The organism is Pseudomonas sp. Marseille-Q0931, from assembly GCF_940789645.1.
Classification (GTDB): Bacteria; Pseudomonadota; Gammaproteobacteria; order Pseudomonadales; family Pseudomonadaceae; genus Aquipseudomonas.
The window spans coordinates 1-57,671 of sequence record NZ_CALNWT010000018.1 but is presented as its reverse complement, the minus strand read 5'-3'; the positions used below and the strand labels follow the sequence as shown (position 1 = coordinate 57,671).

The 57,671-nt window shown below is 61.3% G+C and carries 46 protein-coding genes and 1 pseudogene (1 of these 47 running past the window's edge); 11 read left to right on the top strand and 36 right to left on the bottom strand.

The features are described 5' to 3' along the window. The 7 genes from P3C50_RS22420 to P3C50_RS22390 form a co-directional block, all read left to right on the top strand. Window positions 1-902, top strand: the 3' portion of a protein-coding gene (locus P3C50_RS22420; RefSeq protein ID WP_275547653.1) for an ABC transporter substrate-binding protein. It extends 280 nt beyond the left edge of the window; 902 of the gene's 1,182 nt are visible here — the last part of the coding sequence; the start codon falls outside the window, past its left edge; its stop codon occupies window positions 900-902. Window positions 903-988: 86 nt separating this feature from the next. Next, entirely contained in the window at window positions 989-1,954 is a 966-nt protein-coding gene (locus P3C50_RS22415) for a YVTN family beta-propeller repeat protein (protein ID WP_275547652.1), read from the top strand. Then, window positions 1,951-2,826 (top strand): ABC transporter ATP-binding protein, encoded by an 876-nt coding sequence (locus P3C50_RS22410; protein ID WP_275547651.1) that lies wholly within the window; start codon window positions 1,951-1,953, stop codon window positions 2,824-2,826. Before P3C50_RS22415 ends, P3C50_RS22410 begins: the two co-directional genes overlap by 4 nt. Further along, a complete protein-coding gene (locus tag P3C50_RS22405; protein WP_275547650.1) occupies window positions 2,823-3,614 on the top strand; it encodes an ABC transporter permease in 792 nt (263 codons plus the stop codon). Before P3C50_RS22410 ends, P3C50_RS22405 begins: the two co-directional genes overlap by 4 nt. 267 nt (window positions 3,615-3,881) lie before the next feature. Then, window positions 3,882-4,457 carry a PQQ-dependent catabolism-associated CXXCW motif protein gene (locus P3C50_RS22400; protein ID WP_275547649.1) on the top strand — a complete coding sequence of 192 codons (576 nt, stop codon included), beginning with the start codon at window positions 3,882-3,884 and terminating at the stop codon, window positions 4,455-4,457. Window positions 4,458-4,480: 23 nt separating this feature from the next. Then, window positions 4,481-5,146: a response regulator transcription factor gene (locus tag P3C50_RS22395; RefSeq protein WP_161867778.1), complete on the top strand. Its 666-nt coding sequence runs from the start codon at window positions 4,481-4,483 to the stop codon at window positions 5,144-5,146. Between the two features lie 54 nt (window positions 5,147-5,200). Beyond that, window positions 5,201-5,620: a GNAT family acetyltransferase gene (locus P3C50_RS22390; protein ID WP_275547648.1), complete on the top strand. Its 420-nt coding sequence runs from the start codon at window positions 5,201-5,203 to the stop codon at window positions 5,618-5,620. Window positions 5,621-5,826: 206 nt separating this feature from the next. Here P3C50_RS22390 and nahK read toward each other — a convergent pair whose 3' ends face one another. The 33 genes and pseudogenes from nahK to P3C50_RS22225 form a co-directional block, all read right to left on the bottom strand. After that, window positions 5,827-8,469, bottom strand: coding sequence for a hybrid sensor histidine kinase/response regulator NahK/ErcS' (gene nahK, locus P3C50_RS22385; RefSeq protein ID WP_275547647.1), 2,643 nt, complete (start codon window positions 8,467-8,469; stop codon window positions 5,827-5,829). Next, window positions 8,399-9,562: a nitric oxide-sensing protein NosP gene (nosP, locus tag P3C50_RS22380; protein ID WP_275547646.1), complete on the bottom strand. Its 1,164-nt coding sequence runs from the start codon at window positions 9,560-9,562 to the stop codon at window positions 8,399-8,401. Before nosP ends, nahK begins: the two co-directional genes overlap by 71 nt. A 320-nt stretch (window positions 9,563-9,882) precedes the next feature. Beyond that, window positions 9,883-11,067 (bottom strand): porin, encoded by a 1,185-nt coding sequence (locus P3C50_RS22375; protein ID WP_275547645.1) that lies wholly within the window; start codon window positions 11,065-11,067, stop codon window positions 9,883-9,885. A gap of 321 nt (window positions 11,068-11,388) precedes the next feature. Continuing rightward, complete coding sequence (gene pqqF / locus P3C50_RS22370) at window positions 11,389-13,776, bottom strand: pyrroloquinoline quinone biosynthesis protein PqqF (protein ID WP_275547644.1); 2,388 nt, start codon at window positions 13,774-13,776, stop codon at window positions 11,389-11,391. 170 nt (window positions 13,777-13,946) lie between these two features. Continuing rightward, window positions 13,947-15,500: a BCCT family transporter gene (locus P3C50_RS22365; protein WP_275547643.1), complete on the bottom strand. Its 1,554-nt coding sequence runs from the start codon at window positions 15,498-15,500 to the stop codon at window positions 13,947-13,949. 304 nt (window positions 15,501-15,804) lie between these two features. Further along, entirely contained in the window at window positions 15,805-17,067 is a 1,263-nt protein-coding gene (locus P3C50_RS22360) for an MFS transporter (protein WP_275547682.1), read from the bottom strand. A 117-nt stretch (window positions 17,068-17,184) separates the two neighbouring features. Continuing rightward, a complete protein-coding gene (locus P3C50_RS22355) occupies window positions 17,185-17,556 on the bottom strand; it encodes an ethanolamine utilization protein EutQ (RefSeq protein WP_275547642.1) in 372 nt (123 codons plus the stop codon). Beyond that, a complete protein-coding gene (locus tag P3C50_RS22350) occupies window positions 17,553-18,881 on the bottom strand; it encodes an NAD(P)/FAD-dependent oxidoreductase (protein ID WP_275547641.1) in 1,329 nt (442 codons plus the stop codon). Before P3C50_RS22350 ends, P3C50_RS22355 begins: the two co-directional genes overlap by 4 nt. Before the next feature lie 10 nt (window positions 18,882-18,891). Next, window positions 18,892-20,145: an FAD-dependent oxidoreductase gene (locus P3C50_RS22345; RefSeq protein WP_275547681.1), complete on the bottom strand. Its 1,254-nt coding sequence runs from the start codon at window positions 20,143-20,145 to the stop codon at window positions 18,892-18,894. Continuing rightward, window positions 20,134-20,298: pseudogene (locus P3C50_RS22340) on the bottom strand (rubredoxin); the annotation flags it as partial. The gene P3C50_RS22345 and the pseudogene P3C50_RS22340, both read right to left, overlap by 12 nt. 5 nt (window positions 20,299-20,303) lie before the next feature. Beyond that, on the bottom strand, window positions 20,304-21,749 hold the full coding sequence (locus P3C50_RS22335; RefSeq protein ID WP_275547640.1) for an aldehyde dehydrogenase family protein: 1,446 nt from the start codon (window positions 21,747-21,749) through the stop codon (window positions 20,304-20,306). 10 nt (window positions 21,750-21,759) lie between these two features. Continuing rightward, on the bottom strand, window positions 21,760-22,950 hold the full coding sequence (locus tag P3C50_RS22330) for an aromatic ring-hydroxylating oxygenase subunit alpha (RefSeq protein WP_275547639.1): 1,191 nt from the start codon (window positions 22,948-22,950) through the stop codon (window positions 21,760-21,762). 419 nt (window positions 22,951-23,369) lie between these two features. Next, a complete protein-coding gene (locus P3C50_RS22325; protein ID WP_275547638.1) occupies window positions 23,370-24,296 on the bottom strand; it encodes a LysR substrate-binding domain-containing protein in 927 nt (308 codons plus the stop codon). Between the two features lie 483 nt (window positions 24,297-24,779). Continuing rightward, on the bottom strand, window positions 24,780-25,658 hold the full coding sequence (locus tag P3C50_RS22320) for a metal ABC transporter solute-binding protein, Zn/Mn family (protein ID WP_275547637.1): 879 nt from the start codon (window positions 25,656-25,658) through the stop codon (window positions 24,780-24,782). Then, window positions 25,655-26,560: a metal ABC transporter permease gene (locus P3C50_RS22315; protein ID WP_275547636.1), complete on the bottom strand. Its 906-nt coding sequence runs from the start codon at window positions 26,558-26,560 to the stop codon at window positions 25,655-25,657. Before P3C50_RS22315 ends, P3C50_RS22320 begins: the two co-directional genes overlap by 4 nt. Further along, window positions 26,557-27,315, bottom strand: coding sequence for a metal ABC transporter ATP-binding protein (locus P3C50_RS22310; protein WP_275547635.1), 759 nt, complete (start codon window positions 27,313-27,315; stop codon window positions 26,557-26,559). The genes P3C50_RS22315 and P3C50_RS22310 overlap by 4 nt, the downstream gene beginning before the upstream one ends. Beyond that, on the bottom strand, window positions 27,312-28,250 hold the full coding sequence (locus tag P3C50_RS22305; RefSeq protein WP_275547634.1) for a metal ABC transporter substrate-binding protein: 939 nt from the start codon (window positions 28,248-28,250) through the stop codon (window positions 27,312-27,314). The genes P3C50_RS22310 and P3C50_RS22305 overlap by 4 nt, the downstream gene beginning before the upstream one ends. 15 nt (window positions 28,251-28,265) lie before the next feature. Beyond that, complete coding sequence (locus P3C50_RS22300) at window positions 28,266-28,832, bottom strand: DUF6162 family protein (protein ID WP_275547633.1); 567 nt, start codon at window positions 28,830-28,832, stop codon at window positions 28,266-28,268. Further along, the gene (locus tag P3C50_RS22295) at window positions 28,829-29,149 is read right to left on the bottom strand and encodes a hypothetical protein (protein WP_197859345.1); all 321 of its coding nucleotides are present in this window, start codon (window positions 29,147-29,149) and stop codon (window positions 28,829-28,831) included. The genes P3C50_RS22300 and P3C50_RS22295 overlap by 4 nt, the downstream gene beginning before the upstream one ends. Continuing rightward, window positions 29,146-29,685, bottom strand: a complete 540-nt coding sequence (locus P3C50_RS22290) for a thiamine pyrophosphate-binding protein (protein ID WP_275547632.1) — start codon at window positions 29,683-29,685, stop codon at window positions 29,146-29,148. Before P3C50_RS22290 ends, P3C50_RS22295 begins: the two co-directional genes overlap by 4 nt. Continuing rightward, window positions 29,682-30,881, bottom strand: a complete 1,200-nt coding sequence (locus tag P3C50_RS22285; protein ID WP_275547631.1) for a PepSY-associated TM helix domain-containing protein — start codon at window positions 30,879-30,881, stop codon at window positions 29,682-29,684. Before P3C50_RS22285 ends, P3C50_RS22290 begins: the two co-directional genes overlap by 4 nt. A 934-nt stretch (window positions 30,882-31,815) precedes the next feature. Next, complete coding sequence (locus tag P3C50_RS22280; protein WP_003116683.1) at window positions 31,816-32,952, bottom strand: DUF3883 domain-containing protein; 1,137 nt, start codon at window positions 32,950-32,952, stop codon at window positions 31,816-31,818. 151 nt (window positions 32,953-33,103) lie between these two features. Continuing rightward, window positions 33,104-36,145: a DEAD/DEAH box helicase gene (locus P3C50_RS22275; RefSeq protein WP_275547630.1), complete on the bottom strand. Its 3,042-nt coding sequence runs from the start codon at window positions 36,143-36,145 to the stop codon at window positions 33,104-33,106. After that, the gene (locus P3C50_RS22270) at window positions 36,145-38,310 is read right to left on the bottom strand and encodes an EH signature domain-containing protein (protein ID WP_275547629.1); all 2,166 of its coding nucleotides are present in this window, start codon (window positions 38,308-38,310) and stop codon (window positions 36,145-36,147) included. The genes P3C50_RS22275 and P3C50_RS22270 overlap by 1 nt, the downstream gene beginning before the upstream one ends. Next, window positions 38,307-39,071 carry an OmpA family protein gene (locus P3C50_RS22265; protein WP_275547628.1) on the bottom strand — a complete coding sequence of 255 codons (765 nt, stop codon included), beginning with the start codon at window positions 39,069-39,071 and terminating at the stop codon, window positions 38,307-38,309. The genes P3C50_RS22270 and P3C50_RS22265 overlap by 4 nt, the downstream gene beginning before the upstream one ends. Next, complete coding sequence (gene zorA / locus P3C50_RS22260; protein ID WP_275547627.1) at window positions 39,071-41,197, bottom strand: anti-phage ZorAB system protein ZorA; 2,127 nt, start codon at window positions 41,195-41,197, stop codon at window positions 39,071-39,073. Before zorA ends, P3C50_RS22265 begins: the two co-directional genes overlap by 1 nt. A gap of 52 nt (window positions 41,198-41,249) precedes the next feature. Beyond that, window positions 41,250-42,326, bottom strand: coding sequence for a nuclease (locus P3C50_RS22255; RefSeq protein WP_275547626.1), 1,077 nt, complete (start codon window positions 42,324-42,326; stop codon window positions 41,250-41,252). Window positions 42,327-42,343: 17 nt separating this feature from the next. Next, complete coding sequence (locus tag P3C50_RS22250; protein ID WP_275547625.1) at window positions 42,344-44,056, bottom strand: restriction endonuclease subunit S; 1,713 nt, start codon at window positions 44,054-44,056, stop codon at window positions 42,344-42,346. Next, window positions 44,053-45,522: an HsdM family class I SAM-dependent methyltransferase gene (locus P3C50_RS22245; RefSeq protein ID WP_275547624.1), complete on the bottom strand. Its 1,470-nt coding sequence runs from the start codon at window positions 45,520-45,522 to the stop codon at window positions 44,053-44,055. The genes P3C50_RS22250 and P3C50_RS22245 overlap by 4 nt, the downstream gene beginning before the upstream one ends. A gap of 2 nt (window positions 45,523-45,524) precedes the next feature. Continuing rightward, window positions 45,525-46,844, bottom strand: coding sequence for an HNH endonuclease (locus P3C50_RS22240; RefSeq protein WP_275547623.1), 1,320 nt, complete (start codon window positions 46,842-46,844; stop codon window positions 45,525-45,527). 38 nt (window positions 46,845-46,882) lie between these two features. After that, on the bottom strand, window positions 46,883-49,249 hold the full coding sequence (locus tag P3C50_RS22235) for an EcoAI/FtnUII family type I restriction enzme subunit R (RefSeq protein ID WP_275547622.1): 2,367 nt from the start codon (window positions 49,247-49,249) through the stop codon (window positions 46,883-46,885). 392 nt (window positions 49,250-49,641) lie between these two features. Continuing rightward, a complete protein-coding gene (locus tag P3C50_RS22230; protein ID WP_275547621.1) occupies window positions 49,642-50,289 on the bottom strand; it encodes a peptidase M15 in 648 nt (215 codons plus the stop codon). A 65-nt stretch (window positions 50,290-50,354) separates the two neighbouring features. Then, window positions 50,355-50,642 carry a hypothetical protein gene (locus P3C50_RS22225; RefSeq protein ID WP_017676546.1) on the bottom strand — a complete coding sequence of 96 codons (288 nt, stop codon included), beginning with the start codon at window positions 50,640-50,642 and terminating at the stop codon, window positions 50,355-50,357. 130 nt (window positions 50,643-50,772) lie between these two features. On the opposite strand from P3C50_RS22225, the gene P3C50_RS22220 reads away from it, so the two are divergent. Further along, a complete protein-coding gene (locus tag P3C50_RS22220; protein ID WP_275547620.1) occupies window positions 50,773-51,648 on the top strand; it encodes a WYL domain-containing protein in 876 nt (291 codons plus the stop codon). Window positions 51,649-51,650: 2 nt separating this feature from the next. Here P3C50_RS22220 and P3C50_RS22215 read toward each other — a convergent pair whose 3' ends face one another. Continuing rightward, window positions 51,651-52,700 (bottom strand): hypothetical protein, encoded by a 1,050-nt coding sequence (locus tag P3C50_RS22215; protein ID WP_017676545.1) that lies wholly within the window; start codon window positions 52,698-52,700, stop codon window positions 51,651-51,653. Window positions 52,701-53,475: 775 nt separating this feature from the next. On the opposite strand from P3C50_RS22215, the gene P3C50_RS22210 reads away from it, so the two are divergent. From P3C50_RS22210 to radC, 3 genes are all read left to right on the top strand, one after another. Next, entirely contained in the window at window positions 53,476-53,745 is a 270-nt protein-coding gene (locus tag P3C50_RS22210; protein WP_017676542.1) for a hypothetical protein, read from the top strand. Further along, a complete protein-coding gene (locus tag P3C50_RS22205) occupies window positions 53,742-54,089 on the top strand; it encodes a LasR-specific antiactivator QslA (protein ID WP_275547619.1) in 348 nt (115 codons plus the stop codon). The genes P3C50_RS22210 and P3C50_RS22205 overlap by 4 nt, the downstream gene beginning before the upstream one ends. A gap of 490 nt (window positions 54,090-54,579) precedes the next feature. Continuing rightward, window positions 54,580-55,086, top strand: a complete 507-nt coding sequence (gene radC, locus P3C50_RS22200; protein ID WP_275547618.1) for a RadC family protein — start codon at window positions 54,580-54,582, stop codon at window positions 55,084-55,086. Between the two features lie 155 nt (window positions 55,087-55,241). Here radC and P3C50_RS22195 read toward each other — a convergent pair whose 3' ends face one another. Together P3C50_RS22195 and P3C50_RS22190 are read right to left on the bottom strand one after the other, a co-directional pair. Continuing rightward, entirely contained in the window at window positions 55,242-56,870 is a 1,629-nt protein-coding gene (locus P3C50_RS22195; protein WP_275547617.1) for an MFS transporter, read from the bottom strand. 1 nt (window position 56,871) lies between these two features. Continuing rightward, window positions 56,872-57,671 (bottom strand): amidohydrolase family protein (locus P3C50_RS22190; protein WP_275547616.1); only part of this gene is annotated, 800 nt, incomplete at its 5' end.

Genomic DNA, 57,671 nt, shown 5'->3' with positions numbered 1-57,671 from the left:
CCGAACAACAGCATCAGGCCGGCATACGCCTGTTCGTGGTCAACGCCCCAGCCGATACCCTGCACCAGCTCAGCGCGCGCCTGCCGGACAGCCTACTGTTCAATGCTGGCAGCGCCGACGACGGCCTACGCCGCGAGCAATGCCTGGGCAACGTGCTGCACACCCTGCCCAGCCGCGCGATGCTGGCCGACGCCCTGGCGCAGTTCCTCGCCGTGCGTAAATGGACGCGCTGGCTGCTGGTGACCGGCAACACCGAAGATGACATCGCCTACGCCGACGCGCTCAAGCGTGCGGCCAAGCGCTTCGGCCACAAGATCGTTGCCGAAAAACCGTGGAGCTTCGACAACGACCAGCGCCGCAGCGCACAGGCGGAGATGCCGCTGTTCACCCAGGCCAGTGAGTATGACGTGGTGCTGGTGGCCGACGAGCGCGGCGACTTCGGCGAGTACCTGCCCTACAACACCTGGCTGCCGCGCCCGGTGGCCGGCACCCAGGGCCTGACCCCTACCGCCTGGCACAAGACGGTGGAAACCTTCGGCGCCGCGCAGTTGCAGAAGCGCTTCGAAGAGCTGGCCGGGCGCTGGATGAACGACCGCGATTTCGCCGCCTGGATGGCGGTGCGCAGCTTGGCCACGGCCATCACCAAGCAGCGCACCGCCGAGCCGCAGGGCATTCGTCACCTGCTGCTGAACGAACAACTGCCGCTGGACGGTTTCAAGGGCCGCAAGCTGAGCTTCCGCCCGTGGAATGGCGAGCTGCGCCAACCGATTCCGCTGGTGCATCCACGCGCCCTGGTCAGCACCTCGCCGCAGGATGGTTTCCTCCACCCCAGCAATGAAATGGACAGCCTCGGCTACGACCGGCCCGAGGTGAGCTGCGATCTGGCGGGTATGCCCCTGTAGGAGGGGCTTTAGCCGCGACAGTCGCCGCTGAAGCGCCTCCCACAAAAGCAACGGCTACCAACAACTACAACAAGAGGATCAACCCCATGCGCCTGACCCGTCTCGCCTGTGCCGTCGCCTTCGGCCTGGCCTGCCACTCGGCCCTGGCCACCACTGCCTACGTGTCCAACGAGAAGGATGACAGCATCAGCGTCATCGACCTCGACAGCCTGGAAGTCACCGCCACTCTCGATGTCGGCATGCGCCCGCGTGGGCTGCTGCTGTCCTCGGACAACAAGCTCTTGTACATCTGCGCCAGCGACTCGGACCGCGTACAGGTGATGGACCTGGCCACGCGCAAGATCATCAAGGAGTTGCCCTCCGGCGCTGACCCCGAGCAATTCGCCCTGCACCCCAACGACCGCTGGCTGTACATATCCAACGAGGACGATGCGCTGGTCACAGTGGTCGACACCCAGAGCGACGAGGTGCTGGCGCAGATCGAAGTGGGCGTGGAGCCCGAAGGCATGGCGGTGAGCCCGGACGGCAAGTGGGCGGTCAACACCAGCGAAACCACCAACATGCTGCACTGGATCGACACCGGCACCCAGCAACTGGTGGACAACACTCTGGTCGACCAGCGCCCGCGTCACGTCGAGTTCGACAAGGACGGCAAGCGCCTGTGGGCCTCGGCCGAGATCGGCGGCACGGTGACGGTGCTGGATGTGGACTCGCGCCAGGTACTCAAGGTGCTCAATTTCGCCATCAAGGGCGTGCACCCGGACAAGGTGCAGCCGGTCGGAGTCAAACTCACCGACGACGGCAAGTACGCCTTCGTCGCCCTCGGTCCGGCCAACCATGTGGCGGTGGTGGATGCCAAGACCTTCGAGATTCTCGACTACCTGCTGGTGGGCCGGCGCGTCTGGCACCTGGCGTTCACCCCGGATCAGAAGCGCCTGCTGACTACCAACGGCGTTAGCGGCGACGTATCGGTGATCGACATCGATTCACTCAAGGTGACCAAGTCGATCAAGGTCGGCCGCTATCCCTGGGGCGTGGTGGTGACGCCATGAACGCCTTGGAGGTGAGCGGCGTCGGTTTCGCCTATGGCGCCCGCCAGGCGCTCAACGACCTGGCCTTCGAGCTGGTGCCGGGGCGCTTCGGTGCCCTGCTCGGCCCCAACGGTGCCGGCAAGTCCACGCTGATCGCCCTGCTCACTCGCCTGTACGACCTGCAGCAGGGCGACATCCGCATCTTCGGCCACAGCCTGCGCGACGAACCGCGCCAGGCGCTGCGCCAGTTGGGTGTGGTGTTCCAGCAGAGCACGCTGGATCTCGACCTATCGGTGCAACAGAACCTCGCCTACCACGCCGCGCTGCACGGCATGCCGCGCCGCGAGGCACAGGCACGCATCAACGAGGAACTGTTGCGCCAGGATCTCGCCGAGCGTCGTCACGACAAGGTGCGCACGCTCAATGGCGGCCATCGTCGCCGTGTGGAGATCGCCCGCGCCCTGCTCCATCAACCGCGTCTACTGTTGCTCGACGAAGCCAGCGCCGGGCTCGACCCGGCCAGCCGCCTGGCGCTGGGCCGACATGTGCGCAACCTGTGCCGCGAGCAGGGCCTGTGCGTGCTGTGGACGACCCACCTGCTGGACGAGATCGAATCCAGCGATGACCTGCTGATCCTCCATCGTGGCGAGCGCGTGGCCTGGGGCAAGTCCAGCCAGTTCGGCGACGACCTGGCCATCAGCTTCGCCCGCCTGACCGGCGACGAGGCGCTGGGCCGCGGCCATGTGCGCGAGGCGCTGCGGCCGAACCTGGATGGCCAGGCCCGTAAGAACGGCTTTAGCCGCGATGTCCACAATATCGAAGAGCTCGCGGCTAAAGCCCCTCCTACTCCGTCCACACTACCCACGGATTCCGCAAAGGAGCCGCAACCATGACCGCCTACTGGGAATGCCTGCGCGGCATCGTCCTGCGCGAATGGCTGCGTTTCGTCCTGCAGCGTTCGCGCTTTCTCAGCGCCCTGGTGCGCCCGCTGCTCTGGCTGCTGGTGTTCGCCGCCGGCTTTCGCGCCGCGCTGGGTATCGCCATCATCGAGCCGTACGACACCTACATCACCTACGACACCTATATCGTGCCGGGCCTGGCCTGCATGATCCTGCTGTTCAACGGCATGCAGGGCTCGCTGTCGATGGTCTACGACCGCGAGATGGGCAGCATGCGCGTACTGCTCACCAGCCCGCTGCCCCGCGCCTTCCTGCTGGTGGCCAAGCTGCTGGCCACGGCGCTGATCTCGCTGCTGCAGGTCTATGCCTTCATCGCCATCGCCTGGGTCTATGGCGTGCAACCTCCGGCATGGGGCGTACTCGCCGCACTGCCGGCGCTGCTGCTGGTGGCGTTGCTGCTCAGCGCCCTGGGCTTGCTGCTGTCCAACGGCATACGGCAGCTGGAGAACTTCGCCGGGGTGATGAATTTCGTCATCTTCCCCATGTTCTTCCTGTCGTCGGCGCTGTACCCGCTGTGGAAGATGCGCGAGTCCAGCGAGTGGCTGTATTGGCTGTGCGCGTTCAACCCCTTTACCCATGCAGTGGAGCTCGTGCGCAACGCCCTTTACCTGTGCCTACATACGGAAGCGCTGCTGATCTGCGCCGGCCTGACGCTGCTGCTCACCATGCTCGCCGTGGCCACCTTCAACCCGCAGCACGCGGCGCTGCGCAAGGTGGGTTAAGCAACGAAACAAATGCAACTAATCGAATCACCATGACTGCAGCACGCTGCCTGACCGGTAGGAGCGGATTTATCCGCGAAAGGGGCCGGCACCCGGCGAGCCAGGATCGCGAATGAATTCGCTCCTACAAAACACCGGTAAGCCCCATGACAGGTTCAGCCCATATCCCTCTACTACTTTGGTACTGGTTTTCCTCTCCAACGTAGAATTCCCAAGCCTGCGACCATGGCCTGTAATACCGCTACAAAAATAAGTAGAGACCTTGCCATGAAGTACCGTCTGCCCGTGCAAGCAGGCCTGATGCTCGCCTCCCTGCTGTTGGTCTGCGTCGTCCGTGCAGAAGAGCTGTTCGATGCCGACGGCTATCGCAGCAGCCAGTACCGCAGCCCCACGCCTTCCAGTCTGGAAGGCGTACAGATCGTCGATACTCCCGCCCTGCAGAAGCTCCTTGCCGAGCGCCCGGACACCCGCCTGATCGACGTCTACCGCCGCCCCTTCGTGCAGGACCGCTTCGTCGAGGACGCACCCCACGCCAATCTGCCCGGCAGTCTGTGGCTGGCCAATGCCGGCGACGGCAACTTGGCCCCCCAATGGCAGCGCTACTTCACCCACTACCTGCACCAGCAGAGCCGTGGCGACGTGCGCCAACCCTTCGTGTTCTACTGCCGCTCCGACTGCTGGCTGAGCTGGAACGCTGCGCGTCGCGCCCATGCCATGGGCTATCGCCAGCTCTACTGGTACCGTGACGGCGTCGATGCCTGGGAACAGGCCGGCCTGCCCCTGGTGCCCGCTCAACCCGCCGAACTGCCTGCTGCTTTCCTCACGCCCACTGCCAACCCATAATCACAACAACGAGGTGCAAGGCCATGTACAAGATTCTGATTGCCGACGACCATCCGCTGTTTCGTGAAGCCATCCATAACGTCATCGCCGACGGGTTCCCCGGCAGCGAGATCATGGAAACCGCCGACCTGGACAGCGCCCTGGAGCTGACCCAGAGCCACGACGATCTGGATCTGATCCTGCTCGATCTGAATATGCCCGGCATGCATGGCCTGGGCGGGCTGATGAACCTGCGCAACGAGGCGCCGACCATCCCGGTGGTGATCGTTTCCGCCGAGCAGGACAAGCAGATCGTGCTGCAAGCCATCACCTATGGCGCGGTGGGCTTCATCACCAAGTCCTCGCCACGCGCGCAGATGACCGACGCCATCGCGCAGATTCTCGACGGCAACGTCTACCTGCCGCCGGACATCATCCGTTCGCAGAAGAGCGGCAGCTCGCGCCAGCACCACGACAACCCCAGCATCGCCCCGGAACTGCTGCAAGCCCTGACGCGCAAGCAACTGCTGGTGCTCGAGCGCATGACCAAGGGCGAGTCGAACAAGCAGATCGCCTATAGCCTGGATATCGCCGAAACCACGGTCAAAGCTCACGTTTCGGCCATCCTGCGCAAGCTGGGCGTGCATAACCGCGTGCAGGCGATCCTCTCGGCCGGCGATATCGACTTCGCCTCCTACCTGCGGCGCTAGCGTCCGGTTCATCGGCCTGTGCTAAAACGGTGGCCTCACCGATTGGAGTCCACCATGTACATCCGCCCCTTCCGGCTCGCTGACGAAGCCGCCGTCGTCGACCTCTGGCAACGCTGCGACCTGACCCGCCCGTGGAACGACCCGCACAAGGACATCCAGCGCAAGCTGACGGTGCAGCCCGAGCTGTTTCTAGTGGGTGAGATCGACGGCAAGCTGGTGGCCTCGGCCATGGCCGGCTACGAGGGGCATCGCGGCTGGGTCAACTACCTGGCGGTGTGCCCGGAGCAACGCCAGCAGGGCCTGGCCCGTCAGCTGATGGCGTATATCGAAGAACAGTTGCTGGCCCTGGGCTGCCCCAAACTCAGCCTGCAGGTGCGCGACACCAACGCGGCGGCGTTGGCCTTCTACGAGCGGCTTGGCTACAAGATCGATGCCTCGGTCAGTCTCGGTAAGCGGCTGATTGCGGATGATTGACCGCACGCCCGATCACGCTCTACCGATCCACCGCTGCGGTGGATGTAAAAAGCGACATCCACTCACCAAAGCGAATCGTAACCCGGATGAAATCCGGGGCAGAACGGCGTGATCCTTCCCGGATTGCATCCGGGCTACGGGATCGTGGCGACCTGAGCGTAGGGCGTCCGTAAGGTGCGCCGTGCGCAACGGGGCCCACGTCAATCTCAAACCCCGGCACCACGCTCCATCAAATGACTCATCGCTGCCTTCAGTTTCATCGGCCGTACCGGTTTGTGCAGCAGGCTGTGGCCGAGCTCGCGCATCTGCTGCTTGAGCTCGTTGCTGTAGTTGGCGGTGATCATCAGCGCCGGTAGCGGCGTACTGCGTCGGGCGTTGATCTGCGCCACCGCGTCGACGCCATTGCGTTCGTCGTCGAGGTGGTAGTCGGCAATCAGCAGATCGGCTTCGGCGTGGTAGTTGTCCACCTGGCGCGCCAGGTCCTCTTCAGACAGCGCGGTGACCACCCGGCAACCCCAGCCTTCGAGCAATGTGCGCATGCCGGCGCAGATCGCCGCGTCGTTATCCAGCACCCACACCCGCGCGCCGCTGAGGCGTTCGAGCAACTGATCCGGGCTGTCCTGCACCGTACGCACGCGCGGCGCGCGGCGGGTCAGCGGCACCTCGACGGCGAACATCGAGCCCCTGCCCTGCTGCGACGCGACGCGAATGCGGTGGCCGAGCATGCGTGCGATCTTCTCGACGATCGCCAGGCCCAGGCCCAGACCACGATCCTGCTTGCGCTGCACGTTATCGCCGCGCTTGAACTCCTGGAATATCTCCACCAGCTTGTCCTGAGCGATGCCGATGCCGGTGTCCCAGACTTCGATGGACAGGCTATTGCCGCGCCGCCGGCAGCCCAGCAGGATGCGCCCGCTGGCGGTGTAGCGAATGGCGTTGCTGAGGAAGTTGCGCAGAATCCGCGCCAGCAATTGCACGTCGCTGCGTACCAGCGCCGAGCTGGGCAGGTAGTCCAGACGCAGTCCCTCGCTGCGGGCGATCTGGTGGTACTCGGCAGCCAGGTTTTCCAGCAGCTCGCTGACGGCGAACGGCGCGATATCCGGCTTGATCACCCCGGCATCGAGCTTGGAAATGTCTACCAGCGTGCCGAGCAGGCTCTCGACGTCTTCCAGCGAGTTGCTGACGTTGCGCACCAGCGGTGCGCAGCCGGACAGGTCCTTCTTCTCCAACAGCGCACTGGTGAACAACCGCGCCGCGTTGAGCGGCTGCAGCAGGTCGTGGCTGACAGCGGCGAGGAACTTGGTCTTGGACAGGTTGGCCTGTTCGGCCTCTCCCTTGGCCTCACGCAGGCGTGCCTCCATCTGCGTGCGCTCGTCGATCTCGCGGCGCAGCTGGTCGTTGACCGTGGTCAGTTCGGCGGTACGCTCGCGCACGCGCTGCTCCAGATGCTGGTAGGCCTGGTGCAGCGCCTCGGCGGTGCGGCGGCGCTCGGTGATATCGCGGATCAGCACGAAGATGCCGACCACCTCGCCGCTGGCCTGACGGTTGGGTACGTAGGAACGCAGCATGTAGCGCTCCTGGCCGTTGTGGTTGGTTTCGGCGAATTCGAAGGTCACGCTCTCGCCGGACAGCGCCAGCTCGACGTAGGGCTCCAGGCGCTGGCAATGCTCCTCGCTGTGCACTTCGCGCAGGCTCTGGCCGAGCATGGCCCCGCGCGGCCAGCAGTACCATTCCTCGTAGACCTTGTTGGTGAATTCGTAGACCAGATCGGCCGACAGATAGGCGATCAGCGCCGGCACGTGGTCGGTGATCAGGCGGATCCAGCGCTCGCTGTCGCTCAGCGCCTGGGCCTGGCGATGACGCTCGGTGATATCGGTGAAGGTATTGACGAAGCCGCCGGTAGGCAGCGGATGGGTGCGCACTTCCAGCATGCGCCCGTCGAACAGGCGCACCTCCACCTGGCGCAGCGGTTTGCCGGTGGCATCGCGGCTGTCCGGGGTCAGCGGCTCAAGTTCGCTTTCCGCCATCACTTCGGCGAACGGCCGATGGGCGTTGATCGGCGCCAGCCCGCACAGTTCGAGGAAACGGTGGTTCCACAACTCCAGCGCACCCTCGGCATTGACCATGGCCATGCCTTGCGACAGGTTGTCGACCGCGCGCTGCAGCAGGCGCGACTTCTGCGCCAGGGCCTGCTCGCGGCGTAGCGCCTCGCTCTGCTTCACTTCGGTGATGTCGGTATAGAGGATCACCAGCCCGCCCTCGCGGGTCGGCCGCTCGCTGACCTGCACCCAGCGCCCGTCCTGCAGGCGGAACAGGCTCGGCTCGCCCTCCTTGCCCAGTTGCGCCTCCACCACCAGGCCGGTGCTGCGGCTCAGACGCTTGATCTCCTCCAGCCGTGTGCCGGTGCCGATGCGCGCCCGGCTGCGCGCCCACAATGCCTTGAAGCGGCTGTTGAACAGGACGATGCGCTGGCGATCGTCGAACAGCACGAAGGCGTCGGAGATGCTCTCGATGGCGTCGATCAGGTGCTGGTGGGCAGTCTCGGCGCGCAACCGCGCGTCGCTGAGCAACTGGTTGCTGGACTTCAGTTCGGCCATCGCCTGGTTCAGCGCGTCGGTGCGCTCGCGCACCTGCTCGGAGAGCACCACCGAATGCTGGAAGGCCGCGTAGGCGTCATCGCCACGGGAATGGATCGACTCGACCCGCTCGATCAGCGCGGCGTTGATGCGCCTGAGCTTGGCGTTCTCCTGCTCCAGCGCCGCACAGCGTGCCTGCAGCTCAGCGCTCGCCGCGCCCAACAGGTCGGCCAATGGCGACACCGGTGAAGGTCTGGTTGATGTGCATGCCATTGAACTGCTCTCCGTAGGTGTTGAAGCCGATCACCCGCTGCTGGCGCAGCAGTGTGGCGACCGACTCGACGCCGCCATCGTTCTCGATCTCCAGGCGACGCAGAAAGCAGTCGCAACCGATGGTCAGCAGCAGCGGACCGAGGCGCTGCTCCAGCCCGGCGAACAGCTGCGCAAGGTTCGGCAGCAAAGGGCCCGGGCGCATGGCGGTGAGGACGATGCCGTTCTCCACCGCGCAGTAGAAGGTCAGGCTGAGGTCGTCGTGCACCTGCTGGATCGAGCGCACGTAGTAGTGATCGCTGATCCGCACTGCCAGCGGATAGGCAGCGAACGCGCGCAGATCCAGCTCCTCGACCGGAACACCGATCAGCTCGGAATATTCCTGCGCGGCCGGTGCAGCATTGAGTTCGTACACCCGGCGCGTGGCGCTGTCGGCACGCGTCACCACCAGCTTTTCCGCGCTGGGCTGGATGTGATGGGTGCTGAAAACCTCGAATTCCAGCCAGGTGTTGAACAGCACCACCACCGCCGCACCGCTGTGGAAACGGCCGCCGTGATAGACGTGGGTGTGAGTCAGGTGGTTGTCGTCACCAGCCGAGCCACCGAAGTGCGGGATGCTGCCCAGCGCCGCACTGAGCGCGCCGAGCACCAATTCCTCGCGGCTGGAAAGGCCATCGAGCAGGGTCAGGGCGAAGCTGTGGCCCTTGATCGAGGCCAGCTCGTTGCTGCGGCAATCCTTGACCAGACCATCGACCAGTTGCTGCGCATCGAGCAGATTGAAGCGCTCCATCTCGTCGATCAGCACGCTGGCGATGGAGAAGCAGCGCAGATCGAAGCCCAGCGCCACCACGCAGCCACGACCGTAGCCCTGCGGGGTAATCTCGCCGGCGCTGGTACAGCCGACCAGGCTGACGCCACCGAAGTGCGCCTCCAGTGCCTGGCCGAGGCCGTCGAGATCGTATTCGGCCGAGCAGAAGAACAGCACGAAACCGAGATAGGGATGGATCAGCTGGCGTGCCAGTTCCTGGGCGGCCAATTCCACATCCTTCGTGCTGGAGACGGCGCTAAGCACGCCCTCCGACTGTTCCAAGGCCATATCACGCCCCAATTCACCTGCTGATCATGGGGAAATTCTACGAAGCCGGTGATGCCCGCCCCATGCTACTTGAGTACTGGGTAGTCGATCCGTAGGGCGTACTCGCGAAGCAGTACGGCGGCGCACACCGCCATCTTGGTCAAGCCGTGCATGGGACAACGGCCGTTATCTCGATAGGTAGCGCGGGTGCAGCCCGCCAACGGCTAAACGGCGGGTTGCACCCGCCCTACAAGCGGCAGGCCTTCCGACAGGTGTCGATCAGCCGCATACGCAAAAGGCCGGGCAGAGGTCGCCCCCTGCCCGGCCCGTTTCAACACCGATTACCAGCTGAGCACGGCACCCACGGCGAAGGTGTCGGTGTCCTCGTTCAGACCGCTGCCGGCGGCGGCGTCGATCTGGTACTGGTTGTACTCGGCGACCAGCTTGAGGTTGTCGTTGATGGTGCGGAAATAGGCGATGCCGCGGGTCTCGTAGTCCGCCGCCACGCCCAGGCCGTTGCCGTCGTCCTCGGTCTTGCCGTAGGACAGCGCCACGCGGTTCTTGCCCCAGGTGTAGGAACCCTGCAGCAGGTAGCCGTCGCTGTCGATATCGCGCAGGGTCGGCTCGCCCAGGTTGTTGGTGAAGAACGGGTTGATGCCCTTGGCCTGGAAACCCGAACCGGTCAGCGACAGGCCGCCGAACTTGGCCTGCACGCCATAGCCGAGGCCCTTGGAGGTGACCTTGTCGACGGTGTCGTCGGTGTTCTCGGAGGTCTGGTAGGCACCGTTGACCCAGGTGTAGATGGTCGAACCGCCCACATCGAACTGGTAGCTGACTTCCGATTCGAAGCGCGGGTTTTCCTGGTAGGCCTTGCCGGTCGGGCTGTCGTCGTTAGTGTCGACCGGGTCCATGATGCCAACCGCAAAGCGCAGGCCTTCGGCCAGGTTGTTGTTACGGTAGGTGATCTGCGAGGTCGGGAACGGATACGGGTAGCCGGTGCCGATATTGCCGAAGGACACGCCGTTGCCGTCCACCAGGCCGAGGGTGTCGGACACGTTGCCGTACCCGGCCAGCAGCTCATCGAGGAAGATGTTGGAGCGCGAGAACAGACCGAAGTCCTTGCCCACCAGCACCTCGCCCCACTCCGGGCTGGAAACGGTGCCGTAGAACTGACGGACGTCGATGGCGGTATCGGTGCCATTGGTTTCGCTGTCATTGATGGTGACCCAGAAGGACGAGCGACCGGTCAGTTTCAGATCATCGATCTGCTTGCCGAAGTTGAAGCCGATCCAGTTGGGCAGAAAGCCCATCTTCACCCGCGACTGACGGCGGTCGAACTGCTCGCCGTCACGGTCCACGTCGCTGTTGACGTAGAAGGCGTTGATGTAGCCGTCGGTAGAGAAAGTGGTGTCGTCCTTGTCGTACAGGACGATCTCGGCGGCGGCCTGCTGCGCAGTCGCCAGGGCGACGGCGGTGGCCAGGGTCAGGGGCAGAAATCGAGTGATGGCGATCTTGTTGTTGTGCATAACGCTCTCCGCTTGAGTGGCGACCGCCAGGGCAGTCGTGTCGGAGGCGATTATCGAAAGCGAGCCAGGCAGGCCATACGCTGCCTTGGCAGCGATTCGCTGCTGCTTTGGCCGGGCGCTACCGGCCCGCTCCCGCCGGCTCGCGACCGACCTGCTACCGGTAGCGGGAGAAAGGTCGTAGTACCTGGCCAGTCCTAGGGTGTAGATGCGCCATTACGCGTCGCGCAGAAGTTGGGAAGGAGGAATGCAGGAAGACGCCATGGCGGAACGCCAGGCTGTTCCGGGCAGGATTCATGGTGATGCGTGGGAGGCAGCGCTTGCCTAGACGGGCGCCGGAGCTCCGCTGGCCAATACTCGCCAGTCGCGGGCGAGCAGCAACTGCTTATACGCGCGCAGCAGATCGCTCGCGGACAGCACCGTCAGCGCCTGCGAAACCTGCTGCGGATGCGCCTCGGGCAAGCCCGCGAGATACAGCTGCCACAGCTGCTCGGCGCGAGCCAGGTTAGACTTGGCCGGACTCAATGTCGCTTGCAACGCATCAAGGGCGCCCGACAGCGTCGCGTCATCCAGCCCTTCGAGCACCGCGCGCGGCTCATCGAGAAAGGCGTGGATATGAGCGAAGATACCGGCCGCATCGCAGACCGGCGACTGCAAGGCGAACAGCAGACCTCTGCTGCCCTGCACCTGGCGAAAACCGGCGAACAACGCATAACCCAGTTGCAGCTCACCCCGCAGCCGCTGGTAGAAGCGCCCCTGCAGCAACTGCCCGAGCAGGCGCCAGGCCGCCTCGGTAGGAGCTGCGGTGTCAGGCAGCGGGCAGAACAGCAGCAGTGCCGAATCCGCGTCGGGCTGCGGGACCTCGTGCCAGTCAATTCCTCTCCAGGCACCTGATGCTGGGGGCAAATCCGTCAGGGGGGCGACCGCCGTGCACAACTCGGCGAGGTGTGCCTGCTCTCGCTCGTCCAGGCCGACGCTCAGCCCTTGCAGCGTCGATGCTGCGGGCAGCTCGCACAGCTGAGGCAAACGCTGCAGCAGCATCCGCAATAGCATGCCCTGCGATAAGGGCTCGGCTGGCTCGCTTACCGGCGCCAACAACAACGGCAGCAGTTGCGCGCTGAAAGTCGGCAGCAGCGCCGCAGGCCCCTGCAAGGCCAGGGTCCAGCCTGAGGCATTCACGCTGAGCTGGCTGGTAATGCCAAGCCGCTCTCCACGCCAGCGCAGATCAGCGCTACGCGCCAACAGGGCGGCTTCGCTGACCGCTGCATCGAAGCTGCTGGCACAGGCGCCGCGCCAGTAAAGCGCGGCCGGACCGCCTTCGGGCTGCCCTGAGTAATGCCTCAATCCTGCCAACGGCAGAACGGCCGACGCAGAGGTGTGCTTGTCCAGCAGCGGCTCATCGCTGCACAGCTGCCATTCGCGCTCAAACAGTAGCGGCGCCTCGGCCGGCAAGGCCTGTAGTGGTAGCGCCAATCCAGTCGCGGGCCACTCTGATTGCGCACGCTGGCTGCATTGCAGCTCTATCAAACCGTCGCCTTGCGCCAACTGCCCGAGCAGCGCGGCCAGGGAGCGCAAGGTGGTGTCGTTTTCCTGCTCGGGGGCCTGCAGGTGCTGAGCCAGTGCCAGTGAGCTAAGCCCTAACAACCTCAGTGCGACCGCCTGCTGATGACCCTGCAGCCGCTGCGGCCAATGTTCATGGCCCTGCAGCTGCGCCGCCCAACTCTGCACCGCTGCACGCAAGGCCGGACCCTGCTCCGTCGTGGCGCCGGGAAAATCGAAGCGCAGCAGACACTGGCCCTGATGCCGATACAACTCCCGCACCTGCAATTGCCGACACAGCTGCCGCTCACGCAAGCCAGCCAGCAGGCCGCCAGATGCGGGGTCATGCAGGGTGTCCAACAATAACTCCAGTGGTGCCTGCAACTGGCACGCATCGATCTGAGCGGCAAAGCCCAAATGCACGGCGGGCCGATCGTGCTGCAGACTCAGGCGTGAGGCGCGCAACGGCAGCAAGTCGACCACCGCTGTGCAATCGGCCTCGATCACTGCACTCGGCCATGGCCCAAGCAGCGCCTCGGCGATATCCAGCAACTGCTCTGGCACTTGCGGCCCCACCAGGGTCAGGCACATATATCTGGCCTGGTAGTGGCGCTGGTGATACGCACGCAGCGCCTGCTGAAACCCCTCGGACTCGACAAGCAGCGTGCTGCGATCCCCCGCCAGAAAGTCACTGCAGCGATGCCCGACGGCCAGCGCCTGGCCCAGTGCGTGATTAACGAGGCTATCGGCATCCTGGCTACGCGCCAGGTATTCGGCGTGCAGCACTTCGCGCTCGCGCAACTGCGCGTCGATATCCAGCAGCGGCTGGCAGAGCATATCCAGCAGACGCGTCAGCGCCGGCTGGAGAAGCTCGGCCGGCAGTTCACAGACGAAATCGGTGTGCCGCGCCTGGGTCGAGGCATTGACCAGGCCGCCGTGGCACTGAACGAACGCCATCAGCCCCTGATCAGGCGCGTAATTGCGGCTACCGAGAAACAGCAGGTGTTCGAGAAAGTGCGCCAGGCCGGGATAGTCCGGCGGCTCGTCATGACTGCCCGCCGCCACCCGCAGGCACACCCCTACCCGCTGCGCCCAGGGCTGTTGCTGCGCGCGCAGCAGTGCGCCATTGGCCAGGCGCCGAACAGAGGCAGGAGGTGGAACGTACAAGGTCATCAAGGGTTCTCTAGGCAGCTTAGCGTCCAGCTTCGACAACGCACCTGCCTCTGACAATGCTGCTTTTGGCCGGCTAAAGCACGCCTTTGGTCGTAAAAACCGCGCATGCAGGGACACAAACGCCCCGACATCAGCCTTGCGGCCGGTGTCGGGGCGTCGCTTGGCCGAGGTCAGCTACGGCAATCCGCGATCAGCCCCTTGATCAGGCCGATCATCAGCAACAGCATCAGCGCCATGAACGGCAGGCCCATGGCCACGGCGCCGGCCTGAATGCCCTTGAGCGCAGTGTCACCGCCAATCACGAACAGTGTCACGGTCACCAGCGCGATCATCACCAGCCACAGCACGCGCTGCCCCGGCTGGGTATCGGGATCGCCACCGGCGGCGAGGTTATCGACAACCAGCGCGCCGGAGTCCACCGAGGTGACCATGAAGAACACCAGCAGAGCGACGACCAGCAGCGAGCCGATGCCGGCCAGCGGCAGCATTTCCAGGAACTGGAAGATGGCCATGTTGACATCGCTCAGGCCAGCCGCCAGAGCACCGCTGCCATCGATCACCTGGGCGATGGCGCCGCCACCGAATGCCGAGAACCACAGCAGCGTCACCACGGTCGGTACCAGCATCACCATACCGACCATCTGGCGCAAGGTGCGGCCCTTGGAAACGCGGGCGACAAAGATCCCCACCAGCGGCCCCCAGGTGCACCACCAGGCCCAGTAGAACACCGTCCAACCCTGAAACCAGTCCTGGTCAACACGATCGATCCAGTTGCTCAGCGGCAGGAACATCTGGCCGTAGTCGACCACCGTGCTCAAGGCGTTGGAGAAGAACGCCGTTGCGCCGATGCCGACCGCGACCAGCAAAAACAGCATCAGCGCCAGCAACATGTTGATGTTGCTCAGGACCTTGACCCCGGCATCCAGCCCACGCCACAACGAGAATGCAGCCAGCCCCGTGACCGCGACGATGAACATCAGCTGAAAGGCGAAGGTATTGGGCGTGCCCAGCACGTAGGCGATACCGGCCGTGGCCTGCATTGCTCCCAGGCCGAGGGAGGTGGCCAGGCCAAAGATGCTAAGCACCACGGTGAACACGTCGACCACCTGCCCCGGCAGGCCACGGTGCCCGCGCCCCAGCAGCGGCTGCAGACCGGAGCTGAGCGACAGCGGCAGCCCCTTGTTGTAGGAGAAGTATCCCACCACCAGCGCAGTGGTCAGGTAGATCGCCCAGGGGTGAAAGCCCCAGTGATACAGGGTCGCACCCATGGCCGCGTGTGCGGCCTCCGGGGTGTTGGCGGCGACATTCAGCGGTGTTTTCCACCAGGCGGTGTATTGCGCAACCGGCTCGGCCACGCCCCAGTACAGCAGGCCGACGCCCATGCCGGCAGCGAACATCATGGAGAACCACGACAGGGTGCTGAACTCGGGCTTGGCCTCACGACCACCGAGGCGCACCTTGCCCAGCGGCGAAAACGCCAGCCCGGCGCAGAACAGCACCGACAAGTTGCCCATGATGATGATGAACCAGTCGAAATTCTGCAGGATCCAGCCCTTGATGCCTTCGAGTGTCTCGCCGAAGACCGCCGGATTGCTCAACGCCAGGAGAACCAGCAGCAGGATGATGGAGAAGGAAGCGGGGAATATGACGCGATGAAAATTCAACCCGAGCACTCGGATATTGAACTCTCGACCGACTATGTCTTGCGCAACCATAGGCTTCATGCACGCACCTCGATTTTGTTCTTGTAATGGTTTCTCCGCATGCGCACCAAATCTTGCAGATGCAAATAACAGCTCGGTAGACACCGCGGGTGATTAATAGTCGATCAGGCCAGAATTCACCGACAAACCATTTAATCTGCGCGACTTATGACTTTTAATCATCAATTCAGGCAGCCCTTTCCCGCACTTCATAAAGCGCTGAAGGCCCTGTCTCACGGGCGCTGACGAGCCGCCGGCAGGCTCCTGCCGACTCGTTTCACCGACTGGGATTGGGGGGATCCGTGCGCTTATCAGCACATGCCTGTCAAAGCCTCTGCCCAGGTACCTGCTCGGCGCTGTCCTCGATGCTGACCGCCGGCTCGATGACCGCAGCCAGGGTCGTGCAGGCCAGACCGTTGGGTGTGGCCTGGTGTTGTAGTGGTGCATCGTCCTGCAGGTGTTCGCCGGTCACGCGGCCCTGGCCCACGGCGACTGCCAGTACAGCGGCACTGACGGCGAAAAACACATACAGACTGGAGGCGCCGAAATGCCCCATCAGCGCACCGGCCAGCAACGGGCCGATACAGGCGCCCACACCGAAGGTGCCGAGCAATAGCCCGGCCAGTGAAACCCGCAGTCGCGGCTCCATGTTGTCGTTGGCCAGTGCCACGCCCAACGGGTACAGGCAGAACTGCAGGAAACCGATGCAGGCGCTGAACACCAGCAGCACGCCGAACGACAGCTCCTCATAGAACGCCAGCGGTAGACAGGTCAGGATCAGCAACGCCGCAACGCCGCGAATCAGGCTGGCGCGTGGCAGGCGGTCCGACAGCCAGCCGAGTGGCAGTTGGGCGAGCAGCCCGGCAGCGATCGCCAGGGCCATGAACTGACCCACCTCGGCCGTGCCCAGGCCCTGCCGGCTGGCATAGATCGATGACAGCCCATAGAAGCCGCCATTGATCATCCCCGATATGAGCACGGTCATCAGCGATTGCGGCACGCGCTGCAGGAACAGGCGTAAGTCCACCGGTTCCGAACTCGGTATGCTGGGATGGCTACTGCGGGTCAGCGCCACCGGCACCTGGCTCAGCGCGAAGGCGATAGCCACGCCGAGCAGCGCATGCAGGCCGAGGTCGCCATCGATGCTCAGCGCCAGTTGGCCAAGCATCATGCCGACATAGGCCGCGACCATGTAAATGCCCAGCACCTTGCCGCGCTGGTCGCTCTGCGCGCAGTCGTTGAGCCAGCTCTCCACCACCATCAGCTGACACATCATGGCCATCCCGACCAGCAGGCGCAGCAACAGCCAGAGCGGCAGTGCCTCGCTGAAGGCATGGGTCAGCACCGCCGCGCAGATGATCCCGGAGCAGGCCACATAGGTGCGGATATGACCGACACGGCCGATCAGCACCTGGCCAACCTTGCCGCCGAACACCATACCCAGGGCATTGGCCGCCATCAGCGCACCGCCCCAGAACTCGGCGGCGCCGCCAGCAGTAAGGCGCAGTGCCAGGTAGGTCATCAGCAGGGTCGAGCCGAGCTGCATCAGCAGGCTGGCCAGATAGAGTGCAGCGAACGCCTGGGTCAGTCCGAGCAATTGCTCACCCCTTTTCTAGTGACAACCACCACGCCTGAGCCGGGCGCACAGCAAAGCGGGACCATCGACAACGCTCCCCTGACCAGCAGGCGGGTAAGAAACTACCTGCTAGGCCAGACCGTGCCGTTGTTTCCAGTCACCCGGATGGACCACGTAACCGAATAGCGCATGGCCGCCGTAGACCAGCTCGGTGCCCTCGGGAATCCACAGCAGCTGACCCGGCTGAACGCGATAAAGCTCGCCATTGGCCTGCAGCTCGAAGCAGCCCTCGATGACGAAAATCACCTCATCGTAGAGCAGGGTCCAGGCTACCTCGGCGCCTTCCCAGCGGGCGAAACCGATGCCGATGTTCGGCGAGATCTCGTTGCTGATCGCCCGCGCCACGAAGGCGGCGCCGGGCGGCCCGCCACGCGGGACGAACTCCAGATCATGGTGGTCGACCAGAAGCACCGGGCCTTTGCCGGAAACGACCTGGCTCATAGCTCGCTCCGACTGTTCCAGGCCGCCAGGCGAATGCGCGAGCGCACGCCCAGGCCGAGGAAAGGCTCGGGCGGGTTGAGCGACGGCATGCCGGTGACTGCGCGGATATCGCGCAACTGCGCCGAATCGCTGCCGACCGCCAGATCCGCCAGCAGCGTGCCGGAAATGGTGCCCCATGCCGCGCCGACGCCGTTGTCGCAGGCCGAGGCGAACACCCCTGGCTCAAGTTCACCGAAGAAGTTGGTGAAGTTGCGCGAGATCGCATAAACCCCACCCCAGGAGTGGCTGAACGGCACATCGGCCAACTGCGGAAAGCGCGCCAGGAAGGCCTTGCGATGGTCGGCACGTACCGATTCGCGCATCGCGGCGCTGGTGCTCTTGCCGTACCTGGGCACGTGCTTGTAGGTGTTGCGGATGATCAGGCGGCGATCCTGAGTCATGCGTACCGTGGTGCCAGCATGATCGGCCGGGGTCAGCCCCCAGTCGAGCTGACCGCCATAGGCCGCCAGCTCGCCATCGTTCAGCGGACGCGTCCAGCTGGCGAAGGTCATCACTGGCAGCAGGCGGTTACGCAGGTAACCGAACTCCTGGGTGAAAATACTGGTGCCGAGCAGCAACTTCTCGGTGCGAATCGAACCTTGGCTGGCCTGCAGCAACCAGCCGCCCCGCCCGTCACGCTGCAGGCGGGTAATAGGCGACTCTTCCAACAGCTCGACGTTGTTCGGCAGTGAGCGCGCCAGACCGGCGACCAACGCCGCCGGCTGCATCAGGTAACAACCCGGGGTGAAAATCGCGCGGCTGTAATAGGCATTGCCCAGCACCTGGGCCAGCTCATCACGTTCGACCAGGCGGAAGGGCTCGCCAAGGTGCTTCAGCAGTTGCTCGAAGTGCTGCAGATACGCAAGGCCACGCGGGCCCACAGCGCCCTGATACTTGCCGGCATGGGACCACTGGCAGTCGATCCCGTGACGCTCGATCAGCCCCTGCAACTGCGTGATAGCAGTGCGGTTGAGCGACAGCAGACGCTGCTTGTGGGCCGGATCGGGATGTTCCAGGGCGAACTTGTGCGGCAGGTCGATGACGAAGCCGGAGTTGCGCCCGGAAGCGCCCTGGCCGACACGCTGGGCGTCGACCAGGATGATGCGTTTGTCCGGCAGCAGCTCGCCGAGACGTCGTGCAGCAGCCAGGCCGGCGAAACCGGCGCCGATCACTGTGTAGTCGGCATGTTGCTCGCCTTGCAGGCGCTTGCACGCGGGTTGTTGCGGCAGCGCGGCGTACCAGCCGCAGCTGCTGTCATCATGGGGCAGATTGATTTGCTTGCTCATGCGCGTGCCCTCAGGCCACTGATCGTCGTGCGTTCTGGCAGCTTTGCAGCCAGCTGTTGCGCTGGGTCTGCGCCTGTCGTCCGAGCAGGACGAAGCCGCACGCCAGCCCCTGGGCATCGTAGAACCCCGCGCTAAGGCCATCAGCGCTCGCTGTGCAGCGCCACTCTCCGGCGGTGCCAGGTGCCGGCGCCAGCAGGCACAGCGGCGCGGCTGGGGTTTTCACCGTCACCGGCATCAGCGGATGGCTAACCGCCGTCGGCTGGCCGAGCAGGGTCTTGCTCAGCGCGGCGATGCCCTGGTTGATCGGCGCCAGATAAGGCAGCAGTTGTCCCTCGACTTCGATGCAGTCACCCAAGGCATAAATGCCCGGTTGCGAACTCTGCAGTTGAGCATCGACCTGAATCCCGCGTCCCACGGCCAGCCCGGCACCTTTGGCCAGGCCCAGATTGGGTTGCAGGCCAACGGCCGAGAGCAGCAGATCGGCCTCCAGGCTATCGCCATTGGCCAGCGTCAGGCGATAGCCCTGCTCCAGCGCGTCGACACGGCGCACGGTGTTCTGCAGGTGCCAGCTGACGCCCAACTCGGCCAGTGCGTTCTGCAGGTGTTGCCCGGCCTCGGCCGGCAGCAGGCGCTCCATCGGCCACTTACCGAGGCCGATGACGCTGACCTGAAAACCATTGGCCGCCAGGTCGTTGGCGAACTCGCAACCGATCAGGCCATCGCCGAGAATCGCCACACGCCGCACGCCGATCAGGCGCTCGCGGAAGCTGCGGTAGTCATGCAGGTTGTTGACACTGATCAGCGCGTCGCCGGGCCCTTCGATGGGCAGGCGGATCGGCGCAGCGCCGCTGGCCAACACCAGTTGGCCGTACTCCATCTCACCGATATTGGTGTGCAGGCGCCGCGCCGTGGTATCGATGTGCTCGACCGTGCAGTGCGGGTAGACGCGAATCTTCAGGCGCTTCTCGATGGCCAGCGCCGACTCACTGGCCAACGCGTCGGCGCTCTTGCCCTGAGCCAGGCCGATGGACAGCGCCGGCTTGGAGTAGAGGTGGCCGGAGTCCTGCGTCAGCACACGGATTTCCACCTCGGCATCAGCGCGGCGCAGGGCCTGGGCTAGGCCATAACCGGCATAGCCGCTGCCGATGATGACGATTGGCTGACGCACCTCGGCCGCCACGGCCTGCAATGGTTGCGGCGGTACCGGCAGCGGCGTGCTGAGCGGCGCCGCCGCGCCGGCGACTACCGGACTGATGTCGAGCATCTCGAAATCGTCCTTGCCGACTTTGCACTCCGGGCACTTCCAGTCCGCCGGCACGTCTTCCCAACGGGTGCCGGCGACGATACCGTCGTCCGGCCAGCCCAGGGCCTCGTCATAGATGAGGCCGCAGACCACACACAACCAGGTCTTGAACATGTCGCTCACTCCCCCGCCACGCGAATGGCTACGTTCTTGGTGCGCACGTAGCTGTACAGGGCTTCCTGGCCCTTCTCACGACCGAAGCCAGACAGGCCAACACCGCCGAACGGCGTTTCGATGCCACCGGCATACCATTCGTTGACGAATACCTGGCCAGCGCGCAGGCGCCGCACGCAGCGCATGGCGCGGCTGATGTCCTGGGTGAAGACGCCGGCGACCAGGCCGAAATCGGTGCCATTGGCGATCTCGATGGCCTGCTCTTCGCTGTCGAAGGGGATGATCGCCAGCACTGGGCCGAACACCTCTTCCTGGGCGATGCACATGTCCGCGCGCACATCGCGGAACACCGTCGGACGCATGAAGTGCCCGGCCAGCTCGCTGTGAGCCTCGCCACCGGTGGCCACTACCGCGCCCTCATCGACTGCGCGCCGACACAGGGTTTCGATGCTGGCCAGTTGTCCTGCGCTGACCACCGGGGTGAGGTCCGGGTTGTCCTGGCCGAGACCGACGCTGAGCCCTTCGGCCAGCTCGACCACCGCATGGACGATGTCCTCGTAGATCTCGCGCTGCACCAGCAGACGCGACATGGCCGAGCAGACCTGCCCGGCATTGAAGAAGATGCCGCTCTTGACGCTCGCCAGAAGCTGCTTACGGTCAACGTCGGCGAAGGCGATGGCGGCCGACTTGCCGCCCAACTCCATGACGCTGGGAATGGCGTTGGCCGCGGCATCTCGGAGAATCGATTGGCCGGTCGGCACCGAGCCGGTGAAGACGATCTGGTCGACCTTGGCGCTGTTCACCAGATGCGCCCCGACCTCGCGACCGCGGCCACAGATCAGGTTGATCGCGCCTTGCGGCAATCCGGCCTTGACGATGGCGCGCACCAGCACGCACATGCCCAGCGGCGACAGCTCCGGCGACTTGATCACCACCGCGTTACCGGCCGCCAGCGCCGGCGCCAGGGAGCGGGCGCAGATGGACACCGGGAAATTCCACGGCACGATCTGCGCCGACACGCCCATGGGGTCGTAGACGGTGAAGTCCATGTAGCCGTCGCCCAGCGGAATCGAGGTGCCCTCGATCTTGTCCGCCATGCCGGCGTAGTACTCGAAGTAGCGCGCGGCCTCGATGAATTCGTCGCGGGCATCGTTGATGCTCTTGCCATTCTCCTGGCACAGCACCCAGGCGCCCTCGTCTGCCACCGCGCGGATTTCCTCGGCGATACGTAGCAACCAGCCGACCCGTTGCGCCGGACGGGCACGGGTCAGTTCACCGCTGTCGGCGCAGCGACGCGCCGCCTGCAGCGCGCGCTCGGCATCCTCGACGGTGGCCTGGGCGATGGTCGCCAGCGGCTCGGCGGTACCGGGGTTGTTCACGCTCAGGCGCTGGACGCTGTCGACCCAGGCACCGTCGATGTAGTTGAGCCAGTGAGAAGCAATCGGATACATGACGACCTCCTCAGGCGTTCTGCGCGATGGCCAGCAACTTACGCGCGGCCCACTGGTGGAAGTAGTGTGTCGGGACATCCATCTCCGGGGAGAACGCGCCGCCGCCGTAGCCCGGCGAATGACGGCCCTTCTGCATGCCTTCGACCGAGGCGATGTCTTCGGCGAACACCACCTTCCATGACTCCAGAATGGCGTTGCGGCAGGCGGCGTACTCGTCGCCCAGCGCCTCGTCGCCGACATAGAACAGGCGCAGGTGCTCCAGGGTGCGCCCCGGCGCGACCGGCTCCAGCTGCATGGCGAAGGCGTGGTCGGCCTGGATGCCCAGCAGCACGTTGGGGAAGAAGGCCACGTATTCGGCGTTGCGCAGACGATCCTGCGGCCAGCTGGGGAACTGCGGCATGTGCGTGCCGGCAACATCGGAGAGGTTGTAGGCGTAGCTGCCCTGGCCGGCGAACTGACCGTCGAAGAGGATGTTGTAGTGATCTTCGAGGCGCGAGTAGGTGTTCAGGCTCGGGTGCACCCACGGCAGGTGGTACGCCTCGCAGTAGTTCTCCACGGCCAGCTTCCAGTTGCAGGCGATGTCCAGAGTGGTGGAATCCATGTTGGCGCGGCGGCGCAACAACCCCATGCCATCCTCACCAAGGAACTGGCTCCAACGCGCGGTCAGCGGCGCCAGCATTTCTTCCAGTGGCTGCGCGTCGCCGGACAGATTGATGAACACCATGTCCATCCAGATTGCGCTACGGATGGCCTTGAGGCCGTGTTTCTCGCAGGCGAAACGCTCGTCCTTGTGCTTGTCGATGCCGCCGACGTGCGGCGTGCCCTTGAGGCCGCCGTTGAGGTCGTAGGTCCAGGAGTGGTAGGGGCAGCGAATCACACCCTGCACGGTGCCGGCCTCGTCCACCAACTTCATGCCACGGTGGCTGCAGACGTTGTGGAAGACCTGCACCAGGCCTTCACGGTTGCGCATCAGCAGCAGCGGCAGGCCCATGAAGTCGACCGGCTTGACCGAGCCATTCTGGGTCAGGTCGCTGGCGAAACCGACACAGGCCCAGGTCTTGCCCATGATCTGATCGCGCTCGAGCTCGAACAACTTCTGATCGGTATAGAACTCGTTGGACAGGCCAGTGGCTTGGTGGATCGGAGCGAGTACGGTTTCCAGCTGGTGCACTGGGATTTGCTGAGTAGTGGATTGAGTCATTGTTGTTATCCCCTGCAAGGCACGGTGGTGGTGATCTCGGCAAGCGTTTGAACGCTGCTCGTTAGTCACCAGTGTCGAAAAGCAGGGGATTGTTCGACAAACGATTTTTTGCACTGATATTTATGATAAAAAATCATAAATATAGGAAAGGTTGAGTTGAATAAACCCAGTAAATCCAAGGGGCTGATGTATGTCGTTAACTCATCGGCTCATGACGAGAAATGGTTTGTCCGGCGTGCCGCCGGTGCCATCTTGCCGCCACTGCGCAACGTTCTGCAGGCACTTGCCAACCCGGCAAGAGCTGCCTGCTGCGCAGCGGTTCTACGCCAACAGCCACGAAACCGCCCTTCTCACTGATCGCCCACGCTGCGGGCAACGTAACGAGCTGCCTCAGGCCAAAAATCTGCGGCAGCCTCGTTTCAACTCGCCTGAACCTCATCACTGGGCGCGTTGGCAACCTGCTCCATCAACCAGCTGCGAAAGCGTTGCACGCTCTGCCGACTGCTGCGGCCCAATGGTTCGAGCAGGCAGAACTGCGCATCGGTGTGCAGCGTGACATCGATGGGCCTCACCAGTGCACCGGTCTGCAGATGGTTGTCCACCAGGTTCGACCATGCCAGCGCGATGCCCTGCCCGCTTAGCGCCGACTGGATGAGCATCGAATAGCTGTTTATGTTGATCCGGTGCCGTGGCTCGCACGCCTTGTAGCCCAGACGCTGGAACCATTCCGGCCAGCTGATCCAGTCGCGCTGCGGGTCTTCCAGCCACAGCCAGGTGCCGGTAGCCAACTGCCTCGGCTCGCAGAAATCCGGGTGTTTGGCCAGATATCCCGGGCTGCATACGGGGAAAACCTCTTCGGCGAACAGCGGCGTCGCCTGCATGTTCTTCGGTGACGTGCGGCAGTAGTACAACGCCAGATCGCAATCCAGGCGGGAGAAATCCTTGACGTGGTCGTAGGCGATGATGCGCAGGTCCACTTCTTCGTTGTCACGCTGAAACTCGGCGACCCGCGGCAGCAACCAGAGCGATGCCATGGCAGTGCTGGTCACCACCGTGACCTGCTGCGCACCGCGCCAGTGGCGGATCTCACCGGTGGCATGGGCCAGCTGCAGCAAGGCTTCACGCACCGTGTCGTAGTAGTGGCTGCCGGTGGGGCTGAGGTTGATCTCGCGGGTGGTGCGTTCGAACAGGGTTTTGCCGAGATAGTCCTCGAGCAGGCGCACCTGTCGGCTGATCGCACCCTGGGTGACGTTCAATTCCTTGGCCGCGAGAGTGAAACTCAGGTTTCGTGCGGCCGACTCGAACGCCACCAGGCTGTTGAGCGGAGGCAGAGGTTGAATCTTCATGCAGGCAATTCACGCAGGTGTTGTTGTTATTTGACCGCTGTCTGGAGCGCGGCTCGTCCTACAGCATGCAGCTTGTAGCCTCAAATCGATACGCCTCGCAGGTGAAAAGTCACAACTGCCTAAGATCGGCAGGGGTCTGCGAGTGATTCTAGTAGAACGACGTCAGCTCAGACTCTCTTGCCCGCGCGCCCGCGAAAACAGATCGCAACGCGCCATCCCTAGGCCGACGAAGCCGAACCGTTCGGGGTCGCTGCGGCGCCTCGGCTATCGGAACGGGTGGAAAACAAGGAAACGGAGGTGAGCCAGAAGCCCTCTGCCTGGACTTCGGTGCTTGCATCCAAGCGACAAGCGGCCCTTCACAGACGCCTGCTGCGTAGGTGCAGCAAATGCTGCATCGCGGCGCCACGCGAGACAGCCAGGCAACCTTCGGGCTGGGAGCTGAAAATCGCCTGCTCAGGTTACCCGCGCCGGGTGCTGCCAGGGCTAGTCAGTGTCCTGGGCTGCGGAAAGGCCATCGATGACTTGCTCGGTCAGAGCGACGAGACCGTTCACCGGGTCGCCAGCCGAATCTTCGAGCACCAGCAGCCTCGCGCCGGCGTCCTTTACCGCTGCAGTCACAGTCTCGTCGACAGCCCGCTCACTCAACACCAGGCGCACGTCATTGTCCTCGATCACCGACTTGAATGCCTCGACCGCAGGGTCGGTCGACAACTCGATCACGTCGAGGTTGAGGCTGCTCGTCAGATAGTCGAAGCCCGGCGACAGGCTGGCCACGCTGAGGTTATCCAGCTCGGCCAGACGGCTTTCACTGGTAGCGCTCAGCGTCAGCAGACGCTGCTTGATATCCGCCAGGTTGCTCGCTATCTGCGCCGCATCGTCGGGGCTCAGGCGCGCCAGGTCCGCGGCCATCACGTCGGCCATGCGGCCGAGGTTGTTGATGCTCAGCCAGGGCTGCTGTGCCAGCACATCACCACCCTCCGAGCGCAGTGCGATGCCGGGTAAGGCGCCGTCCACGGGACGCGCGGCATCCACTTCGACGATGCGGATGTTGCTGCGCCGCGCCATGGGATACAGCGGATCGTCCGGCCACAGCGAACGCAGTGCGATCACCGCATCGGCTGAGCTCGCCGCCTTTTCCAGCGCGCCGGCGCCGCGCCCGCTGAAATAGGAGATCTGGCGGCTGGCCGGCAAGTTGGCTGGGGTGGCGCGGACGACCTGAACCTCGGTGCCCTGTAGCAGCGCCGAGCCGAGGCCATGGGTCACCGGCAGGCTGGTCAGCACGCGCATCGCGTCGGCGAGCGCCAGTGGGGCAAGGAGCATGCTGCCGACAACAACAGCGAGGTTGAGCAGTTTCTTGTTCATCCGAGGTTCCCTTTGAGGCCGGGCAGCAGGCCACGGGCAATGGCGGCGCCAGCGAAGACGATGCCGGCCATGATGATGATGGAGGCACCGGACGGCACCGGCAGCTCCAGGGCGATGGGCAGGAAGATACCGACCAGCGTACAGAAGGTGGCGATTACCACCGACAGCCAGAAGAAGCCCTTCAGCGACTGGCTGAGCAGGCGCGCGGCGGCGGCCGGGATGACCAGCAACGCGCCGACCAGGATGGCGCCGATGACCTTGACCGCCGCCACGGTGACCAGCGCCACCAGCATGACGAACAGGTAATCCAAAGGCTTCACCGCCACCCCGCGTACAGCGGCCAACTGCGGGTTGAAGCTGGTCAGCATGAGGCGGTTGTACAGCGGCACGGTCAGGGCCATGACCAGCAGCGAGACCATCGACAGCACGCCAAGGTCCTGAGCGTTGACCGTGAGCACCGAGCCGAACAGCACGTTCTCCAGAATATGGATATTGATGCGCCCTGCTAGCAACAGCAGCAGGCTGGCGCCAATCGCCAACGATACCGAGAGGAACACGCCGATCAGCGTATCCGGCGACAGACCGGTGCGATTGCGCAGGTAGTTGAGTAGCAGGCCGAACAACAGGCAGTAGCCGAACAGGCTGCCGTAGGGGCCGGTGTAGGGCTCACCGAGCAGAATGCCGATGGCGACGCCTGTCAGCGCCGCGTGGCCAACGGCCTCGGAGAAGAAGGCAAAACGCTTGACCACCACCAGCGTGCCCAGGCCACCGAGCACCGGGCCGATCAGCAGCCCGGCGAACAGCGCATTGATGACGAAACCATAGGCCAGTGCCTCCGGCAGATAGCCGGCGCCGGCCCATCCCTGGATCAGCAAGCGCAGCTGTTCGAAGAAGGCGCTCATGCCACACCCTCCCCGCCAGCCTGGGGATGGCTGGAGAACAACTGCAGCAGGCGCTCCGGGTTCAGCGCACGTTGCGGCACGTCATCGAACAGCACGCGGCGGTTCAGGCCCGTGACGCGATCGGCCAGGCGCCCGACCGCACCCAGATCATGCTCGACCCAAAGCACGGTCACGCCAGCCTGGCGCCAGTCCTTCAACAATGTCTCGAACACCCGCATGCCCGGCTCGTCCAGAGCAGCCATGGGCTCGTCGAGGATCAACAACTGTGCAGCCGGCACCAACCCCTGAGCCAGAAGAACGCGTTGGCGCTCCCCTCCGGACAGCGCACCCATGCGCCGCTTGCGCTTGTCGAGCATGCCGACACGCGCCAGGGCGTCGTCGATAGCCGGGGCATGACGCCTCGACAGGCCGAGAAAAGCCGGGCGAACCTGGCACATGGCGGCCATGAAATCGTCCACCGTCATCGGCAGGCCGCGGTCGAACTCCAGCGCCTGCGGTACATAACCGATGACACCGGGCGCATCCGGCCAGCTCAGGCTCAGCTCGCCACGGTGCGGCATTTGCCCGAGCAGGGTCTTGATCAGCGAACTCTTACCACCACCGTTGGGGCCGACCAGGGCATGCACACTGCCGGCTTTCACCTGAAACGATATCCGCTCGAGGATGGGGGTACGACCAAGCTCGAGGCTGACTTCGGCAAAATCGATCGAGGGCCCGGTAATCGTCGCAGTCGGCAAGGTTTCGACCGCCGTCATGCGCCGTTCTCCTGAATCGCACGTACCACGGTATCGAGGTTGCGGGTCATCTCCTCTTCGTATTTGCCCGCGCTGTATTCGCCGTAGGAGATGTGCGTGAGCGGATACAGATGCACGCCGGATTCACGCTGAATGGTCTCGACGTAAGTGGAGGGGAAGTCCATCTCCGAGAAGATCACCTGCACGTCCAGATCCCGCAGCTGGTCGATGGTCTTCTTCAACTGGCTGGGGCTGGGTTCGATGCCATGCGCCGGCTCGACCACGGCGGTCACCTCCAGACCGAACTCACGCAGCAGATAGTCGTAGGCGCCATGAATGGTCGCCACACGCAACTCGGCACCGTGCTCCTGGCTCAGGCGTCCGAGCGCCTCGGCACGCAGCGCGCGCAGGCGCTTGCCATAGGCGCGGGCATTCTGGCGGTAAGCCTTGGCGTTATCCGGGTCGAGCTTGCCCAGCTCCCTGGCGATGGTGTTGATCTGGGCGATCGACGCACTGATCGAGAGGAAGGTGTGCGGGTTGACCACCTTGCCCGCGCCGCGTGCAGCCTGGCCGGTCGCTGCCAGCAGAGGCACGCCGGCATTGGCCTCGATCAACGGCAGCTGCGGCTTCTCGCTGGCCTCGATCATGCGCTCGGCGAAGTCGTCGTGGCCTACGCCGTTGAGCACGACCACATCCAGGTTGCCGATGCGCTTGATATCTTCGGCACGCGGTTCATAGGCATGTGGATTGAAGCCGGCGGGAATCATCGGCACCACCTCGGCCTTGTCGCCGACGATGTTGCTGACGTAGCTGTAGTAAGGGTGCAGGGTAATGCCGATGCGTAAACGCTGGCCATCGGCGGCGCTGGCCAGTGCCGGCAACAGTGCGGCACTGAGACAAACGAGGAAAGCCGTCAGCATTCGGCGGTGCAGGGTGAAACGAGCGTGAGTCGACATGGGTAAATCCGGAAATCAGTGGCGGTGTTGGCGGGTAACGCCGGCGTCGAATTCGCTGAACACCTGGCGCCAGCCAGCAGCGCTCAGCGCCTGTTCATGCAGATCATGCGGGGCGTCGTCCAGAGGCGAGCGATTGAGCCAGACGCTGGCATCCTCGCCATCGAGGCGCAGCAGGAACGAACCCGCCGTGTCCTCGGCGTTGCTGCGACCGAAATAGGCAGCGTGGGTATCGCCATGCAGCAGTTGCCAGGCGTGGGCGCCGCGGTTGACGGCGCTGGCATCGCTGATGAACGGAGGGAATCCCTCCTCGGCCAGTTGCTCTGGCGTGGGCAGGTGCTGCTCATCCTCCTGATACAGGCGAATTTCGTCGAGGGCGACCAGCAGGTCGGTGTGAATCCCCTGCTCGGCGGCGCGCAGGTCACGCCGCGCATCGAACTGGTCGGAGGTCACGGCGACGCTTTGCTGCGGCTGCGCCCGCGACATGACAATTAACCCGGCCAACAGCACGATGGCCAGCGCCAGTAGGCACACATGCAGCGTTTCATGCCCTGCGCCGGCGGGGCGTATCACCTGGACACTCATGGCGCCTCGATGTCCATATGGTCGATCTCCACGACATGGCCGGGACCGGCGTCGAACAGGACATAGAATTCACCCTCGGGGCGCTTGAAGCTCAGGCTGGAGTCGCCGTCGAGCTTGCCGGCAACGAGAATTTCCTCGTCGTAGCTGATCACGTCCAGCGTCACGCCTGGGGCACCACTGCCGTCGGAGAAACCGCCAACGCAGACGATCTCCTCATCACCCTGCGGTTCGCACTGGCAGACCGGGTTGTGCGCCAGAGCCAACGAGCAGAACACGCTGGTCGTTGCCAGCAGCAGCGAACGGTAGAGATTTTTCATGGTTTGCCTCCTCGTTGATTCAGCCAGGCCTGAGTGGCAGGCGATGCCTGCGCCAGCGGTATGGATGCCTGATGCAGGGAACCGTCCCAACCTTCCATAGTGATCCACAGTTCGGCACCGGCCCTGGTCCGCTGCGGGATGGGTAGGCTGGCGCCCATACGATACGGGCTGCCGAAGAAGATCGCGCCGGCTGCACGCAGGCTGCGGGGCTTGCCGATACGCAGGTAGGTGGCCTTGACCTGATCGATGCACGTCGCGCACAACGCGGCATTGAAACTCTTCATGTAACCAGCCGGCCCTTCGAGCCTCGGACCTTCTTCGCGCAGTTCGGCCAGGCGCAGGCTCCACGGGCCGACCTGCACCTCGCCGATCTCACGCTCGCCCAGGCCACTCTCGCCTCGGAACAGGGAAACGTCTTTGAAATACTTGGGCATGAACGCCAGCGGGATGATCACCAGCAGGATATTCACGTGGAAACGCCACTTGTGCCACAGGCGTCCCAGGGGGGTGGATGGCATTGCTACAGCCTTGCTCATGACTGGCCCTCCGAGGCTTCGCCGATAACAATGGGCGCCGTGCGCTGACGTTCGGCGCGCGGTTTGCGCTTGGCCAGCGCGGCGGTAGCCTGGACGGTACGCTTGCTCCAGATCAACAGGCCGCTGAGCACCATCATGCTCAGCAACAGCCCGAACAAGAACCACACCAACTTGAGCCAGAGGCCGCCGAAATCACCGGTGTGCAAAGGACGCATCGACTCGGTGACGAACTCCAGGGCTGAACGGTCCGACAGCAGGCGGGTCTGGTCGACGTTGCCGGTATAGGGATTGACCGCAGCCGACTGGAACATCAATGGATACCAGCCACGGCCACCGACGAAAATATGGCTGTAGGCATTGCCCGGCAGGCTGACGAAACTCGCCTCCAGGCCGGGAATGCGCTGTGCAGCAGTATCGACGGCACGATCGATATCGATGCGCGACACGCTGCCGCCAGGCTCGACCACTGGCACTTCCTCACGCGCCACCACCGGCGGTATGCCTTCGGTGGAAATGGAAATGTGGTTATCGAACAGCAGCGCCTGGATCAGAAACCACACGCCGGTGATGGAGATGACGGCGATGAACCAGATCGACCAGATGCCGGACAGGCGATGAAAATCCCCCCAGAAGATGCGTGCGCCCTGGTTGAAACGCAGCGTTGGCTTGAAGAAACCCTTCCAGAATTTCTTGTAGACCACCAGCCCGGTCACCAGGGACGCCAGCATCGGCAGGCCCATCAGCGACACCAGATACCAGCCCCAACTAAAACCATTGGTAAAGGGCACCAGCCACCAGCCATGCAGGGCACGGGTGAACTGGCGGAAGTCGAACTGCGGGCTGATGCCCTGGATAGCTCCCGTATAGGGATTGACGTAGAGCGTGGGTGACGTGCCATCCGGATAGCTGACCCGCGCAGTGAGGGCAAAGTGATCCTCCTGCGGGCGACTGATCGACTGCACGAAAAGTTGCGGTTCGGCACGGCTGATGGCCTGCAGCACCTGGCCGTAGCTCAGACGCTCGGCATCATCCGCCGGCTTACTGGCGCGTACATCCGGGTTTGCCAGCCAGACGATCTCCTGACTGACCGTGGCCAGGGTGCCAGTGACGCAAATGATCAGCAGGAAAAACCAGACCGGCAGCGCCAGCCAGCTATGGACAAGAAACCAGATTCTGGAACGGGACTTCTTTGACATCGGTAAACCAAGAGTGAAGCCATGCTGTTGATGGCAGGTTTCATGAAGGGAAACGCGTATTTATAACTGTATGACGAATGAGATGGGAAAAACCTGCAGGTGCAGATGAAAAAAATTTCTATTCCTATCTTACCCATGTCGATTGGTAGCTCCTTCGCCACAATGAACGGCACGAGATCTTTCTTGATAGAATTATTGCCCATTCGCTCACTCGTACAGCCCACCCGCCTCGTCGCACAAGGCGCACGCGCGCGAATTCCAGCTTTCAACAGCACTTGATCGAAGATGCCTCAAGAATCGAACCTGAACCCCGTCACGCGTCCCGCACTGTCCCGCCGCTTCTCCGTGGCGCCAATGATGGATTGGAAGTGCTTTTATATTTTTCTATTTAAATTCAAACAGATAGATAAAGGCGCAAACTAAATTTAGCAACTCCTTAGCATCAGCGGTTTATCGCTCAACAACCTGTCTTCGCGTTCAGCGTACCTACGCCCTGGGCTAGACCCGCTTGTGAATACTCGGTTACCCGATGCCTGAATCGCCAGCCATGCCAGCGAGAGATGACGAAGAACGATCAGCGCGACCATGCCGACGTGGTCTGGTCGGAAGCGCTACCGATCCGAATATCGCAGAGAGCGCCGGTGGTTTTACACCGGCTTTGCATAGGTCAGAAACGAAAACAGCCAGTGCATTGGAGTTTTTTTGTCGAGACGGAGTGATTCGAACACTTGCCCCTTGCACCCCATGCCGGAGGTCGACATCATAAAACATTGATTTTAATAGGATAATTTTGAGCGCTCGCTGCAGCCACTGCTCTACGATATCCGACGGTTTTCAACGACTCCCCGCAAAAGTCCCTGAGCAAATCGGCACCGCCTCAAAGCCCACCGGCGCTAATTTCTGTCCAACAATGGCGCTCCCACCTAGCCGCGACTTACTCAACAAAGCTTCGAAAGCTCGCACGATAATCAGTCGGCTTAAGGTGAACGTGCCGATCTAGATCCCCGTTCAGAATGAACAGACGCGGCCCGTCCCTGAACTGAAACACACGGTACAGGTGGAACTGTTCGCAGACCTCCCTGGAGAACTCCAGCTCGTTGTGGCTAACAAGAAATGATGATCCCAAGCCGCCGTTGGTGGTTTTCACTTCAATGAAGCGATGACGCGCGTCGTCTTCAAACGACAGGATATCGAACCCTGCTCCGTCCCCCTGGGAATCCGACACCCAGTCCAATCGCTGGAATAGCTCAGGGTGCCCTGACTCGGTCAGGCGCTGTTGTTCGAACTCAATGACCCATTGCTCACCTGCCCTACCCAGCTTCCGATTGGCCTCATCACGCGCGGCGTAATCAAGTTTACGGGGCATCCGGTTTGGCACCTGGCTCGGAGCGCGAACAAGTGCCTCGCGCTTCGGAGCCTCGACAAGGGCTGCGAGGTAGGTTCTTTCACCGGGGAGCTTCACCTCCTCCAATGCATCAACGATGGTAGCGACCGCCTGCTGATTTTTGAGGACGTAGGCCTGCACGGACTTGCGCAGCAGAAGCTGGCTATTACCGCGGGGCTTGTATCCGTTGATGTATGGCAGCCCCAGAGCGTCAAGAACGGCGCTGATGTTTTGATGTTTTAGCTCGACAGAGGACTTGCTGCGGCCATTGAGCAGCCGCCGCAAGGCTTGGTTGTGCTCAGACTTGTTGTAGCTCTGCCCCTCTGCTTCTGCGCGCAGCATTTCAAAGTAGTCCCGCACAGTGGCTTCGACTTCGGCTTCAGACCAATCCTCGCCGATCCGGATGATGGTGAAACCAAGGTTGGAAAGCAGCGGAACAACAGTCGCTTCACCACCGGAAAAACTGTCAGCAGTCAGAGGGCCCTTCTCGGGAAACTGTTTACCGTAGGAGACACCGGCAATGGCTTTGGAATCGCAGTCGACACCAGTTTTCGGATCGCGCACCAGAAAATCTCTGGACTTACCAAAACCGTAGCGTTCAAGGAATTTTGTGCGGCCCAACTGAACAAATTCGTCGATAGCAGCCTGCACAGCTGACGGGCTTCGAAGCAGAGAAAGCTGTGACATAACCAGCAAGTCCTTATGTGGCAGAGGTAAGCTCCTCAAGGAGCTTGTCGCATTCAGAATGAGGGGGAAACCGAGCTCGGCCGTGAGGCTGCAGACTGCACGCGGTCACCTAACGTTAGCTAGTTGTTCTTTTAAACAAACCGAGCCCCAATCAGAGCCCCATCGATTGAATCATCTCACTTTCACTAACCACCTCTGGTGTCACTACCGCGTCTTTAAGCATCAGCTTTCCGCGCAATAAGCGGTCAAGGTGTACATCGAAGGAATCAAACTGGGGGTGAGTGACGGCAGGCAGATGGATGAACACTGGCTTGGTTTGGCCGATCCGGTAAACCCGGTCAGACGCTTGCGCTTCTTTAGCCGGGTTCCAATGACGCTCCAAATGCACCACATGGTTGGCTCCAATCACCGTCAAACCGACACCAGCGGCTACTGGCGACATGATCAGGATGTTGAAGCCTCTTTTAGCTTCAAACTCGGCAATTAGCTTCTTGCGCGTCATATCCTCGGCGCGACTCGCCACAGCCTGGGTGTCACCATTGATCACCGCCACATTCAGGTCATAGATCTGATCCAGCCAGAGCTTGAGGACGCGTTGCAGGCGCTTGGTCATCATGAACAGGATGACCTTTTCACCCTTGCTACGGATCTCATCGAGTAACTGCAGCAGCACCGCCAGCTTGCCGGACTCCATCATCAGTTGTCGCGCCTGCTTGCCATCCTCGCAGTACAGCGCCGACTCATTCTCCAGCCGTGGGTGCAGGGAAATGGAGCGAAGCTGAGTCAAAGCCGCCAGTGCGGTACCACGCATATCCTCAGCGCTTGCACGTCGAGCCCGATAGCTGTAGAGGACTTCGTCGTAGGCCTGCAACTGGATGCCTTTCATCACCACACCCAACTGCGCCGCATGCCGTTGCAGGCCATGATCGGCTTGCTCGACACCACTGAGAATAGTCTTGGCTGGCAGGCCTTTGAGCTGATCTTCTTTAACCCGCCGCAACATGAATATGCCTACGGCACGCCGCAGCTGCTCGCCCAAACGCGCCCGTACCTCATCACGCTCTTCATCGCTTGCAGCCAGAATTGGCTTTATCCAAGTATCGCGGAAGCTTTCCCAGCCCCCAAGTAAGCCAGGCTGCACCGTATGCATCAGGCACCAGAAATCGCCCAGGCTATTTTCCACCGGCGTGCCAGTCGCCAACAGTTTGAAATCCGCCTTGAGCCCTTTAGCGGCAATAGTCTGCAGCGCATTGGGGTTCTTGATGTTCTGCGCCTCGTCGAAGATGACCATGCCCCAGTCGATTCGGCACAGGGAGAACTGATAATCACGCAGGGTCTGATAGGTCGTGAGCACTAAGCGACGGTCCATATCCAGACGATGGACGCCTGCTTCCGGCCCCACATACAGTGCATAGCGAATGCTCTGCTCATCCAGCATGCCGCTGCTGTCATCAATCATCGACGCCAACTGCACCGATTCACGCTCAGCACCTTTGACGCGATAGTCACGCAGACTACGCCCCGACTGCAGCACCACCACATCGCGGAACGGAATGCTGGCGAAGGTCTTACCGACTTCATCCTCCCAGTTTTCCAGCAGACTCAGTGGCGCCACCACCAGAACCGGCTTCTGCGGCTTGTCAGCCGCGCGCTGACTGGCCAGATACTCGCCGACTGCGACCAGCGACATGTATGTCTTGCCGAGGCCCATATCATCTGCAAGCAGACCACCCTGCAGGCGATAGAGATCATCAGTTTCATCCTGCAACGCTGCGCCCATCAGCTTCAGCATCCACTCGATCCCCTCACGCTGATGAGGGAACGGCTCCCGGGCATAGGCCGACCAATCTGGCACCACCAGCGGCTTCGCAGCAGCAGCCTTACACAACAGTGCAGAATTGATCTCGTCGACATCCTTGAGAATGACCCCGACTTTCTCCTTGTCCTCCCCAGGGAGAACACCCTCCTCGCTGTGCGGCTCGCTATCGCTCACATGAGCCATGTTCTGGCGAGCCCTGGCCAGCTCTTGCTGAACAGTCGGCGCGTCAGAGATATCGATCACCTCGCCAGCAAACGACAGACTCGTCGCGCCCTGTTCATTAGCCGCCTGCAATACCTCCTCGAAGCGCTGCAAGTCCTCGGGGGATTGAATCAGCTTGCTCAGGATCGCTGCAGGTGCCGGGCGCTTATCCAGCGCAAACCAGTCATTCTTGGTTGCATCCAGCACACCGAAATCCATGTGCTGAAGCTTGCCAATACCCGCAACCCGGGTAGAGAAGCCCACCTCAAGATTGACCAGCGCAGCATCGAGAAACGCCGTTGGCGTGGCTATAAACTCGTTGACCTGATCAGCCGGGATACGTTTGTTAGCCAGCACATTGCGGATGCCATCCATCCGCGCCCGATCCAGCAGCAGTACGCGATTATCGATGCGCAGCACACCACCATCGGCAGTCATATCCAACTGCGACCAGCGTTTTTCCAGCTGGTCAGCACTGGAACCATCCCCCAGGCTCGGGCAGAGTTGGAGGCTGCCGTCTGGTAAACGCGTAGCGATAACTCCGATGTTCTGAGGCACCACCACATCCAGCCGCTCAAAATGGCTAAGATCAATACGCATCCCGCTGCGCGCGGCGGTCTGCAGCTCGGCCATCAGGCGCAGATTAGCCGCCTCTCCTCGCTGTTCTGGACCTAAAGACTCATGCCGCTCCCAAGCCCGCAACCCCATCACTTCAGCCGGCGTCAGCCAATAGCACTCGCTGCTGGTTAGATACAGATAGGGGCCTTTGCGACTGAAGCTGGCAGGGCCGTCCGGCATTTCCAGCATGATCGCCACACGAAAACCACTGTTGCCTGTGCGCCCACTGATTGAGGTTAGAAAGTGCCCTGGCAAGCGCCTCGGCAAACGCAAGATTTCCGCCTGCTCAAGATCCATCCCCGCAATATCTTCGGCACCGATGTGAAAGCCGTTGGCTGTCGTTTCAGCAATGCCCTGCTCAGCCAGCATGTTGAACACGATCAACTGAACCTTCGCCAGCGCACTTCCCTGCCCTGCTTGCAACGCCTTGAAAGCCGGAACAGACATATAGAAATTCAAACCGTTGGAATCAGGCTGAGACTGAAAACCTTGCTGGGTACTGAGCGCTCCGTCCCGCTCACCAATCAGCGAGCGGAAAATATCCATCAATCCCATTATTCAGCCCTGTCCTGTTTATCCAACGCTTCAAGTGAGAGGCGAGTCGTTTCATTAACGGACCAGCCGAACTGCTTGTCCTGCACACACATGCCCTTCAACGAACCGTAAAGCACCTGATTAATCACCCGCGCCTCGACGCCGAAAACGTTCGCTGCGTGGCGCACCTTGTCGCCTGGGTTATTTTTGAAGTACCACAGCACCTGCAAGTCAAACGTCCCCAAATGCTGCAAAGTAGCCATTAAAGGTTGCTGGTCTGCATCAGAGGTGTTGGGTGCAGGATCTAAATCCGCTTTACGCAACAATGCCTCTCCCTTGCTGGATAAGGACCATTGGAAGACTTCGTTCTGTTGGACGTAGCTTGAAATACTGCCTCGAAGAGCGTCCTGGATCTCGTAAAAGAGTGCTTCATCGCCTTCTAGGGCTCGACGAATATCTCCCATCAAGCTTTCCGGGTGCTTGGACAGGTAGGCCAGAATCGATAATTGCGTGTCGGTCAGTTCGGTGCCGGAGGCTCTTGGAGCTTCTGAGGCAAAAGCATCCACAGCAGGAGGACGCGGTTCAGCCATACGATGCGCGGCCACAAAGCCGGTCGCTCCAACCTGAGAAACTGGGGCCGAATCAGACTTCGCGCTTTGCTGAACCAGTGGCTCAACGCGCGCTTTCTTGCCCCTCACGACGGGTAGGCCGTATTTGCTCAAATATGCCTTGTACTCCGACCGGCTAAGCAATTTTTCGATATCCAGCGCAATACCGTTGTCCGCCAGGAAATCGAACACCTTACGCTGCCAGGAACCGTTATGGGTCACTGCCTCGTAGGGAAGGCTTGGGTAGGCTGCCTTGTATTGATTAGGCAACGAAGTTGTCAGATCGAAGTGCGAGAACTGATTTCGCTCATACGACTTGACCCAATGCCCTGGCTGGCCGAGGTAAACCCATATTTTAAAACTATGGGAGCCCTCGACCAGATGGAAGTCGCCACAATCGAGATAGATCACCGCCTTGTCACTCATGGCTGAATCCATGCCCGCGAAGCTGGTTTTTACCTCACTTCCGAGAATACGCTTCACCGACTGCTTGGCATTGCGGCCAAGCATCAACCTCGTATGTCGGATCAAGCCGAGCGCGAACAATCCCTCCAAGAACAGTTTGCGCGCCGGGAACATACGCTTGAGATCTTCCTTTCCCGACTCCAAGCCATATTGCTCAACCGCCTGCAGGAACAACCGAAGGTCTTCCTTAGACAACCAACCACGCACCTTCTGAATACGCGCCTCACCAAGTGGTTGCCACCACTCACGGTAGTTGGCTGCGGTACTTGCGATCCGCGGATCCCCCGCCAGATTGAGAATAAAGTTCTGCCAGACCTCCCCCGGTTCCTGACCGGCGCGATCGATCAGAATCTCCAGCGCAACATGGCCGATACGACGCTCGCCCTCGTACGGAGCCTTGGACACAGCGGGCTTCTGCAGCTCATCCAGCACGGGGTCGTATTCACCGGGCGAGAGCCCTCGTAGGGTTTCCAGGTAGAAGTGGGCCCGGCAGATATCGCCATAACGCCCGTCATCAAAGCCCTGCAATCCCATGACCTCAAAGGTCTCGCCCAGCTCATGGCCACTGTCGCGCACCCGCTCAACCAGTTGGACTGGCCCGTCAGGCGGCAATAACCAATGACCATCACGCTTGAGGGTTACCAGCGGATCAGCCTGCGGTCCACTTACTCTGGGCTCGGGCTGCAAATGCAGTTGCTGGAGCAAAATCTGCTCAAGCTGCTTACGCAGCCCATCGTGCTCATCCAGCTTGTCGAAACGACGAAAGTAAAACTGAGCCAACTGCTGCAAGGTGATACGTGTCAGCCTCGGCTGCTGAGCATCGACCAGCACCGAAAGCAGACGCGAACTAAGCAAACGCCTACCCATGGTCTCGTCGTTGAGCCACAACCAGGTCAACGCACGCGCAGTAAGACGACGTTTTAGCAGCTCAGGCAGGCCGTCAAAACGCCCTGTACTCGCCATGTCGCGCAATCGCGCCAACATGGCCTCAAAGGCGTCGCTCTTGCCATTTGCGGCCTTCATTCGGGCGACCTTTTCGACCAGCACCGTCCATCGCTCCCGCACCACGGGCGCCCACTCAGCGACCGGCATGTGAACAGGAGGCAGCTTCACGGCTTGACCTCCTCCAGACGCTCACGCACCTGCTCGTACTGAGCACTGTCGGGACGACGAATGGTGAAGCGGATGTCGATGCGTCGATTGCGCTTGAAGTCATCCTCAGTCTGCTGATCAACCAAAACGGGACGGGTTTCGCCATAACCGCTGACCGAGAACAGGGGCTTGCCATCCTTGTTCTTCAGCCGCGCCAATTGCTCTTCGGCGGACAGCGCGCTCCCCCAGAACTGCCAGAGAGAAATGGCACGAAAGGTCGATAGTCCCCAGTTGCCTTTGCCCATAAAGCCCTGGAGCGGACGATTGTCCGTATGCCCCTCGATGAAGATCGTATCGAGGAACTCGACTCGATCCTCTCGCGAGATCACCTCATTGATGACCTTGCCGATCTCCAGAGCGCGCGCCTGATAGGCGGCATGAATGTCATAGGCACCGGTGTCGAAACCCAGCAGATCATTGGGAATACTCAGAACCGTATGGTTCTCGCTCACCTCGACCTTGATGCCGCGCTCGCGCAGAGCCTCTACGGCCTCATCAAGAATGGTGAGGCGCACCTGCTCTGCTTTTTTCAGCTCGACCAGTTCCTGCTCGAACTGCACCTGGCGCTCTTTCAGCTCCTTCTGAATTTCCATCAACTGCAGGATCAGAATTACAGAGGCCAGAATGAAGATCACCAGCAACGCCGACATGATGTCCGAGAAGGACATCCAATAAGGGTTCTCTTCGTCGACGCTCACTTCCTTGGATTTACCCAGGCGCATCAGCGTGCCTCCAGCTCATCCAGAATGCTGCTCATGGCTTGCACCGTTCGATGCATCTGGTCGGCGTAGCTGAGCGATACCTCGTTCCACTTGTTCATGCGGTCATCGATTTGCGTCCGGACTTCACCGGCATAGCTGCGCAGCCATTCCTCGGCTTGCTTCTCTACTGCCTCGACCTGCTCACGCAACTTTTCACCCAGCGCGGTGAATTCGTGGCGCACACCTGAGAGAAACTCCTGCTGAGCGGATTTCATCTCGCCAAAACCGTTGCGCGCTTCACCGGCCGCTTGCTCGAAGCGTTGCGCCCCCTCCAGCAACGTGGCCTGCAGCTGCGCCAGGGTAGCGGCCTGGCTTTGCAACTGCGCCGCGAGCTCGGCGTTCTGCTGGCCAGCTTTCTCGACACCATGAGTAACGGCCTCCAGTCGCTGCCCCAAGGTATCGGCGGCCTGGCGCAGGTTGGCCGAGAGCAGCCCCAGCTGATTCGCGCTGCTGTCCAGATGTTTGCTGCTCTGCGCAGTTGCGTCCGAGACCTGCTTGAGCTGGCCCAGCAATTGCTGATGCTGCTCAGCCATCAGGCGGCTCTGCTGCTGGGTCGCCTGCACCGCAGTGGCCAGGCTGGTGAGCAATTCCTGCTGGTGCGTCGACACCTGGTCGAGCTGCTCCTGAAAGCGCTGCTGGCGTGCCTGCTCACGCTGCTCTGCCGCCCCCATTTGCGAATCGAGCTGGGTGTTGAGGTTCATCATCAAACGAGAGAAAACCTTCTCCAGATTGTTGTGGCGCTCGTTACCCGCCTCGGCCATCGCCTGCATCTGCTCACGGGTTGAGTTGGAAAACTGCTCCAGCATCGCCGTCTGGCTGCTGCTGGCCTGGCCAAGCACACGCTCGAACAGCGCCTGACGCTCCTCATCGCGCTGCTGGGCGGTACCCAACTGGGTCTGCAACTGGTTCGTCAGCCCCGACATCAACTCAGCAAAGCGTTGCTCCATCTGTGCCTGGCGCTCTTCGGCAGAACCACTGATGCGCTGCAACTGCGTCTCGAAGGCCGCACTCTGTTGCTGAGCCACTTCCATCTGTCGCCCCTGCTGTTCATTCAGGCTGCTGAACAATTGGTTCAGGCGCTCACTCATGCCACTGACTGCAGCGTTCACGTCAGCCGCCGCCTGCTGCATCTGCAAGCCCTGCTCACGGCCCACAGAGGTCATGCCGTCCATGAAATTACCTACCAGCTTTTCCAGCATCTGCGTGGACTGCTGGCTGGTGGTGCTGACCAGAGTCTGGATGGCTGGCGCCATGATGTTGTTCAGGGCATCGGTCAGCGCCGTCTGCATCGCTTCGCTCATGCCATTGAGCGTTTCCTGCAGACGATCGCCAATACGCTCGTGCAGCTCCTGCAGCGCTTCCTTGCTCTCCTTGCCATACTCGGCGATAAGCACCAGCGATTGCTCTGCGGGGGTGCGCGTATAGAGGGAGTCGATATCGTGCTGCAGCTTCTGAATAGCATTCAGCGCGTTGCGCTCGAACATCTTTTCTAGGAAGTTCAGCAACAAGCTGAAGAACACACCCCATACCGACGTCATGAAGGCTACGGCAGCACCGGAAATCAGCTTGTTGATGCCGCCCTTGAGCGACTCGATCTCATCCGAGGTGCCCACCAATCCTTCCAGGCCCACCGTCAGGCCCACGAATGTACCGAGCACACCAATAGCCACCAGGAAGCTCGGTGCAGCTGCCAGCAAGCGGCTGGCTGTCAGGCCTGGAGCCAAGGTTCTGGCATTGAAGAAATGCTCGGCATCCAGCGTATTGAACAGATGCTTCTGATCGGACGACAGCACCAGGCTTTCGTCAAACTCGCGCCACAGCATGCCGACATTGGGCGCATCCAAACCCTGTGCCTTTTGCATGGTTTCGCGTCGGCTAAGCGCCAGGGTTTCCTTGCTTTGCCCTTCAAGCAAAGAACGCAGGGCACGCAGCCGGGTACGAAAACGGCGGAAGTGCACAAACAGAAAGTAAAGCGACAAGCCGAAAATCAGTGCCGTCGCAGACCAAAACCAGGCACTGATGCCATTGGGATTGGCACTGAACATGTGGGCGAAGTCGGGGATCAGGTGTTTCAGCAGATCCATCATGGCAAAGCTTCCAATCACTGCATCGGTTACGGGATAAATCTCAACAAAGCATTCAGAGCGCGAAGCGCTCCTTCAAACGTTCCACCGTCCACCGCCATTTCGGCGTGGTGGGGCGGCAGATGGTGTTCTGGTTGCCGAACAGGCCGACCTCCTTCACCGCCTCGTGCAGCGGCAGGCTGTGCAGCCATTGCACAGGCACGAAGTATTCGCAGCGCTCGGGGTCGTCGACGAACTCGCGGTGGTAGTCCGCCTGCAGCAGCTCTAGCGCCGGGCGTTCCTCGCCGTTGTGCAGCAGGCAGAAGTCCCTGGCCGGGGTGGCGTGGCCGGTGACCTTGGCCACACCCACATAGCCGGCGCCGGGCACGTTGACCCACACACGGTCGCCGGGGGCGAGCATTTTCAGGCTGTTGCTGTACCAACTGCCGCCACCGCCGCAGATGAAGCCGAAGTGCCGTGCCTCGGCCCAGTCGCGCGTGCTGCTGTGGCCAAAGGAGCCATAGAACTCGCCATTCCACGGCTCGCTTGGCGTGCCCGGCTTGGCGGCGCTGCTGGCCTGCGGCGCCTCGGCCGGGTCGAGCAGCCAGGCGCGGCTGATCAGTTGCTGCTCGCCCAGTTGGAACACCTGGAAGCACAGCACGTTAATGGCGATGTCGCGCTCGCTCAGGTAACCGACGATACGCTCGCTGCTGGCATCCAGCTCGGCGGCGACGATGACGATCTGATGGCTCTGGTTCAGCGCCTCGGCCTCCAGTGGCGCGCCGAAGCGCGCCTGAAAGTCCGCCGCCAGGTCGGCACCGGGTTTGAAGCGCTGGTAGATGGCCTCGATATCGTTGGCCTGCAGGCGCTCGACCCACACCGCATAGTCCAGCGCCTGCGCCACGACTTCACGCGGGGTACGCTCGCGCTTGAGTTCGATCAGCACCAGCGAGGCATCCGGCGCCAGCGCCAGCAGGTCGATACGCCCGCCCTGGCCGGTACTTTCCTGGCAGCCGATCAGCAGCCAGTCCTCGGACAGCAGCGCCGGGGCGCTGACGATCATGTCTTCAAGAAACTGCTCGCTGGCCAGCACGGCATTTTTCAGCAGCGCGGGTTGTGCGCCGACTGTCCAGATCTGGGTACGAATGGGCATCCCTGCACTCCTGTTGCTTAGGCCACGGCCTGCTCGACTAGGGCATTGGCCAGTTGCTCGTGCATCTGACGGGCCTGGTTGAGGCGGGATTTGAGTTGGTCGCACAGGGCTATTACCTGATCAACTTTGGCGACGATGCGGTGTTGTTCGGCGAGTGGCGGTAGAGGTGTCGAAGCACTGCGAATCAGTCCGACGTTCAACGTAGGTTGTGCGAGAGTTCGCGTGTCCCCCAAAAACTGCCTGCGCATTAGATCGCTTTGTAGAAGCCATAAAATGTAGCTTTTAGAGACATAGTTGCAGGGAACAATGCGGCAAATAGCTCTAGCTATATTGGCTCCTGCCCACGTATCGGGCGCGATACCTAGCTTGCCGACACTTCCCACAACGCCCATGAGAATTTCTCCACCCCTAATTCGAGTTCGCTCAAACTGGCTATCTACTTCAGGACTGATTGATTTCTCGGGTTTCGCGGGAGGAGCCACAAGATCTAAGTCGGCAATACGAACAAAAGGGATGCCATCGACTACATCGGGGCCAGGAACCAGAACGCCATATGCGATTGGATATTCTGGGCTTATAAGGTCGTCGAATGCTGCCCACACCCAAGTGGCCGGTAACCCAATACCGTCAACCCCTTTAACAGCTAAGCCTGTTTTAGCACTGCTTTTTTTTGCCTTCTTACCTGCAATTAGCTCTTCGCTGCTCTCAGCAATCCGTCCAAGCAACTCACTGGCTGGCTCATCGCTAGGATCTTGCGCCACCAGTTTGCCCATCACTGCCAGTTGCAGCAGGGTTTGCTTGAGGGCGTCGATGCTGGATTCGGTGGTGAACAGGGTCTGGAAGTATTCGGCCAGGCGCTGCCAGCTTTGCGCAAAGTCTCCGGCATCGCGAGCCTGGGTCAGGCGGTCCAGCAGTGCCTGCACCAGTTGGGCGTGAGCGCTGTCGGCATCGGCCTGCCGGGCTTCCAGTCGGTCGCACAGGGCCATCAACTCATCGACCTTGGCGACGATGCGGTGTTGTTCGGCGAGGGGCGGCAGTGGAAACGGATTTGCCTCAACAAAGTCTTTAGGCAATCGTTTCTGGCCTGCTGTCCCTGTCATCTTGGTTTCGCCAACAAGCAAGAACTGCGGCGATTTCAGATAGGCCAGCACATAGCGAGGTTCAAGAGTTCCGCTGACAGGGCGAACAATATGCAGCTCGGTCGTACCCGCGCCCAAACCATTCAAGAGGTTAGAAAATACGCATGCTTTGCTGTTTTCAAAGCATGGTGTGATCTTCGCCACACCAATATCGCCTTCGGCAAAATGCGTGAAGCCTTGTTTCACCTCACCCCAGAGGCGAGGCTCTTGCTCATGCTGAGCATCGAAGCCTGTGCCAATAAAAGTCATAGGCACAAACGAGACTTCAAGTGAGTCTGCTGCAGCATTTCGGGGGTTAACAAATGCCACTTGCGCTAATGAACTCCACTTCCAACCAGCTGGCAATTCAAACGGTTCTGCCTCCTTGCCAGACTCCGCCAGCGGCTTCTGCTTCCTAACTTTCCCCTCAGAGACCAGTCGGGTCTTTTCCTCGGCAATCCGCTTAAGCAGCTCACTGGCCGGCTCATCATTCGGATCTTGCGGCACCAGCTTGCCGCGCACCGCCAGCTCCAGAATCAGCTCACGCAGCTTCTTGATGCCATTGGGCGCGCCCGCCAGTAGCGGCAGATTGTCGGTGAGCAGCGCCGTCATACTTGGCGCTCCAGGGCTTCGGCCAGCACCGCTTTAAGCTGGTCGCGCAGATCGCCGATCTCGCCTTGCAGAGCCGCGTAGTTACGCAGCAGCTCGTCCGGGTCGTGGCTGACCTGCTCGCCTACATGCGGGTTCTTGCAGTCGAGGTTCCAGTTGCGTGCCTTGAGCTCGTCCAGGCTGACCTTCCAGGCGAATTCGTTCTCCACCCGCGCGGCAAAGCCGTCGGCCTCGCTGCCCCACCAGGCCTCCTCTACCGCGAACTCCTCGATGCGCATGGGCTTGGTCTTGGAGTAGTTCTTAACGCCTGCCGGGTACTGGTGCTCGTAGAACCACACCTCTTTGGTCGGCGTGCCCTTGGTGAAGAACAGCAGGTTGGTCTTGATGCCGGTGTAGGGGTTGAACACGCCATTGGGCAGGCGAACGATGGTGTGCAGGTTGCACTCGGTCAGCAGCTTTTCCTTGATGCGGCTCTTGATGCCTTCACCAAAGAGGAAGCCGTCGGGCAGGACCACGGCGGCGCGGCCACCGTCCTTGAGCAGGTGCATGATCAGCACCAGGAACAGGTCGGCGGTCTCGCGGGTACGGAAGGCGGCGGGAAAATTGGTTTCGATGCCATCTTCTTCCATCCCACCGAACGGCGGGTTGGCGACGATGCAGTCGACCCGCTCGCCCGGCCCCCAGCTAATAAGAGGACGGCTAAGGGTGTTGTCGTGCTTGATCTGGCTGGGCACTTCGATGCCATGCAGGATCATATTGGTGGTGGCCAGTAGGTGCGGCAGCGGCTTTTTCTCCACGCCGAAGATGCTGGCCTGCAGAGCTCGCTCGTCCTCGGCGGTTTTCACATAGCGGCTGCGCTTGTGCTCGATGGTGCAGGTGAGGAAGCCACCGGTGCCGCAGGCCGGATCCATGATCTTCTCGTGCAGCTTGGGGTCGACCATGCGCACCATGAACTCGGTGACCGGGCGCGGGGTGTAGAACTCGCCGGCGTTGCCGGCATTCTGCAGGTCACGCAGCAGCTGCTCGTACATGTCGCCGAAGGCGTGACGTTCCTGCGCCTTGTTGAAATCCACGCCCTCCTGGATCTTGTTGATCACCTGGCGGATAAGCTGGCCGGACTTCATGTAGTTGTAGGCATCCTCGAATACACCACGCACCACGTAGGCGGCTGGAGTGGTGCTGTATTCGTGGAGATTTTGCAGCTGCGGGAACAGGTTGTTGTCAATGAAGGCTTTCAGCTCATCGCCGGTGATACCTTCCGGGTCGGCGGCCCAGGTGCGCCAGCGGCAGCTTTCCGGAATCGGCGAGCGATAGGCGTCATCCAGCAGTTCCCACTCCTGCTCGCGGTCATCGAATATTTTGAGGAACAACATCCACACGAGCTGGCCGATGCGCTGGGCATCGCCGTCAACGCCGACGTCCTTGCGCATGATGTCCTGGATGGATTTGATGGTACTGCTGATGGACATGCTTACTTCCTAAACAGGTGTTCACGATGCCAGGCCAGGTAAGCACGGTGACGCGGCTCGATCTGGCGCAGGCGAAGTTCGGGGGTGATGTTGAGCGCACGGGCGCTGTCAGGGTCGAGATCCTCACCTATCAGAATCTGCCCCTGGTCGTCGAAACTGATCAGGCCCTGGTCGAAGGCAAGATCGAGGTTGGGTGTGAGCAGCAGGCCGTTGAACGGATCGAGCCGCTCGGCCGGGCTGGCGGCGCGCCAGGGTTTGATATGTGAGGCGCGCAGCAGCGCCGGTACGCTGCAATCGGTCACCGCACAACCACCCCAGTAGGCCAACAGATCATCGCGATAACCACTCTGACCGATGCGGGCCTTGATCAGGGCGTCACGCTCAGTGTCGGTTAATGCCTGGTCTTGCAAGCCACAGTCATTCGGCAAGGACTCGTTGGAATTGCGGGGCTCCTGAGTCGCGGTATCTGACGCCTTACTCAGGAGATGCGCCAATAACTGCTCCAGGGCAGCGATACGCCGAAAGCCAAGATCCAAGCCATAGGCGATATCCGTAGCCCCACCATTGCGGCGCTTGGGAAAGCCCCGCAGGTTGCTGTTGTGGTAGTAACGCCCATCGCTGCGCTCAACACCGCTGATGGCTAGCAGCTCAGGTAGCTGGCTTTCGTAATCCGGATGCAACACCAACGGTGTCTTTGGCCGAGCTTGAGCGCTGGTGCTTTGCTTGATGAATAACGGCTGAGGCAGCAACGGATGTTCCATACGCAGCACTTTCAGGCCAGATTGCACTGGCCGAGAGAACCCCTGGCGCTCCAGCGTCATCATCAGTTGCTGAATTGTCAGCGAGTCACCGCCCACATCTGTGGTCGTACCTTCGTTCCGATGCATGGGCTCGCTCTCGGCCCAACCCAGTTGCTGCAGCGCCTCGACGAGCTCGGGGTACATATGAGCTCGGCTGTGAGACGTACCTGGATCGTCATCAAAACTGGCAAGGACGTACACCAGAAAGCTCGGACGCGGGACGCCCAGGGCATCAGCCAACTTTCCGGCCAAAAGGCCGTACTGCAAATTTGCAGCGCTGTAACCCGGGAACCCCACCAAAGCAGCGAGCTCGGACATGGTGATTGCGTGGCCCGGAGCCTGGGCATGCCCGATGAGCATGCGCCGCTGCTTCTCAGTGATTGCGGGCGCCAAACTCTGCAATGCCTGCCGGTATTCGTCAGTGCTTACCGGCCTGATAGCTCGGGCAGGCGTAACCGTCGGTGGGCTGTCCATGGCAGAGGCCAAGAAAGTACGCCACTGCCCCTTGTCCTTAAGCTCCATACTCGGTCCTTAAAACACACGGGTAAGCCGGCCGCCTATCAGGATGCATAGAGCTCACTCTCCAACTCCTGAATCGCCTGCTGATAACCAGGCTTACCGCCAAACGCCCTGACCAACTCAACCGGCGCACCGATCTGGCTGAATGGATCGAGCTGGAGAATCTTGATGTCTTCAATATGCTCGATGCCGGTGTCGGCGTATTTGTCCAACAAGGCCTCCAGCACCTGGCGGGCGGCGCCTGAGTATTTAGCGAAATAGTTGCGTTTTTTCACCTGCTCGGCCCGCTCCCTGCGAGTCAGCGGCGGCTGGTCGAAGGCGATATGGCAGATCAGGTCGAAAGGATCGAGCGGCTGGCCGCGCTTGGCCTGTACTTCCTCGTCCAGGGCTTCCCACATCACACCTTGGGCGGCGAGCTCGTCGATGATAGCCTTCTTCTGCTCGGCATCCGTCCAACGACGCAGGAAGTCATCCAGCGAGGCGAACTGCTTTTTCACGCAGCTGCGGGTGTAGTCGCGCAGCGATTCGGTGATCAGCTTGCCGTCCGGGCCGTAGTACTGCACGCGCTCTGCAATGACGTGGATCGGCACGTTGTCGATCACGTACTTGATGCGCTTTTTGCCCTCTTCGCCGCCATCGGTTTCGTCGCCTTCGGGCAGCCAATCGCCACCGTCGACAATGCCTTCCTCGTCCGCCAGAGGGCTATCTGGCGGCACAGGCGAGTCATCGCCTTCGGGACTGTAAATCACCACGGGTTCGCCATCGAATGCAGGATCGGCGAACAGCTCGGTGGCTTTCTTGAAGTCCATGATGGTGAACCAGAACTTGCCGTAGTCCTCGTTGATGCGCGTGCCGCGACCGATGATCTGCTTGAACTCGGTCATCGACTTGATGTGCTGGTCGAGCACCACGAGCTTGCAGGTCTGGGCATCGACGCCGGTGGTCATCAGCTTGCTGGTGGTGGCGATGACCGGATAGCGCGCTTCCGGGTTGATGAAGTTGTCCAGCTCGGCCTTGCCTTCCTGGTCATCGCCGGTGATGCGCATGACGTACTTGCGATTCTCGGCGATGCGCTCAGGATTGAGGTTGACCAGGGCCTGGCGCATGCGCTCGGCGTGGTTGATGTCATCGCAGAAGATGATGGTCTTCTGGTACGGGTCGGTGGCCTTGAGGAACTCGGTGACCTTCTGCGCCACCATTTGGGTACGCGCTTCGATGACCAAATGGCGGTCCATATCCTTGAGGTCGTAGATGCGGTCTTCGATCAGCTCGCCGTTCTTGTCGAGCATGCCCTTGGGCGGGCGCCAACCTTGCAGGTCTTTGTCGAAGTCGATGCGCACCACTTTATAGGGGGCGAGGAAGCCGTCCTCGATGCCTTGCTTCAAGGTGTAGCTGTACACCGGCTCACCGAAATAGGTGATGCTGGAAACGTCCTTGGTTTCCTTGGGCGTGGCTGTCAGGCCGACGTGAGTGGCGCTGGAAAAGTATTCGAGGATCTCGCGCCAGGCAGAGTCTTCCGCAGCGCTACCACGGTGGCATTCGTCGATCACCACCAGATCAAAGAAGTCCGGGGAGAACTGCTTGTAGACGTTCTTTTCTTCCTCGGAGCCAGTCACCGCCTGGTACAGCGACAAGTAGATCTCGTAGGACTTCTCGATCTGGCGCTTGGCGATCTTGGTCATCGCCTGGCCGAAGGGCTTGAAGTCGTTGTTCTTGGTCTGGTCGACCAGAATGTTGCGATCAGCAAGGAAGAGGATGCGTTTCTTCTGCTTCGACTTCCACAGCCGCCAGATGATCTGAAACGCGGTGTAGGTCTTGCCGGTGCCGGTGGCCATCACCAGCAGAACGCGATCCTGACCACGCGCTACGGCCTCAACCGTGCGGTTGATGGCATTCATCTGGTAGTAGCGCGGCATGCGCCCGGAGCCGTCGTCGTAGTAAGGCGCCTCGATCTTTTGCCGAGCGGCGCCATCCAGGCCTTTCCATTGGCAATACCGCTGCCAGAGCTCGTCCGGGCTGGGAAACTGGTCGAGCCCTAGCTCGGTTTCGACCTGCGCGCCGGTGCCGCTGCGGTCATGGAAGAGGAAGCCATCGCCATTGCTGGAAAACACGAACGGCACGTCGAGCGCCTCGGCATAACCGAGGGCCTGTTGCATGCCGGAGCCGAGCGAGTGCTTGTTATCCTTCGCCTCAATCACGGCAATGGGCAGATTCTGCTGGTGATAGAGGATGTAGTCAGCTCGACGTGACTCGCCACGGCTGTGCATTTTGCCGCGCACGATAATGCGTCCCTTGGTGAAGCTGACTTCCTCACGTACCTGCTTATGCAAATCCCAGCCAGCATTACCAATGGCAGGGGAAATGAATTTGCTGCAGATATCACGCTCGGAAAGCGATTTCTTGTCCATGCTCCGGCCTTAAACGAAACCAATGCGCATGCTCAAATCATGAGCATCAGGTGATCGAACCAGATGGCAGTGATAGACGTCGGAGGACTTCAAAACGTATGCAACCGTTATAAATGACCTTCCTTGAGGTACTTCGGCCTGCCCTGGTGCGATGCCCGTCACAATATCCATCTGCCACTACCGGGTAAAGATTAAAAGCAATATGCCAACCACCGAGCTGACTCACATCAGCAGCTGAAATGCTCAGTTCCCCTAATGCAATCTGTCGCGCAGGCACCCTTACGGGAAATGCTCCTGTAGATCACATCTGCAGGCTGTTCCTTCACGCGAGGTTCCGTTTCGGCAAGATGGCACAACGCATCCGCCATGTTTCAACTTACTGGAACCACGGCTCATGCCAGGCTCTCCAGCCATGGGCGAACGATCACCTTGCGCTCATCCAGACTGAGTGTGGCCACCCCGTCTTTTACCAATGCCTTCCTGTCCCCCGTATGTGGGTTGGTAACGTAAGTGCCGATGCTCGGTAGCGTATTCGGGTTTGCACTCCAACGCAGGTTGAATGCCGCCAGCCTGGGAAACCAGAACTGACTGGCGTATGGCAGGTTGTCGTGAATCCACCAGGCCAGCGGCGTCCAGTCCTTGCGCTCCTCATACCAGGACAGCAATGCCGGCACCACGATGCAGGCAGTCGCGCCCAGATTCCCTTCAGGGTCCGGATAATCCCATATGTGCTCCGCGTAGTTTTTTTCGTTGGCGGCACAGCTGTACTGGTTGTTGTTCTCGGCCCCTTTGGCATTGACTGCCGGAGCCCTGTAAGCCGAGCGAATGACGATCCGCCCAAAGCGCTCCTGAAGTGGCTCCAACAGCTGTTCGCAAAGCCCTCGCCCGGCTTCGATGGCGCGATCCGGATAATCCGGAATGTTGGGGATGCCCTCGATCTGGCTGATTTCCGAGTAGAGGAAATCCCGCATGAAAAAGTGCTTGGATAGCCGGACGCGCCCCAGCTCTTCTAGGGCCTGTACCGATGCTGGCTTATTCATCCTGATGTGCTCCGCTGCGACTCAATATCCATTGCTTCCGGTAAATCAACGCTACCTGTAAATCATCAGCTGTCGTGCCGCATCTGCATAGCTTGCCCCTGAGCAAACTCAAGCTGACGCTTCAACTGCTCGACATGCGCCCTTTCGGCTCGCAGGCCGGCCGTCAGCTCACGTATTTCGTCCTCTTGCTGATGCACCCGCATCTGAAGGTACTCCAGCTTGGTCTGTGAGGCATGCAAGTTGGCACGTGCTTCGCGCTGCTTAAGAATCTGCCAGTACAGCGCAGCTCCGGCACCTTGGACAATTACTAAGCAAACACCTACGACGAGCCACGACACCCCAAGTCCAAACACGCCTCGCTCTCCCTTGCTGGCCCGCCATGTTACGGCGAGCTTGAATGACAGCGCCACGATATGTAGCTTTAAACGACGTATCTAGAGTGTTTGCCCGTACAGGTAAAGTTTTCGTGCAGATGGAGAGACCATGAAACGCAAACAGGAAATCGAGTCCGTACGCTGGGATCTGGCGCTGCGCTATCGCCTGATCGAGGCGGTGGTGTGGTGGGAAGGACGTTTAACCACCGGGCACCTGATGCAGAGCTTCGGTATCAGCCGGCAGCAAGCATCGAAGGACATCAATTCCTACATCACCGACTACGCGCCGAAGAACCTGGAATACGACAAGCATCTGAAGGGGTATGTGCCGAGCAGCCACTTCAGACCGCTGTTTATAGATGACAGTGCCAGCGCCTATTTGCACCTGCTCAACCAGAACCATGACCGTGCACCACACATCGAAGGACTGGCATTGGCCTATGCGCACACCGAGGTGCTGCTGGTGCCGGATCGCACGGTGCGTCCGGAGCTGCTGCGCCCGCTTCTGCGCACCTGCCGCGAAGGGCTGCGGCTGGAATGTGAGTACGTGTCTTTCACAACTCCGGACGGTGAAACGCGCCTGATCGCCCCCCACACACTGATCTACACAGGTATGCGCTGGCATGTGCGGGCGTATTGCGAGAAGAACAGGGATTACCGCGACTTCGTGCTCAGCCGCTTTCGCGGTGTGCCGGAGTTGATGGACGACGAGACCGAAAACACTCGCGAACAAGATCTGGGGTGGAGCACGCGGGTGCAAGTCATCATCGAACCGGACTCACGCCTGAAACCCGAGCAGCGAGCCATCATCGAAACCGACTACGGCATGCAGGAGGGACGCCTAGTAATCGAGACCCGTGGCGCGCTGGTGCAGTATGTGCTGCAGCGCTATCAAATCGACACGACCAAGGTGCACACAAAGCCGACAGCGCAGCAGATTGTGGTGGTGAATTTGGATGAGTTGCAGGGGTGGCTTTATCACTGAGCTCAAGGTTTAACCAATATAAGATCGCTTTCATCGACACCATCACGAAGGTACAGCTCTGGCGTGGACTCTTCTGAAATACCTTCTAACATCAACGCGGTCTTGGCTTGCTTGAAAGCAGCCGGAATTGAACAGCCAAATCCAATAGCCGAATAAAATTGCGCTGAAAATACGCGGGCCGCTTCGTCACCAATTGACTGATTCATGCCAATAGCCGAGTCCACATATTGCGTACATGCTGCCGCCTGGTTGAATGAGTGGCACGTATTAAAGAAGACCAACCGAACCGAGTCGTAAAGTTCGAAGGTGGCGACAATGCTCGCCATCGAAACCAGCTTAGCGTCGCCGTTTCGGTCTTGAAGAACGAGCTCATCCTGATCGCTGCCATGCCCACTAAAATGCACAATCGTGGGCTTGAGCTCGTTCATGTACTGCAGGATTTCTGCAGGACGCAGAGCCCATCTCGACTCAAGCTTAACCGCATCACGATGATCTGAAAGTCGAATTTTTTGGTGAATCTCTCGAACTTCTTCATCCAACAATAACCTGCGATCAGAGGCTGTCGCTGGATCGGTCGCGAAGAACGCAACCTTAATCTCTTCGGGCAACGCAGCCAACTTATCAATCCGTGCTGCAGCCTGCCGATGTAGAGAATCATGCGTTTTCAAGCTGGATTCAACCTCTCGGAATTGCCTTGTCTGTGCCTCCTGCAACTTTTGCTGCTCCGCATTTCTTTTCTTCAGCACCTTCGCCTCTTCGTTTTCTAAACGCTGCTCAGCTGTCGCTAGTTTTTTCTGCTCCGCAGCAATTTTCTTCTCCAACTTTGCAACTTCAACCAAATGCTTAGATTGCAAATCAGCGTGTCGGCTTGCTTCTTTAAGCTTGGAAGCAGCTGTGGATAACTGCTTCGTTTTGCTGGCAGCAACTCCAGCGGCATGAGACTTCTTCCCCGCTTCAGCCGCCTTCTGGGACTCCCTAGCCTTAAGACTCGCTAGCTTTGCCAAGGCATCACGAACGCTGGCAACCTGACGACGATACGTATCAACACTCATAAGCCCCTCCAACTCTCAAAAACAGCATGGCAGTTAAACGTACCCAGCAGATAACATATGCGCCCAAAGACCTAGCGGCCAACACTAAAAAAGCAAGAACTGTTGACGTGAGCTCGCAAGTTAACATAACAAAGTATCACTCCAGCTTGCCGCCATAAGCTAGCCAAGCCAAAACCAGCATAAGAATCAGAATAACTATCAGCGCAAGTTGCTCAGCCTGCGAATTCAAAGCAATCATAGTGAGGCTCTTCATTTTGCTTAGAGATAACCATAGGCCTCACCAACCTAGAAGACGATATGTAAACTTTTATCCTGTAAACATTCTGCACATACCCCATGTCAGGGTGCACAGCCATGCCCACGGGGCGTGCCACTGCTCAACGTACTCTCGCTGAAATCCGAAACTACGCCACAGCAGGTTGCCATCCTGAAACCCTCGGGCTAGAGTGCGCCCGTCGTGGTAAGTCCCGCGACCGGGAGTCGAAACCCGCTTTGTCTGAGGGCGCGGCAGCATTCATAGCTGCGTAGCAGGTACCTTGTACCCAGCTACTGCATTTCTATGGCGGGCCGAGCGGGGCAGGCTTTTGCCTGGCCGGTTCCCTCGGACGCCGGTATTTCGACCCCCGTACGGTTCGCCACCATTACCGAGTCGAAACGGTGTTGGTGGTTCCTCTCACTGTCCGAGGAGCATAAGGAATGCGCTACCCCTTTTTTACCCGAGAGCTCCGCCTTGGGCTTCAGGTCTTGCCGTTCACCTCTGATCCGGAGGTGCGCCATGGCTGAGTTCGAATCCTGCGTTGTACCTTTTCCGCTGCAGCGAAGCCCGCTGCATGAATCCGAACGTTCTCCCCTACCCTCTGAAGCTGCAGCTGAATTGCGTGGCGTCATGCTCGGTAATCTGCTCGATCAACTGGCTGAACCTGACGGTTTGCAGCCGGCAGATCTGCGTGTGCGTATCGCGGCTTATTCAGCGCTGGCTCTTCTCGATGAGATGGTCGTGCTCTATCGCCGCGCACTCTCTGACGCTCGAGGAGGTGCCAGATGAGCAAGGGTGTGATGACCTACCTTCCGCCTCACGACGGCCATCCAGGTATGGAGATCACCTGGGCTGCCGATTGCAGAGAGGCATTCGACCAGGGCGTGAAGCTGGCGCAGACCTGGCTCGATAACGCCCGCAGTGGATGGCTCTGGGCAGTGATGATCGCGGAGCGCGATCTGCTGCCCTGCGCTATTGAAAGGCGAGCTTTTGAGGTGGGTTTCCTGAGTCGTATCCACCAGCGTATGTGCTCGCATCTTCGCTACGGTGAGCAGGCCGAGATCTATGCCGCGGGTGATTGTTTTGGCCACAGAAAGACCCTGACGCCCACAGGAGCGAGCTGTCAGGGCTGACCTGAGCCATGGCAAATGCCAATAAGTGGTCTGTTAAAACAGACCAGGAAGGAAGGTTCTGAGCTAACGGAGTGCAGGGGCAGCGTACTGACTGTTTGCACTTCGTTAGCCCAGAGACCGGAGAATATTTCGGTAGCGGCCATCTGCCAAACGTTTTGATGGGGCACTGGTTATAAAGTGGCGACCAGCCTCGTTCCTTTCTCGTTGTTGGTGCAGGTCACATCCGCAGTTCTACTGCTCGCCCACAACGCGTCGTTGTGTCTGTCGCTGGGCTGACAGAGCCTGCGCGCTGCGCTTGCTGGTGGCGCCTGTGAGATCGGTGGAATGACGGTCTTGCTGTTTCCTCTCACTCTATCACGGCGTTCTCGCCGTCAAGGGCTGCATGCGCTTCGCGCGCTTGCGGCGGGGCCGGCTATCGCCCCCTGACTGCTGTGCTGCGCCGTGCTGGGCCGGTTCCGGGCAATTCCGCCCGAGCAACTGGAGCATGATCATGTCGCAGCTTTCTCTCGCCTTTGACGCTTCTCTGATGATTCGCGACGAGCAAGGTCGCTATCTGCCTGCCACTGCAGAACAGATCCTGGACGCTGCTCGCAAGGTGATCGATCAGAAGGTCCAGCGAGGCGCAGCCTTCACGTCTTCGGAGCTGGTCAAGGAGTACTTGATCGCGAAGCTGGGTGGCTTTGAGCACGAGGTTTTTGCAGCACTGTTTCTGGATGCCAAGCATCGCTTGATCCAGTACGTCGAGATGTTCCGCGGCACCATCGACAGTGCATCGGTGTACCCGCGCGAGGTGGTCAAGGAAGCGCTGCGCCTGAATGCGGCAGCAGCAATCTTTGCGCACGACCATCCAAGCGGAAACCCAGAGCCAAGCCAGGCTGACAAGGTGCTCACAAAACGTTTGAAAGAAGCCTTGGCGCTGGTCGATGTCCGTTCGTTGGATCACGTCATAGTGGCAGGCCAACGCACCGTATCTTTCGCTGAGCTTGGGTTGCTATGAATCAAGGGGGCTGAGCCCCCTTTTTTGCTGCGCCCTTTCAGGCGTGCGCAGCGTGTAATGCATAGCGCAGCACCATGCCAGCATGCCCAGCATGCAATGTCTTCGCAACACACCGGCGGCAATGACCTACCTGTCGACTCATTGCAGTAATGTCGTCATGGCTGGCCGTCAACATGATTCATTTCCGAATGCTCTGGCGCCTGCCTGGCCGGCATCAGGAAGTGATCGATGCGGATCGCCACATCGGCGGTCTGGAACTGCCGCGCGGCCACTTCGATGCGTTGCTCGGCGCGCGTCACCCGACCGTGATGGCGCAGGTGCTCGAGCCAGGACTCGTCGAAGAAGAACTCCTGCCAGTGCCGCGGGTTCTCGCTGTTCTGCACCAAGCCCCAGGAAAACGCACCGTTGCGCCGGCGCATGCGCGCCACTTCGCCCATCGCCTGGCGGAAAGCGGCGGCATGCTCGACGGCGATGTCGTAGTGCAGGGTGACCATCACCGGGCCGCGCTCGGCATCGGCCTCGTCAGCCAGAATCGGCGCCGGCCAGTGCAGTGAGGGCGCCAGGTCTTCGCTTTCGGTGACCGGCAGCGGGAATCTGGCGCTCAGCAGCAAGCCCAGTACCAGGCAGCCCGCAGCGGCGAACAAGGCGACCGAAATCGACGCATGACTGGCGACGAAGCCCCACAGCGCGCCGCCGGCGGCCATGCTGCCGAAGAACACCAGGATGTACACCGACAGCGCCCGCGCCCGCACCCAGTCCGGCACCGACGTCTGCGCGGCGACCTGCAGGCTGGACAGCACGGCGATCCACGCCGCGCCGCTGAGCAGCATCACCGGCAGCAGGGCAGCGAAGTGGCGCACGCTGGCCAGGGCCAGAAGCACCAGCGCATAGAGCAGGCTGGCCAGCAGCACCAGACGGTCGCTGCTGATGCGCTCGCGAATGCGCGGCAACAGGGTGGCGCCGAGTACCGCACCGACGCCGACGCTGCCGAGCATCAGGCCGAAGTCGCTGGCGCTGCCCTGCAGCTCGCCGCGCACGATCAGCGGCAGCAGCGACATGCCGGCGCTGGCACCGACGAAGAACGCCGCCGCGCGCACCAGCACCGCCTGCAGCGGCTTGGAGGCGCGGCTGTAGCGCCAGCCGGCGCGCATCGCGCTCAGCAGACGCTCGGCCGGGAAGGTCGCGACCTCGCGCTCACGCTTCCAGGTCAGCAACACCGCCATCACCGCAAAGGACGACAGGCCATTGAGGGCGAAGGTCGCCCACGGGCCACTGAGGCTAACCAGCACCCCGGCGATGGCCGGGCCAAGCGCACGGGCGACGTTGATGCCGAGGCTGGACAGGGCGATGGCCGAAGGAAGATCACGCTTGTCTACCAACTCCGGCGTCAGCGCCGACCAGGCCGGCATCATCAGCGCGGTGCCAACGCCCATGGCCAGGGTCATGCCCAGCAGCAACCAGACACTGGTCAGCCCGAGCAGGGTCAGCGTCGCCAGGGTCGTGGCCACGGCCGCCATCCACAGTTGCACGCCGAGCAGGTAGCGGCGCTTGTCGACAATATCGGCCATGGCCCCGGCCGGCAGCGCCAGGAGGAACATCGGCGCGGAACCGGCGACCTGCACCAGCGCGACGTGCATCGGGTTGGCCGACAGGCTGGTCATCAGCCAGCCGGCACCGACCTCGTGCATCCAGGTGCCGATGTTGGAGGCGATGCTGGCCAGCCACAGCCAGCGGAAAGTGCGGTGGTTGAGGGCGCCCCAGGGCGACGGTTTGGCGGTGGTCATGTCAGAACGCGAAGCAGGAGCAGCCGAACGCCCCCCAGAAGCCTTGGTGATCGCTGACCGGCACATTGCTGCGGCGGGCGCGGTCATGCTGGTGCTGATGCACGGCGCAGGAGCCGATGCACTGGTGGATGCTCGCGCTCAGCGGCGCGGCATTCGGGCTCCAATGGCCGGGCACCAGGGCCACCGGCGACCAGTCCGGCATCACCGGCACGGTCGGCGGCGCCAGCTTGTCGAACTCGCTGGCGGCGTGCACCACCTTGCCGCCGACCACGGTGAGCACCGATTCCAGCCACTTGATCTGCTCTTCCTCGACGCTGAAGAAGTCCGCGCTCAGTGCCACCAGGTCGGCGAGCTGGCCAACCTTGATCTGGCCTTTCTTGCCCTGCTCGCTGGAGAACCAGGCGCTGCCGTGGGTGAACAGCTGCAGCGCGGTGGCGCGTGGCAGGCCCTGCGGGTAGAGCGTGGTGCCGCCGACGGTCTTGCCGCTGACCAGCCAGCACAGCGCGGTCCAGGGGTTGTAGCTGGCCACACGGGTGGCGTCGGTGCCGGCGCCGACCGGCACGCCCTCGGCGAGCATGCGCTGGATCGGCGGCGTGGCTTCGGCCGCCTTGGCGCCGTAGCGGTCGATGAAGTACTCGCCCTGGAACGCCATGCGGTGCTGGATGGCGATGCCACCGCCGAGGGCACGCACCCGCTCGATGTTGCGCGGGCTGATGGTCTCGGCGTGGTCGAACAGCCAGGGCAGGCCATTGAAGGGGATGTCGCGGTCGACCTTCTCGAACACGTCGAGCATGCGCGAGA

Bases quoted from the DNA above. Each gene is read 5' to 3' on its own strand.
- P3C50_RS22415 (WP_275547652.1), top strand. From the start codon at position 989: ATGCGCCTGACCCGTCTCGCCTGTGCCGTCGCCTTCGGCCTGGCCTGC.
- P3C50_RS22410 (WP_275547651.1), top strand. From the start codon at position 1,951: ATGAACGCCTTGGAGGTGAGCGGCGTCGGTTTCGCCTATGGCGCCCGC.
- P3C50_RS22405 (WP_275547650.1), top strand. From the start codon at position 2,823: ATGACCGCCTACTGGGAATGCCTGCGCGGCATCGTCCTGCGCGAATGG.
- P3C50_RS22400 (WP_275547649.1), top strand. From the start codon at position 3,882: ATGAAGTACCGTCTGCCCGTGCAAGCAGGCCTGATGCTCGCCTCCCTG.
- P3C50_RS22395 (WP_161867778.1), top strand. From the start codon at position 4,481: ATGTACAAGATTCTGATTGCCGACGACCATCCGCTGTTTCGTGAAGCC.
- P3C50_RS22390 (WP_275547648.1), top strand. From the start codon at position 5,201: ATGTACATCCGCCCCTTCCGGCTCGCTGACGAAGCCGCCGTCGTCGAC.
- nahK (WP_275547647.1), bottom strand. From the start codon at position 8,469: ATGGCATGCACATCAACCAGACCTTCACCGGTGTCGCCATTGGCCGAC.
- nosP (WP_275547646.1), bottom strand. From the start codon at position 9,562: ATGGCCTTGGAACAGTCGGAGGGCGTGCTTAGCGCCGTCTCCAGCACG.
- P3C50_RS22375 (WP_275547645.1), bottom strand. From the start codon at position 11,067: ATGCACAACAACAAGATCGCCATCACTCGATTTCTGCCCCTGACCCTG.
- pqqF (WP_275547644.1), bottom strand. From the start codon at position 13,776: ATGACCTTGTACGTTCCACCTCCTGCCTCTGTTCGGCGCCTGGCCAAT.
- P3C50_RS22365 (WP_275547643.1), bottom strand. From the start codon at position 15,500: ATGAAGCCTATGGTTGCGCAAGACATAGTCGGTCGAGAGTTCAATATC.
- P3C50_RS22355 (WP_275547642.1), bottom strand. From the start codon at position 17,556: ATGAGCCAGGTCGTTTCCGGCAAAGGCCCGGTGCTTCTGGTCGACCAC.
- P3C50_RS22350 (WP_275547641.1), bottom strand. From the start codon at position 18,881: ATGAGCAAGCAAATCAATCTGCCCCATGATGACAGCAGCTGCGGCTGG.
- P3C50_RS22345 (WP_275547681.1), bottom strand. From the start codon at position 20,145: ATGCTCGACATCAGTCCGGTAGTCGCCGGCGCGGCGGCGCCGCTCAGC.
- P3C50_RS22335 (WP_275547640.1), bottom strand. From the start codon at position 21,749: ATGTATCCGATTGCTTCTCACTGGCTCAACTACATCGACGGTGCCTGG.
- P3C50_RS22330 (WP_275547639.1), bottom strand. From the start codon at position 22,950: ATGACTCAATCCACTACTCAGCAAATCCCAGTGCACCAGCTGGAAACC.
- P3C50_RS22325 (WP_275547638.1), bottom strand. From the start codon at position 24,296: ATGAAGATTCAACCTCTGCCTCCGCTCAACAGCCTGGTGGCGTTCGAG.
- P3C50_RS22320 (WP_275547637.1), bottom strand. From the start codon at position 25,658: ATGAACAAGAAACTGCTCAACCTCGCTGTTGTTGTCGGCAGCATGCTC.
- P3C50_RS22315 (WP_275547636.1), bottom strand. From the start codon at position 26,560: ATGAGCGCCTTCTTCGAACAGCTGCGCTTGCTGATCCAGGGATGGGCC.
- P3C50_RS22310 (WP_275547635.1), bottom strand. From the start codon at position 27,315: ATGACGGCGGTCGAAACCTTGCCGACTGCGACGATTACCGGGCCCTCG.
- P3C50_RS22305 (WP_275547634.1), bottom strand. From the start codon at position 28,250: ATGTCGACTCACGCTCGTTTCACCCTGCACCGCCGAATGCTGACGGCT.
- P3C50_RS22300 (WP_275547633.1), bottom strand. From the start codon at position 28,832: ATGAGTGTCCAGGTGATACGCCCCGCCGGCGCAGGGCATGAAACGCTG.
- P3C50_RS22295 (WP_197859345.1), bottom strand. From the start codon at position 29,149: ATGAAAAATCTCTACCGTTCGCTGCTGCTGGCAACGACCAGCGTGTTC.
- P3C50_RS22290 (WP_275547632.1), bottom strand. From the start codon at position 29,685: ATGAGCAAGGCTGTAGCAATGCCATCCACCCCCCTGGGACGCCTGTGG.
- P3C50_RS22285 (WP_275547631.1), bottom strand. From the start codon at position 30,881: ATGTCAAAGAAGTCCCGTTCCAGAATCTGGTTTCTTGTCCATAGCTGG.
- P3C50_RS22280 (WP_003116683.1), bottom strand. From the start codon at position 32,952: ATGTCACAGCTTTCTCTGCTTCGAAGCCCGTCAGCTGTGCAGGCTGCT.
- P3C50_RS22275 (WP_275547630.1), bottom strand. From the start codon at position 36,145: ATGGGATTGATGGATATTTTCCGCTCGCTGATTGGTGAGCGGGACGGA.
- P3C50_RS22265 (WP_275547628.1), bottom strand. From the start codon at position 39,071: ATGCGCCTGGGTAAATCCAAGGAAGTGAGCGTCGACGAAGAGAACCCT.
- zorA (WP_275547627.1), bottom strand. From the start codon at position 41,197: ATGATGGATCTGCTGAAACACCTGATCCCCGACTTCGCCCACATGTTC.
- P3C50_RS22255 (WP_275547626.1), bottom strand. From the start codon at position 42,326: ATGCCCATTCGTACCCAGATCTGGACAGTCGGCGCACAACCCGCGCTG.
- P3C50_RS22250 (WP_275547625.1), bottom strand. From the start codon at position 44,056: ATGACGGCGCTGCTCACCGACAATCTGCCGCTACTGGCGGGCGCGCCC.
- P3C50_RS22245 (WP_275547624.1), bottom strand. From the start codon at position 45,522: ATGTCCATCAGCAGTACCATCAAATCCATCCAGGACATCATGCGCAAG.
- P3C50_RS22240 (WP_275547623.1), bottom strand. From the start codon at position 46,844: ATGGAGCTTAAGGACAAGGGGCAGTGGCGTACTTTCTTGGCCTCTGCC.
- P3C50_RS22235 (WP_275547622.1), bottom strand. From the start codon at position 49,249: ATGGACAAGAAATCGCTTTCCGAGCGTGATATCTGCAGCAAATTCATT.
- P3C50_RS22230 (WP_275547621.1), bottom strand. From the start codon at position 50,289: ATGAATAAGCCAGCATCGGTACAGGCCCTAGAAGAGCTGGGGCGCGTC.
- P3C50_RS22220 (WP_275547620.1), top strand. From the start codon at position 50,773: ATGAAACGCAAACAGGAAATCGAGTCCGTACGCTGGGATCTGGCGCTG.
- P3C50_RS22215 (WP_017676545.1), bottom strand. From the start codon at position 52,700: ATGAGTGTTGATACGTATCGTCGTCAGGTTGCCAGCGTTCGTGATGCC.
- P3C50_RS22210 (WP_017676542.1), top strand. From the start codon at position 53,476: ATGGCTGAGTTCGAATCCTGCGTTGTACCTTTTCCGCTGCAGCGAAGC.
- P3C50_RS22205 (WP_275547619.1), top strand. From the start codon at position 53,742: ATGAGCAAGGGTGTGATGACCTACCTTCCGCCTCACGACGGCCATCCA.
- radC (WP_275547618.1), top strand. From the start codon at position 54,580: ATGTCGCAGCTTTCTCTCGCCTTTGACGCTTCTCTGATGATTCGCGAC.
- P3C50_RS22195 (WP_275547617.1), bottom strand. From the start codon at position 56,870: ATGACCACCGCCAAACCGTCGCCCTGGGGCGCCCTCAACCACCGCACT.